Raw genomic sequence first — 57,671 nt, 5'->3', positions numbered from 1 at the left:
TGGCGATGTCGCCGAGGCGGAATGTACGGTGATTCACCGAAATCAGCATGTCCTCGAGCGCGTGCACGTCCTTGAACGCACCGCTCGTGCGCACGAATACGCGATCGTCGGACGTAGTGAACGTGCCGACCGGCGCCACGGCGTTCTGCGCATCGATCGCGTGAGCGAGCTCCGCGGGCGTGATCGCGAGCTTCGTCAACTGCGGGTTCGAGATTTCGATGAAGATGTGCTGGCCGGGGTCGCCGAAGTAATCGACCTTCGCGACGCCGGGCACGCGCAGGAGCACCGTGCGCAACTGGTCCGCATAGTCGTGCAGCTGCGCGGCCGAGAAGCCGTCGCCTTCCAGCGCATAGATGTTCGTATAGACGTCGCCGAACTCGTCGTTGAAGAACGGGCCGACGATGCCTTGCGGCAGCGTTGCCCGGATGTCGCCGACCTTCTTGCGCACCTGATACCAGGTTTCGGGCACGTCCTTGACGGGGGCCGAGTCCTTCATCGCAAAGAAGATCATCGACTCGCCGGGGCGCGAATAGCTCTTGATGTTGTCGACGTAGGGCGCGGCCTGAAGCTGGCGCGCGATGCGATCCGTGACCTGCTCCTGCACTTCGCGTGCGCTCGCGCCGGGCCAATACGTTTGAATGACCATCGTCCGGAACGTGAACGGCGGATCTTCGGATTGCGAAAGATGGGTGTAGCCGATGACGCCGAACAGCGTCATCAGACCGATCAGGTAAACGACGAGCTGCTGATGACGCAGCGCCCATTCGGACAGGTTGAAGCCGCCTTTGCCTTTGCTTTCAGCGTGCGGAGCGGCGGCGGGCGTCGTGTCGCCCGCCTTTTCGTGATCGACGATGCTCATGATGCGAAGTCCTCGGGGTGCAACGGGGCGACGACTTGCACATGCTCGCCGGCGCTCACGGTATGGACGCCCTGCACGACGACGCGTTCGCCGTCATGCAGGCCTGCGGCGACTTCAACTGTCCGCTCGCCGTAGTTGGTGACGGTGACGGGACGCAGCACGAGCTTGTCGGTGCCCGCTTGAACGACCCAGACGGCGGGCTTGTCGCCATCGTGAAAGAGCGCCGTGGCCGGCAGCGCGAACGCGGAACCGCCGTTGTTCGCGTGGGCGATATCGAACTGCACCTGAGCCGTCATGCCGAGCCGTATCTCGGGCGTCGACGCAATGAGCGTCAGCTTGACGCGCCAGGTGCGGCTTTGCTGATCGGCGCTCGGCGCGACCTCGCGCACGCGTGCTTCGAATGTCTTGCCGGGCATAGCCGACAGCGTGACCTTCGCAGGCTGGCCGACGTTGAGCGAATTCAATGCGCTCTCGGCGGCGTCGCAGGCGATATCGACATCGCCGCTCCAATCGAGGTGATAGACGGCCTGCCCTTGCTCGACGTTCTGGCCCGTGTCGGCGTCCTCGGACTTGATCACGCCGTCGTGGTCCGCGACCAACGTGGTATAGCGCAGGTGGTCTTCGGCCAGCGCCATCTGAGCCAACGCCGAATTGTGCTGCGCGAGCGCCGTTGCATACGCGTTCTGCGTTTGCTCCAGCTGCGCCGGGGCGATCAGGTTGGCCTGCGCCTGCGCTTGATCCCGTGCGAGCTGCTGCTTCTGATAGGCGAGCTGGTGGGCTGCCGCATCGAGCTGCGCGCGTGCGTTCGCTGCGTTGTTGCGCAGGTCGGTGGGGTCGAGCAGTGCGAGCACTTGCCCGGCTTTCACCGTATCGCCCAGGTGTACGCGGCGCGCGGCGATTTTGCCGCCGACGCGAAACGAAAGCGTCGTCGCGTAGCGCGCGTCGACCTGGGCCGGCAACGACGTGGCGTCCGGCGTACCGTCGGCATGCACGGCGAGCGCGACGACGGGCTTCACCTCGGGGGCGGCAGGTTCGCGCGTATGACAAGCCGCGAGCAGGACCGCGCCGCACACGGCGACACAAAGGCCCGCCTGACGGGGCAACGCAGCGGAAGACGGGCGCGAGGACGATCGCGTTTCAAGACCTGGGAGTTTCACGATGTTTCCAGAGCAAGGGGGTTACCAAGAGGAAAGGGGATCGATCATTCGTCAGGGTTTATACCGACAAGCATCGATCGATGGTGACATTAAAGTCGAAGCTGATAGAATTGTCAATTATGAATTTCTGGTCCAAAACGATGAGCGATAAAAAAGAGACTGGCGCGCCGGTGGACGGCGGGCACCCGGGTTCGCAATGGCCCGGCCAACGGGCAATGGAAGTCGGCGATGCTCGTGCGGGTGACGGTGCGGGCCCCGGGGAGGGCGACCGGCGCGAACCGCGCGGTGCGCGGCGCAAGCGCGAGACGCGTGCGCGCCTACTCGAGGCGGCGCTCGCGTTGGTGGCGACGAAAGGTTTCGAGTACGTGACCATCAACGAGATCACGGAATCGGCGGATGTGGGCTTCGGCTCGTTCTACAACCACTTCGAATCGAAGGATGCGCTTCATGCGGCGCTCGTCGATTGCGTGATCGAGGAGTTCGGCGAACGGCTCGATGCACTTGTGAGCGGTCTATCCGATCCGGCGGAAGTGATCGCCGTGTGCGTGCGACACACGTTGCTGCGCGCGCGGCGTGAACCGGTTTGGGGCCGTTTCCTGATTCGCGAGGGATTTTCGGATCGCGCGCTGCACCTCGGTATGCATCGGCGGCTGAGGCGCGATAGCGAGATGGGTATCGCAGCCGGGCGCTTCGCCGCGCCCGACCCTTTCATGAGCCATGTGTCGGTGACCGGCATCGTTCTCGCGGCGATTGCCGCGGAACTCGATGTCGTCGCTCCGGGCCGAGCGCCGACCGAACCGGATCAGGGCCGGGACGTCGTGCAAGCGCACCTTGCGGAGCGCGCCGCCGTGGCCGTATTGCAGATGCTGGGTTTGAGTCGTGCCGAGGCCGAGCATGTCGCACAGCGACCGTTGCCGGTCGCGCCGCGTTGACGGCGAGCGGAGACCCCGGCGCACAGTCGCTCCGCAAATGGCGTCTCGATCGCACTTATTGACAAAAGTATCAGAGATGAGTTTAATGTCACCAACAGGCCGAGCAGTGAATCGGACCAGCAACCATAGAGACGATAGGAGCTGAGCGTGGAGACAAGTGCGCATGTTGGCGTTCCCGGATTGACGACTGCACAACCGTCGCGTCATCCCGATCCGACGACCAAGGCGTCGGCGTTGTCGTACTTGATCTTTGATCGTCCGGACCTCGGGCAGGCCGAGCGGTTTCTGAACGACTTCGGACTGCGTACGGTCTTTCGAAACGAAGCGCTGGTGCTGTTGCGCGGCACCGGCCCCGCGCCGTTCTGTTATGTCGTTCGCCACGCGCCGAAGGCACGGTTCGCCGGCTTCGGGTTGCAGGTCGATCGGCAGTCGGACCTGCATGCGCTGGCCGAGATTCCCGGCGCCACGGGGGTGGAATGGTCGGACTGGCCGGGCGGCGGCTATCGCGTCACGTTGACCGACCCGTCGGGCTTTCGCGTCGATGCGGTCTGGGGCCTTCGCGAGGTCGAGCCGCTGCCCCGTCGAAACGCGCTTCAATTCAATTCCGCGGACGCGCCAGTACGAATCAACGACACGCAGCGCCCGCCGGCGTACGCGCCCGAAGTCATCAAGCTCGGGCATGTCGTGCTCGAGTTGGCGGACTTCCAGGAAACGTGCGCGTGGTACACGCAGCACTTCGGTTTTATCCCGAGCGACGTGCAGACACTCCCGGACGGCTCGCCTGCCGTCGCATTCATGCGTCTGGATCTGGGCGAGCGGCCTGCCGACCATCACACGCTCGCGTTGGCGCAAGGCTTCATTCCGAAGTACAGCCATAGCGCGTTTGAGTTGATCGATGCGGACGCGGTCGGCATGGGGCAACGCGTGCTGCGCGAAAAAGGCTGGACGCACGCTTGGGGTATCGGACGTCATATTCTGGGCAGCCAGATATTCGACTACTGGCAAGACCCGTGGGGCGACAAGCACGAACACTACTGCGACGGCGACCTCTTCACGTCGGACGCACCGACCGGCCAGCATGCGGTCAGCCGTGAAGCGATGGCCCAGTGGGGGCCGGCGATGCCACGCAGTTTCACCAAGCCCAAGCTGTCGCCGTCGAGCGTGGCCGCCCTCATTCGCAACCTCCGACGCAGTCCCGATCTGACGCTGAGCAAACTGCGCGCGCTCGCCAAGATCTTCGCCTGACACCTCCGCATCTCCGCACCATAGAGGCTCGAAACCATGTCACTGCATGTTTTGCATTATCGGCACGAAGGCCACGCTCGTTGGGGCGTGGTACGAAACGGCGCCATCACGCCCATTCCCGGCGAATTCGCGACGACGGCGCAATTTATCGCCGCGAATCCGATTGAGCGCCTGCCCGAACTCGACGGTCCGACGATTCCCGAGTCGGCCGTCCAATGGCTGTCGCCGGTCACGGCGAATCAGCAGTTCATCTGCCAGGGTGCGAATTATCGCCAGCATATGATCGAATCCGGCATGGACCCGGATGTCAAGAAGTTCAACATGATCTTCACGAAGGCCGCGAGCTGCATCGTCGCGGCCGACTCGAAACTGGTGAAGCCACGCGAGGTACGGTTTCTCGACTATGAGCTCGAGCTCGGCCTTGTCCTCAAACGCGACATTACCTCCCGCGAAGCGATTACCGACGAGAACCTGCACGATTTCATTGCCGGCGCCGTGATCGTCAACGACTACTCCGCGCGCGACATCCAGATTCCGCAGATGCAGTTCTACAAGGGCAAGAGCTATCGTACGTTCGGCCCTGTCGGCCCGTACCTTTGCCTGCTCGACAAGCACGACATGCCGAAGCTGAAGAGCCTCGTGCTGACGCTGACCGTCAACGGAACCGTTCGACAGAACGATTCCACTGCGGGTCTCGTCTACGGCCCGGCCGAGACGTTGACCGAGTTGTCCGGCGTTCAAGACCTGCATGTCGGTGACCTGCTCGCAACGGGCACGCCCTCCGGTTGCGCGCTGATCATTCCGTCGCCGGAGAAACAACGCGCCGCGGCACAGCTGCCCGAAGCGGAGAAATGGCGTCTTTTCCTCGCGTTGCAAGCGGAGCGGCCGCAGTACCTTCAGGATGGCGATGTGGTCGAAGCTCGTATCGTCAGCCACGATGGCTCGATCGATCTTGGCACCCAGCGCAACGTCGTCGTCGCAGAGGCCGTATGAAAGGCGTGGCAAACGAGCGGGATGTCCTCGCCATCGAATCGCAGGGGCAACCGGCGGATCTCCCGTCGAGCACCTACGACATGATCTGCCGGGGCGCCGCCATCGATCCGTCGGCACCCGCGCTGTCGTTCTTCGCCACCGCGGACGGCTACGCGAACCCGGAGCGCTGGACTTACAGCGAACTGGTGCGCGACATCACGCGCACGGCAAACATGTTGTCGCGACTGGGCGTGCAGCGCGACACGGTCGTCGCCTATGTATTGCCGAATCTGCCCGAAACGCACTTTGTGATCTGGGGCGCCGAGGCCGTCGGCATTGTCTGCGCGATCAATCCGCTGCTCGAAAGCGACGCGATAGGCGAGTTGCTCAGTGCGTCGGGCGCCAGTGTGATCGTCACGTTGGCGCCGTATCCCGGCACGGACCTGTGGCCGAAAGTCCAGGCGGTCCTGCATAAGGTCGCGTCGCTCCAGCACGTCGTGCTGGTCAACCTTGCCGACCATGTGCCGGACGAACGGCGTTCTGCGGCCCGAACGCTTCAGCGCGACGAATGCTCGAGATTGCACGGCGAGGAAGGCGTGCGACGCGCGGTTCCTTCGCAGATCGCCGTCCACGATTTCGGCGAAGCAATCGCGCTGGAGTCGGGCATCGAGCTCTGCACGCCACACCGTATGAACGCGGACGACGTGTCGTCCTACTTCTGCACGGGCGGCACCACCGGCCTGCCTAAAATCGCGATGCGCCGGCATGGCAACGAGGTGGCCAATGCGTGGAGCGCCGCGCGGTTCCTCGGCGAAAGCGTTGGCCCGGGCAAGACGATGTTCTGCGGCTTGCCGCTTTTTCACGTCAATGCCGTGATGGTGACGGGGCTGCTGCCGTTTTCACGCGGTGCGCATGTCGTGTTGGGCACCCCGCAAGGTTATCGTGGGGAAGGCGTCGTCAAACGCTTCTGGGATATCGTCGCGCATTACCGGATCAACTTTTTCAGCGGTGTGCCGACCCTCTATGGCTCGCTGCTCGACGTGCCCGCTGACGGCCGGGACATCAGTTCGCTCGAATACGCGTTGTGCGGCGCTGCGCCGATGCCGGTGGAATTGTTGCGTGCGTTCCAGGCGCGAACCGGAATCAGGATTCTCGAGGGCTACGGTCTGACGGAAGGCACCTGTATCAGCAGCGTCAATCCGCCGCTCGGCGAACGGCGGGTCGGCTCGATCGGCGTTCGTCTCCCGGGCCAGGCCATGAAAGCCGTGATGGTCGATGAAACGGGCCGCTATGTGCGCGACTGTATTGCGGACGAGGTTGGCCAACTGGTGATCTCCGGTCCGAACGTGTTCGTCGGCTATATGCGGGCGGAGCAGAACAGCGGCATCTGGATCGATCTCGCCGATGGCGGCAGATGGCTGAATACAGGCGATCTGGGGCGCCGCGACGCAGACGGCTACTTCTGGCTCACCGGCCGCAAGAAGGAGCTGATCATTCGTGGCGGACACAACATCGATCCGGCAGCGATCGAAGAAGCGCTGCACCGACATCCCGCAGTGCAGATTGCCGCAGCAGTCGGGCGTCCCGACATCCACGCGGGCGAACTGCCGGTCGCCTATGTGCAGCTCAAGCCGGGCATAACGGCTAATGAAGCGCAAATGGCAGCGTTCCTGCGTGACGAGATCAGCGAACGGGCTGCGTTCCCCAAAGGCATACGGATCGTCGAGACGATGCCGTTGACGGGCGTCGGCAAGATCTTCAAGCCCGCGCTGAAGCGGATCGAAACCGTCGACGCGCTGCGGTCCGCGCTCGTGGAAGCGGGCGTCGACGGCGCAACCGTCAGCGTCTCGGAAGACGCGTTGCGTGGGATTTCAGTTCATGTCGAACTGCCCGATGCAGCACTCGAATCATCGGCGACTTCCGTGCTTGGGCGCTTTCCGTTCGCGTTCTCGATCGCTGTCGCGGCGAGTTCCACGACCAGCGTTGATGGCAATGCGGCGTCCGAGACGCACAGGGTCTCAACGTGACAGGGTTGCTTGCATTGACGCAGGCGCCCGGTCGCTCGCATGCGCGCTGATGCCACGGCTGAATTGCGAACGTCACCGGTAATCTGACGTTCGCAGTTCCTGGCGCCACACGGTGCGGAGTCGGTAAGCAAAGCAGTGACTCGGATAAACGATATCGATTTACTTAGTACCACTAGGCAAGAGGGAAGCGATTTTCAGGTTCGGTAGCAAAGATACGAGAACCGATCCAACGATTCGGCTCAATGGGCGGATCGTTAAAGCAGTGTGGACGATAGAAGCCATTTAGCCGATGAGGCAGGAGAAGACGCGTGAGGAACTACTGGAAAAATGTTCGGCCTGCCGTTGCGGCGGGTTGTATTTGTTCGGCTGCGCTGGCTGGAAGTGCGAATGCACAGTCGGCCGGAAGCTTGACCCTGTCGACCGGGTGGCTTCACGTAGCACCGCAGGGTAATGCCACGCCGCTCACCGTGGAGAGCGTGGGTGGTGTTGCCGTCAATCAGCAGTTGGCGGGCACGGGTGCACACGCGTCGTCCACGGATACGCTCGGCATCAACACCGAGTACTACGTGACCGACAACCTCGGCATCGCCACACTCATTGGCCTGCCACTCAAGGTTAATCTGCAGGGCAACGGCACGCTCGCGAAGTACGGCACCCTCGGCACGACGAGGCCGATGCCGCCCGCCATCGAGCTTCGATATCACCTGTTCGACGCTCAGTCGAAATTTCGTCCTTTCGTCGGATTGGGCGTGAACTACACGTGGTTCACCCAGGTTCGCGCAACCAACGCCCAGTTCATCACCGATAGCGTGGGTCCTGGCGGATCGGTACACGCGACCCTCAGTGCATCGTGGAACCCCGTGTTCGATGTCGGGGCCAATTATGCGCTTTCCAAACACTGGTCGGTCGGCGTGTCTGTCGGCTACATCCCGCTCAAGACGCACATGACGATATACGGACGGACCGCAACCGGGACGCAGATCGTTTCCAGATCGACGCTGCGGATCGAACCCATCAACGTCTTTCTGAACGTCGGCTATACGTTCTAACGCGGACGGCCAGCGTCCCTGACGTCATACCCGGCGGCGGATTGTGCAATGGCGCCCGGCTTTCCCGGGTCTTTGAACCACCCCGAGCCATGACCGTGCCCATCCGAGCGATTTGACCGCTCGGGGGAACCGGTCGGTAATACCCCGATGCTTGCATTTGCGCAGACTTTCCATTGGATCAAAAAGTGAAACGTCAGATCCTCAAGACCATTCTCTTCGCCATGCCCAAGGTCCTCGACCTGACGGCACGCCGCTTCCCTGCCTATCGCGATCGGCTCAAGGAGCGCGATCTCGTCGCGTGGATCGGGCTCATGGATCAAAGCATCGGTCGCGTCATCGAGTTCAAGAACGGCCGCGTCCGGTCGTGTGCAGGCAGGCATCCTCAGCCCGACGTGCGCATGTTGTTCAAGGACGTGCCCACCGCGCTGAAATTTCTCTCCGCCAGTCCCGACTACCTGGATATCATCCATGCGGCGAAAAACTTCAAGGTGGTTACCGAAGGCGACGATGCGTTGCTGGTGTGGTTCATGCAGACGCTGAGCATGATGCAAACCATCGGCCTGCCGATGGGTACGCCCATGCACGACGGCACGCAGCGCTACACGACTTGCACCAATGGCGGCCCGTTATTCGTGTACGTGAAAAATGCACGCATCATTCGCGTGACGCCCGTCGATCTCGACGACAAGGATGCCGCGAGCTGGGAGATCGAAGCGCGCGGACGCCGTTTCAGCCCGCCACGGCGCGGCCTCGTCGCGCCGCACGCATTGTCGATCAAGTCGCTCGTCTATTCGGAAAAGCGCATCCTCCACCCGATGAAGCGGGTCGATTTCGACCCGGACGGCGAGCGCAATCCGCAAAACCGCGGCAAGTCCGGCTATGTGCCGATCAGCTGGGACGACGCGTTGGATATCGTCGCGAAAGAGATCAATCGGCAAAGGCGTGTTCACGGTCCGGGCTCCATCACGTTTCCGATGTCGTCGCACCATCAGTGGGGCAATATCGGCTACTACCTCAGCGCGTTGACGCGTTTTGCCAACCTGATCGGCTTCACACGGGTGGCCGCCAATCCGGACAGCTGGGAAGGGTGGTACTGGGGTGCCATGCATCACTTCGGCAACTCGATGCGCGTCGGTGTGCCGTCCGGCTATGGCGGAATCGAGGATTGCCTGAACGAAGCCGACATGATCGTCTTCTGGTCCAGCGACCCGGAAAGCACGAATGGCGCATACGCCGGATTCGAAGGGACGCCGCGGCGTCTTTGGGCAAAGGAACTCGGAATCGAGTTCGTCCATATCGATCCGCACTGCAATCCGACCGCCCAGTTGCTCGGTGGGCGATGGATTCCGGTCCGACCGCAAACGGACGCGGCCCTCGCCACTGCCATCATGTATGTATGGCTGATGGAGGACCTGTACGACAAGGATTACGTCGCTAATCGCACGACCGGATTCGACGAATGGGCGGCCTATCTGACGGGCGAGACGGATGGCGTGCCCAAAACGCCCGAATGGCAGGAACTGGAAACCGGCGTGCCCGCCAAGGATGTCCGGGCGCTCGCGCGGCGGTGGGGGAACCGGAAGGTGTATCTCGCCGTCGGCATGACGGGCGCGGGATTCGGCGGAGCCGGACGCGGTGCGACCGGGGCCCAATGGGCGCGCTGCATGATCATGATGATGGCGATGCAGGGCTGGGGCAAACCGGGCGTCAATTTCGGCTGCCTCGAAATCGGCGCGCCGCACGATCTGAATTTCTACTTTCCGGGCTACGCGGACGGCGGGATGTCGGGCGACCTCACGTGGACCGCGAACGCCGTGAACAACTATCAACGCATGCCGCACATCCTGACGATGAATCCCGTCAAGCAGATGGTCCCGCGGCAGCAGTTGCCCGATGCCATCATCAACGGCCACGCGACAGGCTACCTGTGGGACGGCATGTCCCAGGAAGCGCAGTTCGCGCCGTTCAGTTACCCGATGCCCGGTTACTCGCCGATCCGCATGATCTATCGCTATGGCGGCTCCGCGTTCAGCACCGTCACGAAATCGGGGCGCTGGGCCGATGCTTACCGTCACCCGAGCATCGAGTTCGTGGTCAATCAGTCGATCTGGATGGAAGGCGAGGCGACGTTCGCCGATATCATTCTGCCGGCATGCACGTCGCTCGAGCGGTGGGACATCGGCGAATGGTCGAATTCGGGCGGCTACGCGCATCACGGCTTCAACACGGTCAATCACCGCGTGATCACGCTGCAGCATAAGTGCATCGAGCCGTTGGGCGAGTCCCGCTCCGACTATGACATCTTCACCGCGATTCTGACGCGCCTGGGACTCGGCAGCGTGTTCACCGAGGGCTGCGGGGAACTGGACTGGGTCAAGCGGGTGTTCGACTCGTCGGATTTGCCGGATCACATTTCGTGGCGTGAATTCTGCCGTAAAGGTTACTTCGTCGTGCCAACCGAAAAACCGGAATTGCGACATCCGGTGGATATGCGCTGGTTCGCGGAAGGCCGGCGCAAGGATCTGCAGGAACCGCATCCGATGCCGTCGCAATACGCGGAAAAATTCGGCATGGGCCTGCAGACGCCCAGCGGCAAGCTCGAGTTCGTCCCCGAGCTGCTGAAGCGGCACACGGCGGACAACCCGGAGCGACCGGCGGTGAACCGATACATCCCGTCCTGGGAGGGCTTGCGCTCTCCACTGGCACAGCAGTATCCGCTGCAACTGATCGCCACGCATAGCCGCTACAGTTTTCACACCCATTGCGACGGCAAGAACTCGTCGGTCAACAGCATTGAAGACCATCGTGCGTTGATCGGCGGACATCGCTTCTGGCTGCTGAGGCTCGGTCCCGTCGACGCGGCGGCCCGTGGCATTGCCCATCGCGATCTCGTCAAGGTGTACAACGACCGCGGTGCGGTTATCTGTGCGGCCGATGTATCGCCGCTGGTCACTGCCGGGGTAGTCAAGTCTTACGAGGCGAGCGCTGAATTCGAGTTGATCGAAATAGACGGCGAGCGCGTCGAAATCGGCGGTTGCATGAACCTGCTGACCCCGGATCGACCCCAGACCGCGGGGACCAGCAGCATGAGTCCGAATTCATGTCTGGTGCAGGTGGAAAAGTGGAAAAGCGCGGACGCGTTCCTGATCCGTCGCGCAGCGTGAGGAGCACACGATGAGCAAATGGAATCTGGTTATCAAGGTCGGGCAATGCGAGAACTGCCAGAACTGCGTCATAGCGGCGCGCGATGAGCATGTCGGCAATGACTTTCCCGGGTACGCCGCGCCGGCCGCGGCCAGCGCCGCAAGCCCCGTGCGCATCCTGCGCCGCGTGCAGGGCGCGTCCCACATGGTCGAAACGACGTACTTGCCGGTGATGTGCAATCACTGCGACGACGCGCCCTGCATGCGCGTCGGCGGCGACGCGATCCGCAAGCGATCCGACGGCATCGCCATCATCAATCCGGACAAGGCGCGAGGGCGCAAGGACATCGTCAAGTCCTGCCCGTACAACGCGATCGTCTGGAACGAGGAACTGCAACTGCCGCAGACCTGGATTTTCGACGCGCATCTGCTCGATCAAGGCTGGTCATACCCGCGTTGTCAGCAGTCGTGCCCGACCGGGGTGTTCGAAGCGGTCAAGCTCGATGACGCATCGATGGCCGAGAAGGCTCGGCGCGAGGGCCTCAGGGTGCTGCAGCCCGACTTCGGGACGAAGCCGCGTGTGTGGTACAGCGGCCTCGAGCGATGGGACACCTGCTTCATCGGAGGAAGCGTGAGCGCGCAGATTGGCGAGGTGGTCGAATGCATCTCGGGTGCGGAAGCGACCCTGTACAGCGGCGATCGCATCGTGGCCGAAACCGTGTCGGACGGCTTCGGCGATTTCCGGTTCGGCGGTTTGGCGAAGGACAGCGGCGTGTACACAGTCGAAATCCGTCACGCAGTCGGGGACGCGTCGCGCCAGTGCGAACTCGGCGAAAGCGCGTACCTGGGCGAACTCCGCCTTGCTCCGTCTTCACGACATATCGCGAATGACGGACTTCATGACGCTGCGTTATCCGAGAGCCGCGGTTCCGTCACATCGTGACGGAACCCTCTCGCCGCAATGCATGCGCCCGTTCGCGGGCTAGCTGCGAACGCGCGCCTTCTGCGGATCGTAAAAGACAGGTGCAGTGACCCGCGCGTCGATGCGTTTCTGCTGGCCGTCAAGCTTGCCGACGTGCAGCACGCAGCCTGGCTGCGCGTGGTGCACGTCGATTCGCGCAAGTGCGATGTTCGTGCCGAGGATCGGCGAGCGCATGCCGCTCGTGACGACACCAACCTGCGCCCGCCCGTCGTGCACGCAATCGCCGTGATGTGCCGGTTCGTTGCCGGCCAGTTCGAGCCCGACGAGCCGGCGATGCGGATGCGCGCTACGGCGCAGCAGCGCGTCCCGCCCGACGAAGTCATCGGTCTTCTTGTCGAGCGGAACGCTGAATCCGATGCCGGCCTCGAACGGATCGGTTTCGTCGGTGAATTCGTATCCGGCGAACACGAGCCCGGCTTCGATCCGCAACAGGTCGAGCGCGTCGAGTCCGAGCGGCGCGAGCCCGTGCGGTTGACCGGCTGCCCAGATCGCGTCCCATACGGGCTGCGCATCGCGCGGATGACACCAGATCTCGTAGCCGAGCTCGCCGGTGTAGCCGGTCCGGCTGACGATGACGGGGCAGCCGTCGTCCCCGCCGAGGCGGCCGATCAGGAAGCGGAACCAGCCGAGGCTGTCGAGCGACGGTTGCGTCGCGGGCGTGCGGATCAGCGCGCTCAGGATCTCGCGGCTGCGCGGTCCTTGCACCGCGACATTGTGGATCTGGTCGGACGACGACTTGATCCATGCCTTCATGCCGAGCCGGTTCGCCTGCTCCCGCAGCCAGATACCCGCGAAATCGTCGCCGCAGATCCAGCGGAACGTGTCGGGGCCGAGCCGCATCAGCGTGCCGTCGTCGAGCATGCCGCCGTGCGGATGGCACATCGCCGAGTAGACGACCTGGCCGACGGCGAGCCTGCGCACGTCGCGCGTCAGGCAGTATTGCAGCAGGGCCTCGGCGTCGGGACCGACGACATCGAACTTGCGCAACGCGGACAGATCGATGATCGCCGCGCGCTCGCGGCAGCCGTAGTATTCGTCGATCGCGCCGTAGCCGTCGAACCGCGCGGGCAGGTGCCAGCCGCGGTAGTCGACGAAGTGTCGCGTGAGCGCCGACGTGCGCGCGTGGAAGCCCGATTGGCGCGTCAGCACGGGCAGCGCGTCGGGTGTGGATCTGAGAGCGGTGGACATGGTGAAGCGCGCTTCGCTTGAGTAGGTTCGGATCCGGATGTCGGTCGGTTGCCACGCGTTGGCGGAATCGATGTCGTCGGGGCACGACGTGCTGACGCACAGCAGCGGCTTCAACGCGCGCATCAGCACGTAGTCGCCCGGGCGCGACCACGGTTCGTCGATCGTCATCTGCCCGTGCGCGTCGATCGCGGTGTTGAAGAAGAAGTTGATCGCCGGCCAGCCGGGGCGCGCGGCGACGCCGTAATCGGCGAGCGCCGCGCTGATGTTGTCGCTGCAGTTCGGATGGCCCGGGTAGCCCTGCGTTTCGTAATAGCGTGCCGTGCACGCGAGCGCGAACGTGTCGTGCCGGCCGACGGTGTCGTGCACGACTTCCAGCATCGGCTGCATGAGCTGGTCGAAGAATCGCGAATACAGACCGGGCAGCGGATACGCATGGCCGTTCAGCGTGCGCGTGACGGTCGGATCGAGGCCGACTTCCTGATGGCGGCCGAGCGCGTCGAGATCGAATGCGACGAAATCGGAGCATTGCCTGCCGTCGATGTCGACGATCTGGATGTACTCGCCGGCCGCCACCGTGTAGGCGACGGCAGTGCCCGGGCGGATCACGAAATCGGCGAGCGGATCGGCGAGCGGCACGCTCGTCTCCGTGGCAGCGGACTTTTGCGCGCGGACGACGGACAGGTGCAGTTCCGTCGCCGGCCGGCCGGCGCGGTCCACGGGCACGGGGTCGCCGGGCGCCGCGACGATCGCGACGAGCGGCGCCGTCGCGACGAACGTGCGCGTGCAGCCGGCGTGGGTGTCGCCGGACCAGAGGATCGCTCCCGCCGGCAACGGCGCGCCCGTCAGCCCGTGTCGTTCGAACAGGGTCGCGATATCCCGTGGTGCGGCGCAACCGCCGTTCAGGCATTCGGCGATGAACCGCGCGCCGTCGTCGGGCGTCAGGTCGAGCGCGGCCAGCGCACTGCCGCCGTCATGCACGCGCAATGCGAGCAGTTCGGCCCGTTGCCGCCCTTCGACATCGATTACCTGCAGCGTGTCGCCGGCATCGAGCATGACGGCGGCGAGCCCCGCACCGGCGACGCGATGGCGTTCGCGGCCCGCCGCATGGGCGGACAACGCGGGTTCGTGCGGCCGCGACGCGGACGGCGGACGAATAAGCATGGACGTTCCTTGCATGGAGGGACGGGCGCGGCGCGCGATGCGCGCGGCCGCGAATGGCACGGCTCATGTCGCGGCACCCGGCGCACGGCCGGATGCCGCGACGCGGCGCGACGGTCAGCCTGTGCGCACGCGCGGTTCGGGCGCACGCTCGCCGAGGTACGCGTCCATCGAATCGTCGAGCGCGTCGAGCCACGGCGTGTGATGCGGCGGCGACTGGGTGCCGGTCATCAGCGAGCGATAGGACTTGTCGCGATAGCCCATGATGTTCTCGTGCTTGTCGTGCTTCCACGCGAGGAACGTACGATTGACGCCGGCGATGTCGAAGCTCGGATAGTCGGTCGCGTCGATCAGGTCCTGGATATAGCTGCCCTGGTACTCGAACATCTGCTGGTTGGTGACCAGCGCTTCCTCGCGCGCGCGCCACGCGAGACTGTCGGCGTGCATCGCGTCGAAACCGGGCAGCGCGATGCGGCCGAGGATCACGTCGCGTGCGTACCAGGCTTGCGCGTCGAACATGTTGAACGAGTACCAGAGGTCCTGCATGCCGAGATAGATCAGTTTCGGATTGCGTTCCCAGAAGATGCCCTTGTACAGGTCGAGCGGCCAGAGCCGGTTGTTCGTCTTCAGCCGCAGGCTGTCGGGCAGGAACGGGAAATGGTGCTGGTATCCGGTGCAGAGGATGATCGCGTCGATCTTCTTGCTGCTGCCGTCGGCGAAAAACGCGACGTTGCCGCGCACGCGCTCGAGCAACGGTCTTTCCTCCCAGTTCGCCGGCCAGTGATAACCCATCGGCGCGGTGCGATAGCAGCTCGTGATGCTGCGCGCGCCGTACTTGTAGCATTGCGAGCCGATGTCCTCGGCGGAATAGCTGCTGCCGACGAGCAGGATGTCCTTGTCCTTGAATTCGAGCGCATCGCGAAAGTCGTGCGCGTGCAGGATGCGCCCGCCGAAACTGTCGAAGCCGGGAAAGCTCGGCAGGTTCGGCGTCGAGAAATGGCCGCATGCGTTCACGACGTAGTCGAAGTCTTCCGCATACACGACGTCGTTGTCGAGATCGTGCACGGTCACCGTGAAGCGGCCGCTGGCGTCGTCGAACGCGATCTGGCGCACGACGGTGCCGAACCGGATGTACGGACGCACGCCGGCCTTCTCGACGCGTCCCTTGATGTAGTCCCACAGCACTTCGCGCGGCGGATAGGACGCGATCGGCTTGCCGAAGTGTTCCTCGAACGTGTAGTCGGCGAACTCGAGGCATTCCTTCGGGCCGTTCGACCATAGATAGCGGTACATGCTGCCGTGGACCGGCTCGCCGAATTCGTCGGTGCCGGTGCGCCACGTATAGTTCCACATGCCGCCCCAGTCGCGCTGCTTTTCGAAGCAGACGAGTTGCGGGATGTCCGCGCCCTTCGCCTGGGCCGACTGGAAGGCGCGAAGCTGGGCCATGCCCGACGGGCCCGCACCGATGATTGCAACACGTTGTGTCATCGCGTTCTACCTCGTTGGAAGTGATTAGCCATGCGAGCGCGCACGTCGGTCACGTCGTGCGTTGCCGCCGCGCCGCGAGCGCGGTGTTCTTCATCAGGAAGGCGATCGTCATCGGCCCGACGCCGCCCGGCACCGGCGTCAATGCACCGGCGACGCGCGACACGCTGTCGTGGTCCACATCGCCGACGAGCCGCGTCGCGCCGCCGGATTCGATCCGGTTGATGCCGACGTCCACGACGACCGCGCCCGGCTTGATCCAGCCCGCATCGACGAGCCCCGGCTTGCCGGCCGCCGCGACGACGATGTCCGCCTGGCGGCACAGTTGCGCGGCATTCGCGCTGCGCGAGTGGACGGTTGTCACCGAGCAGTCGCACTGGAGCAGCAGCGCCGCCATCGGCTTGCCGACGATGTTCGAGCGCCCGACGACGACCGCATGCTTGCCGCGCAGATCGCCGACGATCTCCCGCAGCAGATGCAGGCAGCCCGACGGCGTGCACGGCACGAGCACGTCCTGGCCGAGCGCAAGGCCGCCGACGTTCTCGCGATGGAAACCGTCGACGTCCTTGCGCGGATCGATCGCGTCGATCACGGCCGCGGCGTCGAGCTGCGCGGGCAGCGGCATCTGCACGAGAATCCCGTGTACGTCGGGGTCGGCGTTCAGTTCGGCGACGAGCGCGAGCAAGGTGGGCGCCGCGGTGTCGGCGGGCAGTCGATGCTCGATCGAACGGATGCCGACCTGCTGCGCGCGCAGGATCTTGTTGCGCACATAGATGTGGCTCGCCGGATCGTCGCCGACGAGCACGACCGCGAGGCCGGGCATCACGCCTTCCGCGCGCAGCCGCGCGACGTCCTGCCTGACGGATGCCAGCAGCGCGTCGGCGATCGCGTTGCCGTCGATGCGAGTCGCGCCGCTCATTTGAAGATCACCGTGCGGCTCTGGTTCAGGAACACGCGGTGCTCGGTGTGGTACTTGACCGCGCGCGACAGCGCGACTGTCTCGGTGTCACGTCCGATCGACACGAGATCGTCCGGTTGCAGCACGTGGTCGACGCGCTGCACCTCCTGCTCGATGATCGGCCCTTCGTCGAGGTCGGACGTCACGTAGTGGGCGGTCGCGCCGATCAGCTTCACGCCGCGCTCGAATGCCTGGTGGTACGGCTTCGCGCCCTTGAACCCCGGCAGGAACGAGTGGTGGATATTGATCGCGCGGCCGGAGAGCCGCTCGCACAGGTCGTTCGACAGGATCTGCATGTAGCGGGCCAGCACGACGAGCTCGGTGCCGGTTTCGTCGACGATGCGCATCAGCTCGGCCTCCTGCCGCGCCTTGGTGTCCGGCGTGATCGGCAGGTAGATGAAGCGGATGCCCTCGCGCTCGGCCATCGGCCGCAGGTCGAGATGGTTCGACACGACCGCGGTGATCTGCATGCGCAGCTCGCCCTTGCGGAAGCGGTACAGCAGGTCGGACAGGCAGTGGTCGAACTTGCTGACCATCAGCAGGACCTTCATCGGATCGCCGGCGCTTTTCAGTTGCCACTGCATCGAGAAGTCGCGCGCGACGCTGCCGAAATCGCGCTGCAGCTGCTCGACGTCGCCGCTCGCACCGCTGTTGAAGCGGAACACGGCACGCATGAAGAAGGTGCCGCTGACCTCGTCGTCGTACTGCGCCAGTTCGCTGATGTAGCAGTTCGACGCGGCGAGATGGGCGGTGACGGCAGCGACGATGCCGGACGTGGCCGGGCAGCTGATCGTCAGGATGTAGTTCGGATTCACGTCGTGTGTCCTCGAAACGGATCGGATTGCGGGGATGGCCGGCCGCCGCCGGTGGCGTGCGGTCATGCAAGGCCACGCGCGGTCGTCGCGGCGTCAGCCGACGGCGGTGCGCTTGGTCTTCTCGGGATCGTCGAACGGCAGCAGCGCGGCGCTCGCGCGCGTGTCGATGCTGCCCTTCACGACGAGCGGCGCGCCCGCGTGGGCATGCTCGACGTCCAGGCGGGCGATCGCGAGCGAGCGCCCGGTCAGCCGCGACACCATCGCGCACGTGATCACGCCGACCCGTTTGCCGTCGCGCCATAGCGTGTCGCCAGCCTGTGCGGCCTTCGTGGCCTCGAGCTCGACGCCGAAGATCCGGAAGCGCTCCTTGCCGGCCAGCCGGGCATGCTCGGCAGCGCCGCAGAATTCGGTCTTGCCGGGCGATACCGTGAAATCGAGGCCGAGTTCCCACAGCGTGTCGCCGGCGCGTTCGTCGGCAAACGGGTACATCTCGGAGTTGTCGTACGGATAGAACAGCAGCGCGCTCTCGACGCGCAGCCAGTCGAGCGCGGTGAACGCGCAGGGGACGATGCCCATCGCCCGGCCTTTCTCGACGATCGTGTCCCAGATCAGCGGCGCGTCGGCGGCCTTGCAGAAGATCTCGTAGCCGCGCTCGCCGGTGTAGCCGGTGCGCGAGATCATCACCGGCCGGTCGAACAGGCGCGTCTGAACGTGGTGGAAGTAGCGCAGGTTGCGGATGTCCGGCACGTATTCGGCGAGGAAGTCGACCGCGACGGGCCCTTGCAGCGACAGGTCGTGCAGGTCGTCGTCGAACAGCACGGCCACCTGCCGGCCGTACGCGGAGCGCACGAGGCGCTCGTACCCCGCGCCCGCGCCGTGCACGACCATGAACGCGTTGGGGCCCGTCCGGTACACGATGCAGTCGTCGATGAACTTGCCGCGCTCGTCGAGCATCGTCGCGTACACCGACTTGCCGGGATACAGCTTGCCGATGTCGCGCGTCGTCGCCCAGTTCAGCAGGCTTTCGGCGTGCGGGCCGACGTAGTGCACCTTCTTCAGCCCCGATACGTCCATCAGGCCGGCGCGGGTGCGAATGGCCTCGTGGTGGTCGGCGAGATCGGTCGAATAGGTCCATGCGGTGCCCATGCCGTTCCAGTCCTCGAGATTCGAGCCGAGTGCGCGATGCCGGTCCGCCAGGGCGGAGATGCGCCAAGAGTTCGCCATCTTGAATGCTCCATACGAAAGTGAAGGTCGATCACGAAAAAACGCCGGGTCACGCGTCGCCGTCGAACCGGCTGAGCCACTCGACGAGCGTGTGCCGGTAGCGGGACATGCCCTTGTATTCGGCGATCGGCTCGGGCAGGTCGCGCAGCACGCGGTGCAGCCGGCGCGCCCAGACCGGATTGCCGACGAGGTCGGCCATGCTGCACAGGTAGGTGCGGATGCCGAACATCAGCGCGTTGCTGCGCGGCAGCCTCGCCATCAATTGCAGCTCGACGCGCAGATGCACGGCCTCGCCGACGTTGTCGGGCGTCACGCGGCCGCGGTCCGCGCCCCACAGGTGATAGGTTTCGGGCGACGTGTCGAGGCGCGGATGGATGGTCAGCGTCCAGTTCAGCCGGCGCACGGGCTGCCCGACCTGCACGGCGAGCAGGTATTTCAGCGCGCGGTCGAATACGCCCGCCTGGTGCGCGAGCGGCACCGGCGCATGCCATTGCCTGAAGCTCATCCCGGCATCGAACGCGAGCGACCAGTCGGCCGGGCCGGTGACGACGCCGGCATCCATGTACAGGTCGCCGTCGCGCTGGTCGAGCAGCGCGATGTCGCCTTGCGTCTGCCGCATGATGTATTCGAGCGGGCCATACGGCAGCGTGCGCGCGTCGCCGAACACGAAGCTCTGTTCGAGGTCGAGCGCGCGGTTTTGCCAGCGCCAGCGAGCGTCGTCGCGCTCGAGCGCGAACCACTCCGGATAGTCGTGCGCCAGATGCGTCATGACCATCTCCAGCGTGTCCCACGACGCGGTCTCCATGTGCGGCATCACGATCGCACGGCGCGGCTCGGCGTCGAGCACGCGCGCGCGTTCGGCGATCTCGGAGCGGTAGTGCTCGTCGATGTCGAAGCAGTGCGCGTAGACCGAGCCGGGATCGCGCGGCGTCGCGGGCTCGATGTTGACCGAATACATGTACCGGTCCTCGGGGAACGGAAACGGAAAGCGTGCGATCGCCGCCGGGCTGTTGCGGAACGAGAAGTCGTCGCGATACGTCTGCGCGGGCTTGATGAATACGCTCATGACACAGGTCTCACAGGTCGAGGGTCAATGCGCCGCCGCACGCGCGCGACACGCAGGGCATCAGATGGGTCGCGCGCGCGGCGGCGTCCAGGTATGCGTCGCGATGCTCGACCGCGCCGTCGAGATAGCGCGTCGCGCACTGGCCGCATGCGCCGCCGCGGCACAGATTCGGCACGTCGATGCCGGCCGATTCGAGCGCCTCCAGCAGGCTCTGGTCGGCACCGACCGCGATGCGTCGGCCGCTGCGCCGCAGGTCGGCGGTGAACGGCTGGCCCGGCAGCGGCGCCACGAAGGCTTCCCAGTGCACGCGGCCGGCAGGCCAGCCGAGCGCGGCGGCTGCGTCGCGCACCGCGCGCAGCAGGCGTTCGGGGCCGCACACATAGACGTGCGTGCCCAGCGGCTGCCTGTCGAGCATCGCGATCGCGTCGAAGCGGGCCTGCACGCCGTCGTAGCCGTGAAAGCGCGCGCCGAGCCGCGCTTCGAGTGCCGCGCGATAGGCATCCGTCTGGCCCGTGCGGTACGCATAGTGCAACTCGTGGCTCGCGTGCCGGCGTTCCAGCTCCGCGAGATGCGCGATGAACGGCGTGATGCCGATGCCGCCTGCGACGAGCACGTGATGGCGCGCGGTGGCGTTCAATGCGAACAGGTTCGCCGGGGCCGTGATGCGCAAGCGGGCGCCCGGGGCCAGACGGTCGTGCACGAACACGGAGCCGCCGCGTGACGACGCCTGCCGCCGGACAGCGATCCGATAGACGTTGCGTTCGGCCGGATCGCCGGCCAGCGAGTACGCGTTGCGATAGGTGCGGCCGCCATCGTTCAGCACGACCTGCACGTGGCTGCCGGACGAGAAGGCCGGCAGCGCGCCGTCGACCGCCGTCAGCGCCAGTTCGCGCACGACGGGCGTGAGCATGCGGGCCTCGGCCACGCGAACGTCGAGCAGGCTCATGGTGCGTCTCCCGCGTAGGGCCGGTCGGCATCCGCGCAGACGCCGAGATAGGCGCCGAGCCGCGCGGAGAAATGCTGGCGCACACTCAGGCGGACATCGCATGACGGGCAGGTGACCTCGTCGTATGCATCGGGCCCGTCGTGCGCATGCGAGGTCCCGCAATGCACGCAGTACACGGTGCGCCGCATGCCGGACACGGTCGCGACCACCTCGTCCGGCAGCATGCCGGCCGCCTGCGCGACGCGCCGGATGTGCCAGACGAACGCCTCGTCGCCACACACATAAAGACGGACGCCGACGACGCTTTCATTCAGCCTGCGGCGCACGTCGTCCTCGAGCGCGTCGAGCGATGCGTGAAACACGGTCGGCAGGCCGGTTGCCCGCAGATGGCCGAGCGTGACGAGCAGCGCGGCGCCCGGCAGCCCGGCGAGGGCGTCGACGAGCGCACGCACCGCGTCGAGCGCGTTGCCTTGCGCGACCACGAGATGCGAGCGGGCGGCGAAGCAGGGCTGCAACGGCGCGTATTGCGGCAAACTCGGCGGCAAGCTCGGCGGCACGAACGGCGTGTGCGCCGGTTGCGCTTCGTGCGTTCGGCTGCCGGTTGCGAACGGTTCAATTGAGTGCATCGTTCGACTCCCAAAATGGGGCGTTTGCATCACGAATGGGCGTACGCTCGGCGACCGTCGCTGCGTCACGTTGCGTTCCTGTTGTTCAACATAGTTTCTTGCCAGTAATTGCCGTTCAATCCTGAAGAGGAGGTATGCCCTAAGAGGTAGCGCGCAGGAAAGCGCCGAGAGGCATGGAACTTGCGTCGTATTTCGATCCTGGTTTGTCCTGCCGAATGATCGTGACTCCCGACGACAGCCTGACCGACAGCTGCATGCCGCCCTTGGGCGGCGCGTCGTTGCCGACGCGCTTTCGCGATGCGCTGCTCGCGTTGCTGGCCGGATGCGCCAACGGTGCGCCGCGGCACGCGGCGTTTCATGCGTTCTATACGGGCCTCGCGCGCGAACTGCCGGATGCACGGGTCGTGCTCGCGCTCGATGGCGGTGCGGGCTACGAATCCACGCCGGACACGCTGGTGCGATGCACGCAGGGGCATCGCTGCAAGCTTCGGCACGCGGCAAGCGGCGGTGCGTGCGAACTGTGTCCCGACTGCGTGGGGACCGGCCACGGGCGCGCGGTACTGGCGATCGGCGACGCGGTGCTGGTGCTGGACATCGCACTGCCGGCCGAGCCGGCGCTGCTGGCGGATCTCGACGTCATCGCGGGCACGGTCCGGGCGGCGCTGGCGCGTCGGGAGCCTGCCGATGCGCACGATGCGCACGGGCGCGACGCCGCGAACCAGGCGGAGGCGTTGACACGCGAGTTGCACGACTCGGTCGCGCAGCAGCTGGGCTTCATGTCGTTCCTGGTTGCTCGCCTGCAGCAGCAGGACCCGACCGGCGATCCGCTGCTGGCCGAACTGCGCACGATGACGACGCGCCTGCAGCGCGAGGTGCGCGAGCTCATCACCAGCGCGCGGCTCACGCTCGACGGGCGCTCGCTGCAGCAGGCGCTGGCCGATTCGGTCGCGGAGTTCTCGCGCCGGTGCGATGTCGTGTTCGAGCTCGACAATCGCGTGCCGCACCTGCGGATCGATCCGCGCATCGCGCTGCATATCCTGCAGATCGTGCGCGAGGCGCTGTCGAACGTCGTGCGTCATGCGCAGGCGGGGCATGCGTGGATCGCGCTGCGGACCGACGGCGAAGGTTTGCAGGTCTTCGTCGTCGACGACGGCATCGGGCTCGGCGACGGCGCGGCCGACGTGAATCACCATGGCCTCGACATCCTGCGCGAACGCGCGGCGGCGATCGGCGGGCGCATCGCGATCGAGCGCGGCGCGTTCGGCGGGACGCGCGTGGCGTTGTTCGTGCCGGACGGCGCGATATTCGGAGAAACGATCTGATGGAACCGACCACGCTGCTGTTGATCGACGACCACCCGCTGTTTCGCCGCGGCGTGGCCGAATTTTTCAGTGCGACCGGGGAATTTCGCGTGGTCGGCGAATCGTCGAATGGCGCACAGGGGATTGCGCTCGTGGGCATGCTGCGGCCGGAGCTGGTGCTGATCGACCTGCACATGCCGGGGCTCGGCGGGCTCCAGGTGCTCGACGGCCTCAGGCGCAAGGAGGCCGATTGCGTGAAGGTGCTGCTGACGGCGTCGATGGATCGCGAGGAGTTGCGCGCGGCGGTGCGGCTCGGCGCCGACGGCTACGTGCTGAAGGATTCGGAGCCGCAGGCGCTGCTCGCCTACGTGCGCAGTTGCATGCGGGGGCTGGTGGTGCTCGACGACGCGCTCGCCGACGAAGACGGCGTCGCCGTCGCGCATGCCGACGCACGGCCGGCCGACCTGACTGCGCGCGAAACGCAGACGCTGACGCTCATCGCCGACGGCATGAGCAACAAGCAGATCGCGCGCGTGCTCGGCATCAGCGAGGGCACGGTGAAGGTCTACGTGAAGAACCTGCTGCGCAAACTGGACGCGCGAACGCGGCTCGAGCTGGCGGCATCGGTGCACCGGCGCGCGATCGGCGCGTCGAACCGGGAACGGGCGGCGTGATGACGGACGACACGCTCGCGACGCACCCATTGGGCAGCGCGTTCGACGCGGACGATTGCCCGCTCGCGCTGCTGAAGCTCGACGGCGCGGGACGGATCGCCGCCTTCAACGTCGCGTGGGCCGACGCGATGGAACGGCCCGCGGCCGGCCGGTGCTTCATCGACTACGTGCATCCGGAAGACCAGGGCATCTGGATCGGCATGCAGCAGCGTGCGTTGGCGATCTCGCGCGGCGGAGTCCGCGAGCGCCTGCGCTGCGTGCGTCCGGACGGCGAACTGCGCTGGTTCGAGGTGTCGTTGAAAAGGAATGCCGACGGATCATCCGTTGCGCTGTCCGACGTGACGCTCGACCGGCGGCGCGAGACGGCGACGCAGGCTCACCTGAGAAGCGTCGAAGGGCTGCTCGACAGCATTCCGGGCCTCATCTACCGTGGCCGCAACAACCGGCTGTGGACGATGGAGTACGTGAGTGCCGGATGCGAGCGATTGACCGGCTATCCGCGGCAGTGGTTTCTCGACGGGCACGCGCATGCGTTCGGGCAACTCATCGTGCCCGACGATACCGATTACGTGTGGATGGGCGTTCAGCAGGCGTTGGCGGTGCGCGGCGTATTCGATCTGCGGTATCGGATCCGATGCGCCGACGCACGGATCAAGCCGGTGTGGGAAACCGGCGTCGGGATCTACTCGACAAGCGGCGAGGTGCTGGGTGTCGAGGGCGCGATCTTCGAAGTGCGGCCCGGCGATCGACCTGGCGTCTGAGTCGGCCGCGCGTTCGCGCGGCGGGCGGCGGGCAGCGGGCGGCGTCGCGCGCGCAACGCATGAGCGCAAATACGACGCCCGGCTGCGAACCGGGCGTCGTTTCAAGTCGCGTGCGACCGCGATCGCGCTTACGGGGCGATCCAGTGCGTCGCGATGACGACGACCACGCCGAGCAGCAGCGTCAGGTACGGCAGGTATCCGGCCTTGCGCGGCTGTTCGCCGCCGGACAGCGTCATGTCCTCCAGCATCTGATCAGGGAAGCGGCCCTTGTCGGTCACGTAGTGCCGCCAGACGAACACCGGCACGATCAGCGCGGCGAACACGAGGCCCGAGACCAGCGTGCCCTTGCCCCAGACGTCGGCGCCGAAGCCCATCAGCGCGAGGTTGACGAACGACAGCATCGTGCCGAGCGCGAGCAGCCAGCGCGGCGCGCGGAACGGGCGGGTCCAGTTCGCCCGGTCGAGGCGGTGGATCCAGGCCGCGTTCAGGTTGAGGAAGTTGAAGATGATGTATCCGACGTTCGACATCGCGAGCACGACGGTGTAGTCGGACATCAGCAGCAGGAACAGGTTGAAGCCGAGATCGGTCCACATCGCGCGGGTCGGCGCGCCGTTCCCGTTCACGTGCGACAGGTATTTCGGCAACCAGCCGTCGACCGATGCCTGGTACAGCGTGCGCGACGATCCCGCCATCGACGTCATGATCGCGAGCACCAGCGCGAACACCAGCATCGGTTTCAGGATGTACTCGCCCCAGCTGCCGACGTGGACGATCTGCGTCATCGCTTCGGCGACACCCATGCCGCTGAAGATGCCCGGCGACAGCACGCCGTCGTACACCGCGGCCTGCGTGACGTTGCCGGCCGCATCCTTCACTTCGGGCGTGACGAGCTGGCCGAGGCCCAGCGCGCCCTGGAACGCGAGCGGGACCATCGTGAAGAACACGAGGCACAGCAGGCCGGAATAGACGATGGCCTTGACCGTGTCTCGGCGCGGATCGCGAAACTCGCGCGTGTAGCACACGGCCGTCTCGAAGCCGTAGGTCGACCAGGCGGCGATGAACAGGCCGCCCGCCATCAGCTGCAGGCCCGCGAGATTCCACGTGCCGTCGATCACGCGGCCGGCTGCATCCTTCGCGAGCGGGTAGAGCGGCAGCAAGTGCGACCTGGGCAGGTCGCCGCTCAGAAGCGGATATACGCCGACGAGCAGCAACGGCAGCAGCGCGGCGATCGCGAGAATCATCTGGAGCTTCGCGGCCTGCAGGATCCCGCGATGCTGGACCGCGAAGGTGGTGAGCAGGATGGTCGCGCCGATCACGAAGGTTGCGTTGATACGCAGCGACAGGCCGCTCGCGAGCCAGCCGAGATCGAGCAGCGTGATCTGCCACGTGTTGATCGCGGCCGTGGCCGGGAACAGCATGTTCAGCACGTAGCCCGCGCCCATGCCCGAGCCGATCGCAAGCACCGGCGACCACGCGAACCAGTTGCACCACACGGACAGCGGGGCGAGCAGCTTGCTGTAACGCACCCACGCGATCGCGCCATAGACCGATGCACCGCCCGACTTGTGCGGAAAGAGTCCTGCAATCTCCGCGTAAGAAAACGCCTGGATGAAACCGAACAGGATCGAGATCATCCATACGATCCACGATGGCTTGCCGACGGTGGCCGCGATGGAGCCGATCGAGAACAGCACGAGCGCGGGCACGCCGCTCGCGACCCAGAAGGCGCCGGTCCAGCTGATCTTGCGCTGAAGTCCGGCCGTATCGGCATGCGCGGCGGGGAAATCCGCCTGTGCGCTGTCAGGGAGGGAACTCATCGGGATCTCCATCAAGTCGGGTTGAGTACGAGCGATCAACGATCGTCGGCCAATAACGCGCCAGCAACTGTCATGAAGAGGTACTCCTTCGGAGAGAGCGTCGGCAGCGCGCGGCGATGAAGGCGAGATGTCAGCGGGTGGTGTGACGCGTGCGCGGACCTTGCGCATGGGCAGGCGAAGCGGCGCGCGCTTCGTTTGGTGGACGAAGGAAATGGATCGAGGGGCGTGACGGGGGATGCATGGTCGCGTAGCGACCTGGGCACAACGCGCGCACCGTGCGCGACGGAACGCTACCGTGGGTTCGATGCTGGCGGCGTGACGGGCACCGTGTCGAAGTTTGCGACGGAAGGTTGGTGTAATCGTGTCATGGCACTCGGCTTCGCGTGCCCGCACGAGCGCGGGTTCGGCATGCGAAACGTTCGTCGCCTACGCGCGATCACATGTTCGGGTAATTCGGCCCGCCGCCGCCTTCCGGCGTGACCCACACGATGTTCTGCGTCGGGTCCTTGATGTCGCAGGTCTTGCAGTGCACGCAGTTCTGCGCGTTGATCTGCAAGCGATCTTCGTTGCTGTCGTTCTTGATGAACTCGTAGACGCCGGCCGGACAGAAGCGCGCCTCCGGGCCCGCGTAGGTGCGCAGGTTCACGTTCACCGGCACGCTCGCATCCTTGAGCGTCAGGTGCGCCGGCTGGTGCTCCTCGTGGTTCGTGTTCGAGATGAACACCGACGACAGCCGGTCGAACGTCAGCTTGCCGTCCGGCTTCGGATACTCGATCGGCGTGCATTGCGACGCGGGCTTCAGCATCTCGTGATCCGCGTGCTTGTGGTGCAGCGTCCACGGCACGTTGCCGCCCATCACCTTCTGCTCGAGCCCCACCATCAGCGTGCCGAGGTACAGCCCCTTGGCCATCCACTGCTTGAAGTTGCGTGCGCGGTACAGCTCCGTGTACAGCCACGAATGCTTGAAGGCATCCGGGTACGCGTTCAATTCGTCCGACTGACGGCCGGCCTGCACCGCGTCGAATGCGGCGTCGGCGGCCAGCATGCCGGTCTTGATCGCCGCGTGGCTGCCCTTGATCCGCGACGCGTTCAAAAAGCCTGCGTCGTCGCCGATCAGCGCGCCGCCCGGGAACACCGTCTTCGGCAGCGACAGCAGGCCGCCGGCCGTGATCGCGCGCGCGCCGTACGACACGCGCTTGCCGCCTTCCAGGAACGCGCGGATCGACGGATGCGTCTTGTAGCGCTGGAATTCCTCGAACGGCGACAGGTACGGGTTCGTGTAGCCCAGTCCCACGACGAAGCCGACCACGACCTGGTTGTTGTCCATGTGATACAGGAACGAGCCGCCGTAGGTGTCCGACTTCAGCGGCCAGCCGGCCGTGTGGATCACGAGGCCCGGCTTGTGCTTCGCGGGATCGATTTCCCACAGTTCCTTGATGCCGATCCCGTACGCTTGCGGATCGGCGTTCGCGTCGAGCTTGAACTTCGAGATCAGTTGGCGGCCGAGGTGGCCGCGGCAGCCTTCGGCGAACAGCGTGTACTTCGCGTGCAGCTCCATGCCGAGCTGGAAGTTCTCGGTCGGCTCGCCGTCCTTGCCCACGCCCATGTTGCCGGTGGCGACGCCTTTGACCGAGCCGTCGTCGTTGTAGAGAATCTCCGCGGCCGGGAAGCCGGGAAATATCTCGACGCCGAGCGCTTCGGCCTGCTGGCCGAGCCAGCGCGTGACGTTGCCCAGCGAGATCACGTAGTTGCCGTGATTCTGGAAGTTGGCCGGCAGTGCCCAGTTGGGCGTCGTGATCGCGCTCTTCTCGGACAGGAACAGGAAGCGGTCTTCCGTCACCTCGACGTTCAAAGGCGCGCCTTGTTCCTTCCAGTCAGGGAACAGCTCGGTGATCGCGCGCGGGTCCATCACCGCGCCCGACAGGATGTGCGCGCCGATCTCGGAACCCTTCTCGAGCACGCACACGCCGATCTCGGTGCCTTTCTCGGCGGCCAGCTGCTTGAGCCGGATCGCCGCCGACAGCCCGGCGGGGCCGCCGCCGACGATCACGACGTCGTATTCCATCGATTCGCGCGGGCCGTGGCTTTCAATCAGCGAGATGTGGGACATGAGCGAGTACCAGGAGTAGACGAGGGATTAGTGTCGACACACAAGCCGTTATCGAACGGCCGGCGCGATCGCGATCGAGATCAGCCTGGATTCGGGGCCGGTGGACTTCAGCTCGAGTTCCTCGCCTCGGCCATCGAGCCACATGCCATGCATGGGCAGCAGCGCCTGCGTGCTTAGCAGCGCGCTGCCGATGCGCCACTGACCCGCCGCGCAGATCAGCAGATGCGTCGACGCCGGCGTGACGCGGCACGAATGCGTCGCCACGACGACGGTCGCGCGGCACGCGGCGCGGCGCGTCATCACGTTCAGCACGTGCGTCGGCCGCGCGATGCCGCTCGTCCATATCTGCAGCTCGCCGGGGAACTGCGCGGGCTCGGTCGGGCGCGCGATCAGGTGTCCGTCCTGCGCATGCAGTTCGACGCTCGTGTCGTCGACCGGCACGAGCTGGCGATCGATTCCAGGAAACCGCGAGAAGCGGGCCGGCCCGTCGAGCGTCGCGAGACTGATCCGCCAGTCGATCTCGCCGTCGGCGCCGGTGCGGCTCGCGATCGTCCGCGTGACGCCGCTGCCGTTCGCCCACGATTCGGGCGCGATCCTGTTGCAGTCGATGAACTGCACGGACGGATAGCGCGACGCCGGTCGGCCGCCCGCTGCGCGCTCGACGGCGGCCGGCGTTCCGACCGCGCCGTCTGCGAATTGCAGCGCTGTCATGCGCGACCTCCTGCACCGACGTGACGCTCGAGCGCGGCCATCACGTCGAACAGGTCGCCGACGAAGCCGACGTCCGCGAGCGAAAAGATCGGCGCGTCCGGGTCCTTGTTGACGGCGACGATGAGCTTTGAATCCTTCATCCCCGCGAGGTGCTGCACCGCGCCGGAAATCCCGAACGCGAGATAGACGTCGGGCGCAACGGTCTTGCCGGTCTGCCCGACCTGGATCGCGTTCGGCGCGTAGCCCGCGTCGACGGCCGCGCGCGATGCGCCGAGCGCAGCGCCGAGCCGTGCCGCGAGCGCGCCGAGCCGTGCCATGTTCTCGCCCGATGCGAGACCGCGCCCGCCCGACACGACGATCGGCGCATTCGCGAGATCGATGCCGCTCGACTGCGCGCCGTGCCGTTCCAGCAGCGTCGTCGCGGCGAACGCGGGTGGCGCGGCAAGCGGCACGATCGCGGCCGGTGCCGTGCGGACGCCGGCCGGCGCGAACGACGACGCGCGCACCGTCACGAAGGTCGTGTCGCGCGCGCTGGTCACCGTCGCGACGACGCTCCCCGCATACAGCCCGCGCACGAAGCTGCCGTCGTCGGCGATGCCGGTCACGTCGGCGACGAACGCCGCATCGGCAAGCGCGGCGGCGCGCGGCAGTGCATTGCGGCCGAGCGTGCGATGCGCGGCCGCGATCAGCGCGTAGCGCGGCGCGAGTGCGGCGAGCTGCGCGGCGAGATCTTCGGGCGTGATCGCGGCCGCTGCGTGTTGCGCGTCCGGGCGGATGACCGCGTCCACGCCGTCGATCAGCGCCGCCTCGGACGCCGCCGCGGGATCGAGCGCCAGCACGTCGACCGGCTGTCGGCGCGCGCACGCGGCGCTGACCACGCGACGCACCGCATCGGCGAGCGTGCCGTCGGCGGTCGCTTCTGCGACAACGAGCGTTCTCATGCGGAAACTCCTGGGTGGGCAAATACGTTCTGTGCGGCGAGCGCCGCGACGAGCGCGTCGATGTCGGCGACGCGCTCGCCGGCGCGGCGCACCGCCGGTTCGGCGAGCCGCACCACGCGCGACGCCGGCGCCAGGTCGACCCCGAAGCGGCCGGCCTCGACGACCGCGATGGGCTTCTGTTTCGCCTTCACGATATTCGGCAGCGTCACGCGTCGCGGCTCGGCGAGGCGCAGGTCGGCGCTGACGACGGCGCGCCCGTCGAGCCGCCACGTCGCGGTGCCGCTGTCGTCGCCGCAGGTCACGCGCCAGCCGTTGCCGTCGGGCACGAGCGCCATCGCATCGAGCCCCTGCGGCCAGCCGAGCAGGCCGGCCAGCATCGGCGCGACGCCGCCGGTGTCGTCGTCGATCGCCTGCTTGCCGCACAGCACGAGGTCGTACGGCGACGTGCCGAGATACGCGTGCAGCAGGCGCGCGACGCCGAGCGAGTCGAGCGACGCGGTCGCGTCGCCGGTGTCGGCGGTGTCGATCAGGATCGCGTCGTCCGCCCCCATCGCGAGGCCGGTGCGCAGCACGTCCTGGCAGACCGGCAGGCCGCAGGTGAGCACGCTCACCTGCACGGCGTGGCCGGTTTCGCGCAGGCGCAGCGCCATTTCGAGCGCGCATTCGTCGAACGGGTTGATGGACATCTTGAGGCCGGCCGTGTCGATCGCGCCGGCCGAGCCGACGCGCACGCGCACGTTCGGGTCGACGACGCGCTTCACGGGCACCAGGATCTTGATGGGCATGGCAATGTCTCGTCGAAGCGATGGGGATCAGGACACGGCGCCGTGGCCGTACTTGCCGGTGAGCAGCGCACCGGTCGCGAAGCGTTCGAGCGCATAGGGCGCGAGCGACACGTCGGTCGGCAGGCCGAGTGCATGCTGCGCGAGCAGCTTGCCGATGCCGGGCGACAGCTTGAACCCGTGGCCGGAGAAGCCGAAGCCGACGACGAGTCCGTCGATGCCGGGGACGCCGCCGAGCACCGGGTTCCAGTCGGGGGTGACGTCGTAGACGCCCGTCCACGACGACGCGAGCCCGGCCGTCTCGTACGCCGGAAAACGTTCGGCGACCTGCGCGCCGACTTCGGCGACATAGTCGAGCGAGATGTCGCCCTGTTCGGTTTCCGGTGCGTTCAGCGTCTCGCCGACGATGCCCTCCGACACGAGCATCTGGCTGCCGCCGTAGCTGCGGTAATACAGCATGCCGGGCGAGCCGAGATCCTTGAACGCCGGCATCTGAAACGAATATTTCGCGTCGCATTCGAGCGCGAGCACGGTGTGCCGTTCGGGCTTGACGGGCAACGGCACGCCGATCCAGCCCGCGAGTTCCGGCGTCCAGATGTTCTGCGTGCTGATCAGCGTGCCGCACGTGAAGCGGCCGGCGCTCGTGTCGACGCCGGCGATGCGGTGGCCGTCCCGCACGACGCCCGTGACGGTCGTGCCTTCGAGGATCTTCACGCCGCGGCGGCGTGCCGATTTCGCGAAGCCCGTCGCGACGAGGTACGCGTCGGCGAAGCCGGCTTCCGGCTCGAAGCCGATCAGCGCGGCATCGTCGAACTGCGCGATCGGCAGGCGCGCGCGCGCCTCGTTGCGGTCGAGCAGCCGGACCTCGATGTCCATCGCGCGCTGCGCGTCGAGCGACGCGCGCAGCGGCTCCAGCTTGTCGCCGTCCGGCGCGCAGATCATGTAGCCGCATTTGACGAGGCCGCACGATGCTTCGTCGTCGCCGACGTATTCGGCGAAATTGTTGAACGCCCACCACGACGCGCGCGCCAGTTCGACGTTCTGACGCACCGAATAGTGCGTGCGCAGCAGACCGGACGATTGCGACGTGGTGCCGGCGCCGATCATGCCGCGCTCGAGCACGAGCACGTTGCCGGCGCCGAGCGCGGCAAGGTGATGCGCGACCGACGTGCCGATCACGCCGGCGCCGATCACGATGAAGTCGTAGTGGCTCATGGATTCCCTCTGGGTAGGCGGTGAGCCGATTCTAGAAAGCCGCGGTGCCGCCGAATTTTGTATTAGGCAAACTTATGACGCGCACCCTTGAATGCTCATTCAGCATGCGAGCCGTGCGATCCGGCGCACCATTCGTCCCGTGTTGCCGGATCAGCCACATCCGCCCGGGCGACCTTGGAGAAGCAATGAGACGCACCCCACCGCCAATCGATCTGCGCGCGCTGCAGGCGTTCGTCGCCGTGTGCGAATCCGGCTCGATGACTGCCGCCGCGAAGCGCATCGGCGTGAGCCAGAGCGCGATCAGCCAGTCGATCGCGACGCTCGAGCGCGAGCACGGCACCGCGCTGTTCGATCGCGATAGCCGCCCGCCGCGGCCGAATCCGGCCGGGCGCGCGTTGCTCGAACTCGCCGGCCCGCTGCTCGAGCATGCGCAGATGGTCAGCACGCGCGTCGGCGACGCGTCCGATGCCGGCCGCATGCCGGTGCGGCTGGGCTGCGTCGATTCGTTCGCGGCGACGGTCGGGCCGGAGCTGATCCGCGCGGTGTCGGGCGCGTCGCGGCAGATTTCGATGTGGTCCGGCCTCACGCCGGGACTCTCCAGACAAATGCACGACCGGGAACTGGATGTCGCGGTGTGTACGCAGACGGCGCTCACGGATGCACGCATCGTCGAGGTGCCGCTGTTTTCGGAGGCGTTCGTTGCCGTCGTCGCGCGCAGCCATCTGGCGGGGCGGCCGACGCTCGACTGGCGCGCGCTTGCCGGCGAGCTGCCGCTGATCCGCTACACGGCGCGCTCGGTGATCGGTCAGCAGGTGGAGCGCTTCGCGCGTCACCTCGGCATCGATAGTCCGAGACGCTTCGAGTTCGATGCGACGGACCCGCTGCTGAGTCTCGTGACCGCGCGCGTCGGCTTTGCGATCTCGACGCCGCTGTGTCTGTGGCAGGCGCGCCATTACCTCGGCGAGATCGCCGTGATCCCGCTGCCGTCCGGGCGGCTCGGGCGGCGGGATTTCTTTCTGTTGCACCGGCAGGGAGAGTGGGAGGACTTCGTCGGCGAGATCGTCGCGCTGACGCGAACCGTGGTGGAGCGCTCGATCCGGCCCGCGCTCGCGCGCAGCCTGCCGCAACTGCCCGACGACGCATTGCTTTGATTCATATGGAGCCCTGAGTGAGCGACCTCTATACGCTGCAACGCGGCGACGCGCCGCTGATGATATCGATTCCGCACCTCGGCACGGAGATTCCCGAGCCGCTGCGCGACGCGTACACCGACGACGCGCTGACGCTCGCCGATACCGACTGGCATCTCGATCGCCTTTACGCGTTCGCGTCGGAACTCGGCGCAACCGTGCTCGGCGCGCGCGTGTCGCGCTACGTGATCGACCTCAATCGTCCGCCGAACGACGAGAGCTTGTATCCGGGGCAGACGACGACCGGCCTGTGCCCGGGCGAAACGTTTCGTGGCGATCCGCTGTACCGGGCGGGGCGCGCGCCCGACGCACAGGAGAAGGCGCGTCGTGTGGCCGCGTACTGGCAGCCGTATCACGCGACGCTCGAAGCCGAGCTGGCGCGCCTGCGCGTGCGTCACGGGCATGTGCTGCTATGGGACGCGCATTCGATCGCGAGCGTGCTGCCGCGGCTGTTCGACGGCAAGCTGCCCGACCTGAACATCGGCACCCAGGACGGCCGCACCGCTGCGCCGGCCGTGCAGGCCGCGGTGGTGCGTGCGGCCGCCGCGAGCCCGTTCACGTCGGTTGCCAACGGCCGCTTCAAGGGAGGCTACATCACCCGCCGGTTCGGCGACCCGGCGCGCGGCGTGCATGCGGTCCAGCTCGAGATGTGCCAGTCGACGTACATGAGCGAGGCCGAGCCGTTCGACTACGATGCCGCGCGCGCAGCCGCCGTGCAGCCGACGCTGCGCCGGATGATCGACGGCGCGCTGGATGCGCTCGCGTCGCTGCCCGCAGCAGCATAAGCATTACTGATACATCTTCGTAACCGCGGTTCCCGTTTCAGTGCGACGCTGCACCGCATTCGGCACGGAACCGCACCTTCGACAGGCAGGCACCGACGCATGACACAGCTGATAGACCGGCCCGATTCCGCCAAGAGTGTTTATCCACGGGAATCTTTGATTCCTGCGGATAAACGTGGCACGGAGTTTGCATTATCTGTCGCGACGCTGCGCTCATTCTTCGGCGGTCTGTCCGTAGACGAAGATCGACAGGAACTGGATCGGCGTCTTGATCAGGCGTTCGGGGCCGTGCGGGATATCGGCGCGGAACGTCAGCGTGTCGCCCGGATGCAGCACGTAGGTTTGCTGTCCGTGCCGGTACTCGATCACGCCCTTGAGCATGTGGATGAACTCGGTGCCGGGATGTTCGAACACGGGAAAGCGCTCGGCTTCGTCGTCCATCGTGATCAGGAACGGTTCGAAGAGTTTGCGCGGCCCCTGGTCGTAGGCGAGCAGATGGTAGGTGTGACCGCTCTTCGTGCCCTTACGGACGACCTCCATGCCGGCGCCTTTCTTCACGAGCTGGGCGCCGCCTTGCGGGACGTCGAAGTTGCGGAACAGCGTCGAGATGGATACGCCGAGCGCCTGCGCGATCCGGTGGAGCACGTCGAGACCGGTTGACGTCTGCGCGTTCTCGATCTTCGAGAGCATGCCGCGGCTGATGCCGGCCTGTTGCGCGACCTGCGCGATGGTCAGGCCGTGGTGCTGGCGCAGCTCGCGGATCGTCGCGCCGAGGTAGCGTTCGAGCGGTGTCTTGCTGTCGTCTGCGGGGTGCATCGTCGACCTCGTAAAAGGGCAAGGGTAGCAGATTGCAGTACGCACGCCGGCATGGCGGGATACGCCGGTGCGCGGGCAACGAGTTTCATGGCAGGAATTATTGTTGCACGTCAATAAATTCTGCCACGTCTTGCGGACATGGTCGCAGCTCACCCGAGCGGTGCGTGCCGATGAATCGCAGCCGGGTCCCTCGCGCGTCGAGCGGATTTCTCAAACCAGCAAACGATGCAGTTGCAAGGAGTGACGATGAACCTGAACGATGCGAGCAAGTTGCCAGTCAACGCGCTCGGAAGCGTGCCGCGCTTCGCGTCCGCGGCGGAGGCGCAGGCGTATCTCACGCAGCAGGGCGTGAAGTACGTGCTCGCGCAATTCGTCGATATCCACGGTGTGGCGAAGGCGAAGTCGGTGCCGGTCGCCCACCTGGAGAGCGTGTTGACGGCGGGCGCGGGCTTTGCCGGCTTTGCGATCTGGGGTGTCGGCATCGAGCCGAACGGGCCCGACTACATGGCGGTCGGCGAACTCGCGACGTTGACGCCGGTGCCGTGGCAACCCGGGCTCGCGCGGATCGTCTGCGACGGCCACGTGGGCGGCGCGCCGTGGGCCTTCGATTCGCGCGTGACGCTGAAGAAGCAGGTCGCGCGCATGACGGAGCGCGGCTGGACGCTGTTTACCGGCCTCGAGCCCGAGTTCTCGCTGCTCAAGCGGTCGGCGTCCGGCACGCTCGAGCCGTGCGATCCGAGCGACACGCTCGCGAAGCCGTGCTACGACTACAAGGGCCTGTCGCGCACGCGCGTGTTCCTGGAAAAGCTCACCGAATCGCTGCGCGCGGTCGGCATCGACGTCTACCAGATCGATCACGAGGACGCGAACGGGCAGTTCGAGATCAACTACACGTACACCGATTGCCTGACGTCGTGCGATCACTACGTGTTCTTCAAGATGGCCGCGTCGGAGATCGCGAACGAACTCGGGATGATCTGCTCGTTCATGCCGAAGCCGTTCGCGAACCGCCCGGGCAACGGCATGCACATGCACATGTCGATCGGCGACGGCAAGCGCAACCTGTTCGCCGACGACGCCGATGCGCTCGGCATGGGCCTGTCGGCGCTCGGCTACCGCTTCACGGCCGGCCTGCTCGCGCATGCGCCCGCGCTGGCCGCGCTCTGCAATCCGACCATCAATTCGTACAAGCGCCTCGTCGTCGGCCGTTCGCTGACCGGCGCGACCTGGGCGCCCGCGTACATCAGCTACGGCGACAACAACCGCTCGACGATGGTGCGGATGCCGGGCGGCCGGATCGAGCTGCGCCTGCCCGACGGCGCCTGCAACCCGTACCTCGCGACCGCGGCCGTCATCGCGGCGGGCCTCGACGGCATCGACCGCGAACTGTCGCCCGGCGCGCCGGCCAACGAGAACCTCTACGAGTGGCCGGCGCAGAAGCTGCGCGAGCACGGCATCGGCGTGCTGCCGCAGAACCTCGGCGATGCGCTCGACGCGCTCGAGGCCGACCGCGTGATCTGCGACGCGCTCGGGCCGGTTGCCGGCGAGTTCCTCAAGCTGAAGCGGATGGAATGGCTCGAATACATGCGGCACGTATCGGATTGGGAAGTCAGGCAGTACCTCGAATTCTTCTAAGGAGAACGCAACATGTGCGGAATCGTAGGTTTGCTGGTGAAGACGCCGGCATTGCGAGAGCGGCTCGGCGAGCTGATGGTGCCGATGCTGATCGGCATGACGGAGCGCGGGCCGGATTCGGCCGGGCTCGCGGTGTTCGGCAAGTCGGTCGATGCAAGCCAGCGCAAGCTGAGCCTGTATTCCGGCTTCACCGATGAAGGCGAGCACTTCGCGTGGGACGCGCTGGCCGACCGGCTCAACGCGTCGATGGACGTGACGGCGCGCATCGACGCGAAGCGCAATCATGCGGTGCTGACCGTGCAGAGCCAGGCCGAGACGGTCAGGCGCTGGCTGCACGAACACTATCCGCGGATCTATGTGCTGTCGGCGGGGCGCTCGATCGACCTGTACAAGGACATCGGCGCGCCGGCCGAAGTGGCCGATCGCTATGCGTTCTCGGGCCTGCAGGGCTCGCATCTCGTCGGCCATACGCGGATGGCGACCGAATCGGCGGTCACGCCCGACCGCGCGCACCCGTTCACGGCCGGCGAGGATTTCTGCCTCGTCCACAACGGTTCGTTGTCGAATCCGTACGGCGTGCGCCGCAAGCTGGAACCGAAGGGCATCCACTTCGACACGGACAACGACACCGAGGCCGCGTGCCGCTTCCTCGAATGGCGCCTGCGCGAAGGCGACGCGCTGCCGGACGCGCTGCAGAAGGGCTTCGAGGAGCTCGACGGCTTCTACACGTTCCTGATGGGCACGCCGACCGAGCTGGCGCTGATCCGCGACCCGTTCGCATGCAAGCCGGCCGTCGTCGCGGAGAACGACGACTACGTCGCGATCGCGTCCGAGTTCCGTTCGCTCGCGCATCTGCCCGACATCAAGCATGCAAAGGTATTCGAACCCGCACCCGAGGAGATGTACGTATGGAACGCGTGACTTTCGACCTTGAGCGCACGACCGTCAGGGACGTCAACCAGTACCTGCACGGCAGCGCCGACACGCTCGACGGCCGGCAGATCGTCGTCACGTCGCCGAACGGCGCGCACAACATCGCGGTCGGCGTCGATGCCGCCGTGACGGTCACGATCGCTGGCCACGCCGGCTACTACGCCGGCGGCATGAACCAGCACGCGACGATCGTCATCGAGGGCAGCGCCGGAACCGGCGTCGCGGAAAACATGATGAGCGGCAAGGTGCACGTGAAGGGCTTCGCGTCGAACGGCGCGGGCGCGTCCGCGCACGGCGGGCTGCTCGTGATCGACGGTGATGCGGGGCTGCGTTGCGGGATTTCGCTGAAGGGCGGCGACATCGTGGTCGGCGGCTCGGTCGGCAGTTTTTCCGCGTTCATGGCCCAGGCCGGCCGCATGGTGATCTGCGGCGACGCGGGCGATGCGCTCGGCGATTCGCTGTATGAGGCGGTGCTCTACGTGAAGGGCGACGTGAAGTCGCTCGGCGCGGATGCGCGGTTCGAGCCGATGACGGCCGCCGACGTGAGCGCCGTCGCGGCGCTGCTCGACGCGGCCGGGCTGGATCACGATCCGCACGCGTTCAAGCGCATCGCGTCGGCCCGCACGCTCTATCACTGGAACGCCGACGCGAACCAGGAATACTGAATCCACGCTCGATCGAGAACACGCCATGGAAAAGACCATTCACTTCGCCCGCTTGCAGCACGAAGAGTCGCACGGCTACGACCGCAAGACGATCGACTATATCCACACGGCCGCGCAGCGCGGCCTTTACGAAATCCGTGGCCTCGGCGCGAAGCGCCAGGTGCCGCACTTCGACGACCTGCTGTTCCTCGGCGCGTCGCTGTCGCGCTATCCGCTCGAGGGCTATCGCGAGAAATGCACGACGCAGACCGTGCTCGGCGCGCGCTTCGCGAAGAAGCCCGTCGTGCTCGACATTCCGATCACCGTGGCCGGGATGAGCTTCGGCGCGCTGTCCGCGAACGTCAAGGAAGCGCTCGGCCGCGCCGCGACGGCGGCCGGCACGTCGACGACGACGGGCGACGGCGGGATGACGCAGGAGGAACGCCAGTCGTCGAAGACGCTCGTCTACCAGTGCCTGCCGTCGCGTTACGGCTTCAATCCCGACGACGTGCGCCGTGCCGACGCGATCGAAATCGTGATCGGGCAGGGCGCGAAGCCGGGCGGCGGCGGCATGCTGCTCGGGCAGAAGGTCAACCCGCGCGTGGCTGCGATGCGCACGCTGCCGGCGGGCGTCGACCAGCGCTCGGCGAGCCGCCATCCCGACTGGACGGGCCCGGACGATCTCGCGATCAAGATCCAGGAGCTGCGTGAGATCACCGACTGGCAAATCCCGATCTACGTGAAGGTGGGCGCGACACGCACGTTCAACGACGTGAAGCTCGCGGTGCATGCGGGCGCGGATGTCGTCGTGGTCGACGGGATGCAGGGCGGCACCGCCGCGACCCAGACCTGCTTCATCGAGAACGTCGGCATCCCGACGCTTGCCGCGGTTCGCCAGGCCGTCGACGCGCTCGAGGATCTGAACGTGAAGGGCACGGTGCAGTTGATCGTGTCCGGCGGGATCCGCACCGGCGCCGACGTCGCGAAGGCGCTCGCGCTCGGCGCCGACGCCGTCGCGATCGGGCAGGGCGTGCTGATGGCGCTCGGGTGCAACAGCGACCGGTATTTCCAGGACGGCATGCTGCACTCGGCCGAAGCGGATTACGCGGCATTGAACACGTCGCCCGGCTTCTGCCACCACTGCCACACCGGCAAGTGCCCGGTTGGCGTGACGACGCAGGACGCGGTGCTCGAACGACGGCTCGAGCCGGAGGAAGGCGCGCGCCGCGTGCGGAACTACCTGAAGACGCTGAACATGGAACTCGCGACGATCGCACGCGCATGCGGCAAGCAGAACGTGCATCACCTCGAGCCGGAGGACCTCGTGGCGCTGACCGTGGAGGCCGCCGCGATGGCGCGGGTGCCGCTCGCGGGCACGTCCTGGATTCCGGGCCATTGATCGGGATGCGTGTTTTTTCCTGAGTTTCCTGGTTTTCCTGATAACCGCAGTGGAGTTCGCGATCCTTTGCGATGAAGAGGGCAGTCCGACGTGTTCGGCGTGCCCGATGCAGTTTCCGTGTCTTTCCGATCAAGTTCATTTATTGTGGAGTGCGATATGAATAGCTCAACGCAACGGATATCGAAGCCGGCCCAGGATGCGGGCCTGCGGCACGGAAGCCTCGGATTTTCCGAGGTGATCGGGCAGTCGGTGGCGAACCTGTCGCCGACCTTCACGCCGTCGATCAACGTCGTCGCCATTGCGGCGCTGGCCGGCACCGGCACCTGGCTCATTTATGGCCTGTCGACGCTCGGGCTGTTGCTGGTGAGCCTCAACATCATCGTGCTGGCGAGCCGGGTCGCGACCGCGGGCTCGTTCTTCATTTTCATCGCGCGCGCGCTGGGGCCCATGGCGGGCGGTATTGCCGGCTGGGGCCTGATCGCCGCGTATACGGGCACCGCGATGGGCGTCGGCGCCGCGGGCGTCGTGTTCGTGCAGAATGCGTGCGCGGCCTGGGGCTTCAAGGTGCCGAGCCTGGCCGTCTATGTCGTGCTGGTGGCGCTCGCCTGGTTCCTCGCCGCCCGTGACATCAAGCTGTCGTCACGCCTTTCGCTGTATATCGAGGCGGCGTCGGTCGTCATCGTCATGGGTGTGCTGCTCTACGTTTTCTGGCTGCATCCGGACCACATCGTCGATCATGCGCAGCTCACGCTGCAGGGCACGAGTTCGAAGGGGCTGGCCGAGGCGATGGTGCTCGGGATCTTCTCGTTCGTCGGTTATGAAAGTGCCGCGTCGCTCGGCAAGGAATCCCGGGATCCGTTGCGCGTGATCCCGCGCGCGGTGATTCTGAGCCTCGTGCTCTCCGGTCTTTTCTTCATGTTCGTCGCTTACGCGATGGTCGTGGCGTACAACGGCGACGTGAGCAAGCTCGGCAGCGACTCGGCGGTATTGATGACGTTGCTGACGAACGTCGGCGCGTCGCCGCTGGGGCCGGTCTTCTACCTGATCGCGTCGTTCAGTGCGTTTGCCTGCGTGCTCGCCTCGCTGAACTCGGCAAGCCGCCTGCTGTTCTCGATGGGCCGCTATCAGTTCGTGCATCGTTCGATGGGGATGGTTCATCGCACGCATCAGACGCCGCACTACGCGGTCGCGTTCTCGGCCGTCGTCACGTTGGGCGTGTGTCTCGCGATGCTGGGCGCCGGCCCGCTCAACACGTTCGGCTATACCAGCACCTTCGCGACGTTCGGTTTCCTGGTCGCCTACTTCCTGATCTCGATCTCGGCGCCGATCTACCTGAAGAAGCAGGGTGAGCTCAAGCCGATCAACGTCGTCTGGGGCGTGCTCGGCGCGATCGCGATGATTGGCGCGTTCATCGGCAGCGTATACCCGGTGCCCGACTACCCGTACAATGTGCTGCCGTATCTGTTCGTGGCCTACATGCTGGTCGGGATCATCTGGTTGATGATGCTGAAAAAGCGTTCGCCGCAGGTGCTCGACAGAATCGAGCACGACCTCGAAACAAGCGAATCGGAAATCTTCGGCAAGAAGTGACAGCGGGTGACTTCTCAATGAGTTCTGACCTCGACAGGACGGCCGTCGCTCGCCAGGCACGTGCGCCCGACGCAGCGGACGGCCGGGCGACCGCTTGGCCTCATCGCCCGGACACCGTATTCGAACTGACGGTGGAGCCGGCGCGAGGCGAATGCGCGGCGCTCGACCTCGGCTGTGTGTCGGCACCGGCTCGCGCGAGGGGAGCGGGCCGGACGAACGAAGATTACGTGGCCGTCATGGCAGGGAACCTCTCCGAGCGCGTGGCGCGCGGCATCGTGGTGGCCCTGGCCGACGGGATGAGCGGCGGCAAAGGCGGACGGGTCGCGGCGGAGCTTTCGGTACGCACGTTCATCGACGCTTACTACGGGATAACGGACACGCTGCAGCCCGAGGTGGCGGCCGCCCGTGCGTTGGAATCGATCCATGGCTGGCTTCATCAGATCGGCCGCTCCGATCCGGGCTTGAGCAAGATGGCGGCGTCGTTCGCCGCGCTGATCGTGCGACGCGCGAATGCGTGGCTGGTGGCCGCGGGGGACGTCCGCCTGTACCTGCTGCGTGACGGGCAGTTGACGCAGGTCGGTAGCGACGACCTCGTGCCGGTCGCCTTCGGCTCATACGTCGCACACGCGATCGGCCTGCAGCAAGCCCTCGTCACGCGCGTCGAAACGTTCGAGCTTCGCGAGAAGGACCGTCTGCTGTTGTGTTCGGATGGTCTCTATCGCCGCATTCCGATGCGCGAAATGCAGGCCGTTCTGTTGCAGGCGAACGGTTCGCTGGCGGCGGCGCAGAAGCTCGTCGCGCTCGCCGATGCGCGCCATGCGTCGGACGACGCGACTGCTGCCGTCATCGACGTGGACACCTTGCCCACTGTCGATCTGGGTTACCTCGAACGCGTGATCGGCGCGTTGCCCATTCCCGCGGTGCCGCAGGCAGGCGACGTGATCGACGGCTACCGGCTCACGTACGTGCTGAGCGACGGCTTTCACTCGCGCATCTTTGCCGGCCACGATCTTGCCGATCCGGCGACGCCGCTCGCGCTGAAGTTTCCGAGGCCGCGTGTCGACCAGGACGAGAACGTGCGCCAGTCGATCGTGCGCGAGCGCTGGCTGGCCGGAAAGATCGACGAAGCGGGCGTGCTTGCGCCGATGCCGATCGACCCCGAGCGCCAGACCCGGCTGTATGTGGTGATGCCGCTCGGCGACGGCGTCACGCTGGAAAAAATGCTGACGTCACCGCGGCCGCTCGCGCTCGCGCAATCGCTCGAGATTGCGCGGCGGCTCGGGCACTCGATCCATGCGTTGAACCGTCGCGATATCTATCATCGGGACATCAAGCCCGAGAACGTGCTGGTCATGCGCGACAACAGCACGCGACTGCTCGATCTCGGTTTTGCCTATATGCCCGGCATCGGTGTACCGGTTCCGGACGATTCGCCCGGCACGCCTTCCTATATGGCACCGGAACTGATGCGCGGCGCGCAGGGCGATGCCCGCTCCGAAGTTTTCGCGTACGGTGTGACGCTCTATCGCCTGTTCAGCGGCGGAAAGTTTCCGTACGGATTCAATGGGCGAGTGCCGGTCTATCAGCATCGGCCCGACGCACCGGTGTGGCTGGATCTGGTGCTGGAGAAAGCGCTGCAGCCCGATCCGGCGCGCCGTTATCAGGACGTGCTCGAAGTCTGCTCCGATCTCGACCGCTTCGCCGCGGACTCGGCAGCCGCGCAACCGCGGCGGCCCGCGCCTTTGCTCGAACGCGAGCCCGTGCTGTTCTGGCAAATGGTGGCGGCATTGCTGTTCGGCGTGTTGTTCGCGGTGCTGTTGAGAAAGTGGTGAGGGATTCTATTTGGTGTGCGCGCGGGCGCGTGCAATCGAGTTTGAGGGCCGGATCGCAAGCCCTTGTCGACATTGGCTCACATCACCAGCATGAGCCAAACTTAAACGAAATGTGACCCCTTCCGCCGGCAAAATTCCGCACAATGGCGAAAGCGGCGTTGTGCCGCGATTCGACGCCGGCGCGCGGCGCGTCGCGGCTTCTCGCGGCTCGTCCGAACCGCCGCCGCCCGGAACCGCCTTCCACCACCGAGACCCGTACCGACGCCCCGCCCGACCGCCATGGACCATCCCAAACGCATCCTGATCGTCGAAGACGACGCCGACATCGCCGACGTGCTGAGCCTGCACCTGCGCGACGAGCGCTACGAGGTCGTGCACAGCGCGGACGGCGCGGAAGGCCTGCGCCTGCTCGAACAGGGCAACTGGGACGCGCTGATCCTCGACCTGATGCTGCCGGGCGTCGACGGCCTGGAGATCTGCCGCCGTGCCCGCGCGATGGCGCGCTACACGCCGATCATCATCACGAGCGCGCGCTCGAGCGAAGTCCACCGGATCCTCGGCCTCGAACTGGGCGCCGACGACTACCTCGCCAAACCGTTCTCGGTCCTCGAACTCGTCGCGCGTGTCAAGGCGCTGCTGCGCCGCGTCGACGCACTGGCGCGCGATTCGCGGATCGACGCAGGCACGCTCGACATCGGCGGGCTGTCGATCGACCCGATCGCGCGGGAAGCGACCGTCGACGGCACGCGCATCGACCTCACGCCGCGCGAGTTCGACCTGCTGTATTTCTTCGCGCGGCATCCCGGCAAGGTGTTCTCGCGGATGGATCTCCTCAATGCCGTGTGGGGCTATCAGCACGAAGGCTACGAACATACGGTCAACACGCACATCAACCGGCTGCGCGCGAAGATCGAGGCCGATCCGGCCGAACCCGTGCGCATCCTGACGGTGTGGGGGCGCGGCTACAAGCTCGCCGCGCCGGACCAGCGGGACGCATGATGAAACTCACGCTCACCCAGCGGCTGTCGCTCGTGTTCTCGGTGCTGCTGCTCGCCTGCTCGGGCGCATCGGCGTGGCTGCAGATCCGCGCGAACGACATGCGCGAGAAGGAAGTCGTGCAGGCCCTGTCGCGCGATCTCGCCGCGCACATCGCGAACAGCACGCCGCTGATGGACGCGAACGGGTTGCGCCCCGATGCCGTGCGCACGCTGTTCGGCCAGTTGATGGGCGTGAACCCGAGCGTCGAGGTGTACCTGCTCGACAACGCGGGGCGCATCGAGGGCGACGACGCGCCGCCGGGCCACGTGAAGCGCGCGCGCGTCGATCTCGCGCCGGTGCAGCGTTTCATCGCGGGCGATCCGCTGCCGATCCTCGGCGACGATCCGCGCAGCCCGGACGCGCGCAAGGTGTTCAGCGCCGCGCCATTGCAGCGCGCGGGGCAGCCGCCGTCCGGCTATATCTACGTGGTGCTGCTCGGCGAGGCGCACGACCGGCTGGCCGCGCGCGTCGACGCGGGCAGCGTGCTGCGCACGACGCTGTGGTCGATGGCGGTCGTCGCGCTGCTGGGCCTGATCGCGGGCCTGATCGCGTTCAGCTTCATCACGCGTCCGCTGCGCCGGCTGACCGATGCGATGCGCGGTTTCGACGCGAACGGCGCGCCGGACACGCAGCCGCCGGTGCCGCGCTCGCCGCCGGGGGGGCGCGGCGACGACATCGCGGTGCTCGAATCGGCGTTCGCGCAGATGGCCGACCGGATCGGCGACCAGTGGCGCGCGCTGACGCGCCAGGACCAGCAGCGGCGCGAACTGATCGCCAATATCTCGCACGACCTGCGCACGCCGCTCACGTCGCTGCACGGCTATCTGGAGACGCTGTCGCTGAAGGCGGAGACGCTGGCCGAGCCGGAGCGCCGCCGCTATCTGTCGATCGCGCTCGCGCAGAGCGCGAAGGTGGGCCGGCTCGCGCAGGCGCTGTTCGAACTCGCGCGGCTCGAATCGGGCGGCGTGCAGGCGGAGTGCGAGCCGTTCTCGCTCGTCGATCTGGTGCAGGACGTGTTCCAGAAGTTCGAGCTGGCCGCGCAGGCGCGCGGCGTCGCGCTGCATGCGCGCATTCCGCCGCGCGTGCCGCCGGTATGGGCCGATCTCGGGATGATCGAGCGCGTGCTGACCAACCTGCTCGACAACGCGTTGCGCCACACGCCGCAGCACGGCGAAGTCGAAGTCGCGCTGGCGCCGCAGGACGATCGCGTGGTGGTGACGGTGTCGGATACCGGAGAAGGGATTCCGCTCGCGCGGCGCGAAGGGTTGTTCCAGCGGCCGCAGCGGCCGATCAGCGGCGGCGCGGCGACGAGCGGCGGGCTCGGGCTGCTGATTGTGCACCGGATGCTGGTGCTCAACGGCAGCGGCATCCGGCTCGTCGATCGCGCCGGGCGTGGTGCGGTGTTCGAGTTCGCGCTGGCGGTCGCGTACCCGGCGGCGGGCGATGCGCGTTGAAACCGCCGGCGGCGCACACGCGCACGCTCACCCGCCGCGCTTGCGCCGCACTTCGCTCGGCGTGGTGCCGGTCCAGCGCTTGAACGCGTGCCGGAACCCGACCGCATCGCTGAAGCCGAGCGTCAGCGCGATGTCCTCGGTACTGAGCGGGGTGGTCGTCAGATAGTCGATCGCGAGCGCCTTGCGCACGCTCGTCAGCAGCTCGCTGTACGACGTGCCTTCGGCGTCGAGCTTGCGGCGCAGCGTGCGCGACGTCATGCACAGGGTGTCGGCGATCGCGTCGATGTCCGGGAACTGCCCCGGCGTGCGCGTGAGTTCCTGATACACGCGCCGCGTGACGCCGGCCTGGCTGCGCAACTCGTCGAGCAGGCGCGCGCAGTGCGACGACACCTGCGCGACGGTGATCGGGTTCGCGAGCTGCGGCGCACGCGTGCGCCACGCGGCCGGGTAGCTGAGCACGTGGTGCGGCTGGTCGTAGGCGATCGGGCATTCGAGCGCATCGGCGAGCTGCGCCGCGTGCGCCGGCCGCGGCTGCGCGAACTGCGCGCGCGCCGGCACGCACCACGCGCCCATCACGTCCTTGATGACCGTCACGTGCAGCGCGAACTGCATGTCGATCAGGAAGCGGTAGAGCGGCAGGTGCGGCTCGGGCAGCGCGGCTTCGTGCAGATCCGGGAACAGCCACGACACGGTGTCGCCCTGTTCGACCCAGCGGATTGCCAGCATCCCGTTCGCGAGCTGATGATATTTGACGGCGGAGTCGAACGCGTGCGCGAGCGATTCCGAGCACAGCATCGCGTAGCCGTACATCCCGTAGCTCGACGCATGCACGCGGCGGCCGACGCGCACGCCGAGGTCGGAACCGTCGTAACGCTCGATCGCGTTGCGCGCGGCGGTCAGAAACTGCAGCGACGACGTGAGCGTGAACGGGTCGGCGATGGCAGCCGGCGACAGGCCGGTGCCGTCCAGCACGGCGCTCGGGTCGAGGCCGAGTTCCTGGGTGACGCCGACCAGCACGGCCAGCTTGGCCGGCGAAAAGCGTTTTTCGTGCGACGCGCGGGCGGGCGGGGCGGCCGGGGCGGGCGGCCGTGCACCGGCGCCGGCGGCCGTCGGGTTCAGGGGCGTACTGCGCGGCATGGCGGGTTCTGCGTCCGATTCGATATCGTTTACGGCTCGCAATTCTGCTCGGGAACGGTCCCATCCGCCACAGGGTTCACCCTGATACGCGGGCCGGCGCCACCCTCCGCCGGCCAGCCCGCGCGCGGGATCAACCTGGCTGGAACACACCGGCCTGCCACGCGAACGGCTTCGCGAGCCGGTTCCACGTGTTGATCTGCGCGACGATCAGCGTGAGCGTCGCGAGCGCGTCGCGATCGAAATGCTCGCCCATCGCGTCGACGAGCGCGTCGTCGATCGCGTTCTCGCTGATCAGCGTCAGCGCGTCGGCCCAGCGCAGCGCGGCCTGCTCCTTCGGGCTGTACAGGTGCCGCGCCTCCTGCCACACGGGCAACAGGTTGTAGCGCAGCGGATCCTCGCCGGCATGGACGCCTTCCTTGATGTGACGATCGACACAGTACGCGCAGCCGTTCAGCTGCGACACGCGTACACGAACCAGCTCGACGAGCCGGAAGTCGTGGCCGGTGTGGTTCGCGTATTCCTCGACGTTGAGCACGACGTCCAGCAGTCGCGCGGGGAGTTGTCCAAACGAGATGCGTTCTGGCATGGGGAATGACCTTTTGGTGCGTGGATGGTCCCGGCTTCCTCCGCAGCGGCGCATTGCCGCGATGAGAAGAAATTATGCAGGGATCCTGATTGTCGGGCGGTTCGATCGACCGGCGAAATGCGGCAGCGGTGCCGGCGACGACACGAGCGAGATGCCGAAGCGATCCGTTTTGCGGACGCGACGTGCCGGCTTCATGGGCCGGACGGGGTGCGGGGGCACGACACGGTTGCGTGGTTGCGACCGGAACGCGAAGCGATCCTATCAGGCCGGAACGGCGCCAGGAACGGCCCGATTCCGTATGTTGCTCATGCTGCGCGGCGGATAGTCGAAGCTGCCGCACACTGCCGCACCGGCGGTGTTTCGCGTGGTTGCCTATACAGGTCGCGTCGCCCGCGTGTCCGTTTCGATCATCTTTTCGGCCGCCGGGATCATTTTCAAAGCCGCTCCGGCGCGCGATAGTCGTCAGTCAGGCGACGGCCTGCGCCGATCCGGCGCGCGGGCCGCCGTGCGAACGGCGCGCGTGGCGCCGTCCCCCGAGGAGCAGGACATGACGAAGAGACACTGGATCGGGTCGTATGGCTCGATCCCCGCCGAGATCGATGCCGATCGCTATCCTTCCGTAACCGCGCTGCTGGACGACGCGATGCACCGCTTCGCCGAGCGGCCCGCGTTCCATGCGTACGGCCGCACGCTCACGTATGCCGACGTCGACCGCCTGTCGACCGCGTTCGCCGCGTATCTGCAGCAGGTGGTCGGCGTACGCAAGGGCGATCGCGTGGCCGTGATGCTGCCCAACGTGCTGGCGTTCCCGGTCGTGTTCGTCGCGGTGGCGCGGATCGGCGCGATCCAGGTCAACGTGAACCCGCACTACACGGCGCACGAACTCGAACACCAGTTGAACGACGCCGGCGTCGAAGTGGCGGTGGTGTGCGGCGGGTCGATGGGCACGTTCGCCGACGTGGTCGGCAAGACGCGCGTGCGGACGGTGCTCAGCGTGGGCCGCGGCGATCTCGGCGTCGTCGATGCGCCGGCCGGTGCGTGCGACGCGCTGCCGCCCGGATCGATCCCGCTCGGCGACGCACTCGCCGCGGGCGAATCGCTTCGGTGCGAACCCGTCGCGCTCGGCGGCGCCGATCTGTTGCTGCTGCAGTACACGGGCGGCACGACCGGGCTGTCGAAGGGCGCCGCGCTGTCGCACCGCAACCTCGTCGCGAACATCCAGCAGTTCGCGGCGATCGCGCAGGCGGCACGGCAGCCGGGCGAGGAAGTCGTGGTCACCGCGATCCCGCTGTATCACATCTTCGCGCTGACGGTGAACTTCCTGTCCTACTTCGCGATCGGCGCGGACAACTGGCTCGTCGCGAACCCGCGCGACATGGACGGCTTCATCGACGTGCTGAAGGCCGCGCGGCCGACGGTGTTCGTCGGCGTCAACACGCTGTATGCGGGGCTGGCCGGCCATCCGCGGCTGAAGGAAGTCGACTGGTCGCGGCTGAAGCTGTCGGCCGGCGGCGGCGCGGCGGTGATCGACGTGGTCTCCGCGCGCTGGAAGGCGGTGACGGGCAACTTCATCCGCGAAGGGTACGGGCTGTCCGAAACGTCGCCGGTGGTCACGTTCAATCCGCAGTCGATCGACACCTTCACGGGCACGACGGGCCTGCCGCTGCCGTCGACCGACGTGAAGCTGCTCGACGACCAGGATCGCGAGGTGCCGATCGGCGAAGCGGGCGAGATCTGCGTGCAGGGGCCGCAGGTGATGGGCGGGTACTGGCAGCAGCCGGAAGCGAATGCGCTCGCGTTCACCGCCGACGGCTATTTCCGCACCGGCGACATCGGCGTGTTCGACGCGGCCGGCTTTCTGAAGATCGTCGATCGCAAGAAGGACATGATCATCGTGTCCGGCTTCAACGTGTATCCGAACGAAGTGGAAGCCGTCGTCACCGCGCTGCCGGGCGTTGCCGAATGCGCATGCATCGGCGTGCCGGACGAGCGCACCGGCGAGGCCGTCAAGCTGTACGTGGTGCGCGCGCCGGACGCGGCGCTGACCGAAGCGGGAGTCGTCGCGCATTGCCGCGCGAGTCTGGCCGCCTACAAGGTGCCGAAGATCGTTCGGATGGTCGAGCGGCTGCCGAAGTCGACGGTCGGCAAGATCCTGCGCCGGGAACTGAGCCGCGCGGACTGATGGCACCGAAGCACCGCGCGGCCCGCGCCGCGCGGACCGGTGCGGTGCAGGTCACCAAGGCCCCCAAAGCCCCCAAAGCCCCCAAAGCCCCCAAAGCCCCGAAGACCTCGAAACCCCCGCATGGGCCGCTCAAGTACAATGCGAGCGGTTCGATCGACGGGGACGCGATGACCGGTTCAGATTCACCTTCCGCCCGGCCCGGGCGTGCGCTGCCGTCGCCGAGCGCGACGGTGCCGATCTCGCTCGTCAACGGTTTTCTCGCGAGCGCGGGTGCGCAGCGCGACGTGGTGGAGCGCTACCTGCGCGGCGCCGGCATTCCGCTCGAGCTGCTCGGCGAGCCGCATGCGCGCGTGACGGAAGAGCAGTTCTCGACGCTGTACCGAACGCTCGCGATCGATCTCGACGACGAGATGCCCGGCATCTTCTCGCGCCCGCTACGCGGCGGCACGCTGAAGTACCTGTGCCTGAGCCTGCTCGACGCGCGCAACCTCGAAACGGCGCTGCATCGTTTCGGCCAGTTCTTCCATATCCTGCTCGACGACTTCTTCGTCGAATCGAAGCGCGACGGCCTCGTCGCGCAGGTGCTGCTGCGGCCGAATCCGGCGATGGGCCCGATCGGCGCGCTCGGCCAGGAACTGATGCTCAAGCTCGTGCACGGTGTGTGCTCGTGGCTGATCGGGCAGAAGATCCCGTTGCTGCAGATCGAGTTCGCGTGTCCGCGGCCGCGCCATGCGGTCGAGCACCTGTATTTCTTCACCGGCTCCGTGCGGTTCGATTGCGAGCGCACGCTGATGCGCTTCAGCGCGGATTATCTCGATGCGCCGATCCGGCAGAGCAAGCGCAACCTGCGCAAGTTCCTCGCGCGCGCGCCGGGCGACTGGATCTTCGAATCGTTCAGCGAACAGCTCGTGTGCCATCGCGTGCGGCAATACCTGTCGGCGGCGCTGCCCGACCTGCCGGTGATCGACCAGGCGGCCGAGCATCTGCATTGTTCGGTGCGCACGCTGAGCCGCCATCTGGCCGCCGAAGGCACGACGTTCCAGGCGTTGAAGGACGAATTGCGGCGCGACATCGCGATCCAGCGGCTCACCGACACGCTCGATACGATCGCGGCGATCGGCGCCGATATCGGCTTCGACGATCCGAGCGCGTTTCATCGCGCGTTTCGTCACTGGACGGGCAGTACGCCGGGGACTTACCGGCGGCGCGCGTAGCGCGGACGTTCGAGCCGCGTTTGCTCCCACAAACGGCTCCCTTTGCGGGATCCCATGGACGGCATCCCTTCGTCGAAGCCGCCGAGCGTTTCGACGGCGGTTCGCACCGATCGCCGGATCAATTCAGCAGACACCATATCGCGAGGAACGGCGCATCGCCGGAGCGCATCGCGTGCAGGCCGCCCGGGGCGTTATGGATGCCGCTGCCGATTCCCGGATCGAACCACGCGCCGTCTTTCTGCCGGAATTCGCCGGCGGTCAGCAGCACATACGCTTCTTCCGGCGGATGGCCATGGTCCGGATACCGCACGTGAGGCATCAGCAGCGAATAGCCGAGCTGGACGTCGTCGCGGCTTTCCGCGCCGCCCGGCCCGCAGATCATCCCGTTCACGTGCCCGTCGATGTAGTTGGGGCTGCCGTCCCGTCCGGACGTGCGCCGCGACCATCCAGTCGTCGGCTCGAGCGACTTGATCATCCGTGCAAGCTCGGCGCACTGCGAGTCGATGCGCGCGACCGATGCAAGCGCGGCGTCGAGCCATTCGCACGCGGGGTATCGCGTCGAGAGGCGCGTGCCGTTGTCCGACACGGTTTGCAGCCGCGCGAATACCCGCGGCGCGAACGCGCGCGCGGATTCGGGCAGCCGTTCCGACCGGAACAGGCCGCCGGCGACCCGGATGAAATCCTCGATGTTCTTTGGACGTGCGCTCATCTTTGTCGGTGCTCCTGCGGTGATGATCTGACGACACGAAAGTCTACGCATTAAAGTACGGCACTGCGCAGCGAAATCGGCGGCCGGTATCGCGACCGGCCGCCGGATGCGTGCCGCGGATCCGTTGCGGCCGCGGCATGCTGCGCTATCGATGTGATGAGTCGCTCAAAAGCGGTGCTTTCCGCGGCGATTTACAGCCAGTCGGTTTCGAAGCCGCAGTCGGTCAGCGACACGCAGCCGTGCTCGGTCAGTACCACCTGCTGTTCGAGCTTGACGCCCTGGCTGCCGCCTTCCGCGCCGATATAGCTTTCGACGCAGACGGTCATGCCGGCTTCGAACCGGCCGTCGTAACCCGAACTCTCCCAATCCACCTGGTGCGCGATCGCCGGATATTCGTCGACCATCCCGATGCCGTGTGCAAGGCAGCAGTAGCGGTTCTTGACGAATTGCTCGGGGATCTTCCACGCCTTTTCGGAGAACTCACGGAACGTCATGCCCGGCCGCAGCAGATCCATGTTGAAGTGGACCTGTTCGTACGCGTACGCGTACAGCCTGCGCTGCTCGTCCGACGGGCGACCGTCGCCGACGAGCCACGTGCGGGAGATGTCCGAGCAGTAACCGTGCGGCCCGACCATGTCGGTATCGAAGGCCAGCAGGTCGCCCGCCTGCAGCACGCGCGACGAGCACTCGTGCATCCACGGGTTGGTCCGGTCGCCGGAGGCGAGCAGACGCGTCTCGATCCATTCGCCGCCATGGCGTATGTTCTCGTAATGCAGGTTCGCCCAGATGTCGTTCTCGGTCAGGCCCGGGCGCAGCGCGCGGCGCATCCGCTCGATGCCTTTCTCGGCGGTGCGCAGCGATTCGCCGATCAGAACGAGTTCACCGGATGACTTGATGAGCCGGGCGGTTTCCATCAGTGCCTGGCCGTCGGTCAGCGTGAGGCCGTGCTTCTCGAGATAGGCGGTGCCGAACGGGTCGAGGCGATCGACGGCCAGGTAGCGCTCGCCCGGTGCATGCTTGCGGAACACGTCGACGATCTCGGCGCCCCACGTTTCGGCGCGCCGCTCCGTATCGGGGCCGGCGTTGAAGTAGGTCCAGCTGAGCGCGCCGCGCAGTTCCACATCGAGATCGAGGCCGTCCCACACGTGCTCGCTGCTGTGGAACTCCCACGCGACGATGCGGCCGCTGGCGAACACCATCACGTAGCGCGCGGGATTGCGTCCGGCCCACACCTGCATGTTCGACGTATCGGTCGCATAGCGGATATTGACCGGGTCGTAGAGCAGGATTGCCGGAATCTTGTGCGCGAGCAGCTGCGCCTGAACCCGGGCCAATCGATACGCGCGTACCTCGCGCAACACGGCTTCCTTGTCGTTCACGTCGATGGCACTGCGCGCATCGAGGCGCTGATCGCCCGCCATGCTGTGTCTCCTGAATATGTTCTGATGGTCCGTTTGCAGGGAAATGCGGAGTCGGCGCGCGAGCAGTGATACGGGCTGCTACGAAATGGCCGCGGAGCACGCCGCGCGCTGTTGCCGACGGATGACTACAGTTCCAGCACGAGATCCGACGTCGGGCGGCTGCAGCACAGCAGCCGGAAACCCTTCTGGACTTCCCGCTCGCGAATCCCGCCGTTGTGCTGCATGTCGACCGTGCCTTCGAGCACCTTGGTCTTGCAGGTGCCGCAGATGCCCTGGCTGCACGACGACGGAATCGCGACGCCGGCCTTTCGCGCGGCGGACAACACGGTGTCGGTCGCGTTCATCGTGAACGTTTTCGACGAGCGCGACAGCTTGACCGTGAAAGTTTCCGACGCTGCTTCGGCAGCGGGGGCCGCCGGTTCCTGCGCGACACCGGCGCTGATGTCGAAGCTCTCCTGGTGATAGCGCGCCGGGTCGTGTCCGCCGGTGCGCAGCACGTCCCGCACGGCGTTCATGTAGCCGGCCGGGCCGCAGGTGAACGCTTCGCGCTCCGCGTAGTCGGGCACCTGTTCGGACAGCAATTGCAGGCTGAGCCGCCCGATCGGTCCACGCCAATGCGCTTCATCGCCGGCCCCTTCGCAGACGAAGAACGTGCGAAGCCGCGGCGACAGCGCTTCGAGCCGCTGCAACTCATTGCGGAACACGATGTCGGCGGGCGTTCTCGCGCTGTGCACGAACACGATGTCCAGGTCGAGCCCGAGATCGATGCTCGCGCGCGTCATCGACATCAGCGGCGTCACGCCCGAGCCGGCGGACAGGTACAGCAGTTTGGCCGCGGGCGCCGCCGTTGGCGTGAAGCTGCCCGACGGGCCGTACGCCAGCAGCTGGCTGCCCGGCTTCATGTTGTCGTGCAGCCAGTTCGACATGACGCCGCCCGGCACCCGCTTGACCGTGATCGACAGCAGATAGGGCCGCGTCGGCGGCGACGAGATCGTGTAGCAGCGCTCGACCGACTGGCCGTGGACATTCGCCGATACCGTCATGAACTGGCCTGGTTCGAAGCGCACCGGCGAGCCGTTGCCCACGCGGAACTCGAAGCTCTTGACGTCGTGGGTTTCGTCGACCACGCGGCAACAGGTCAGTACTTGCTGCTCGCCGCTCGCCCAGGTTCTTCCGGTGTTGTCCCACGTGCCGGGATCGGACAAACGGTCGTGTGCTTCGTGGGCGGGATCGAACATGGTGTTGAGGGAGTTCATGGCATCGCTTCCTTGGGGGGCGTCGCACGCGCGCGTGCACGCTGTTATTCGCGAAAGCCGGGCTCCGACGGCAGGGCGGCAGTGCGCGTCGTTTCGTGTCTCGCTCCATGCTCGGGTTGCTTTCGCTGTGCGCCGAGTATTGGCGTGCACTAAAACAGCGTCAATGCGCTTTATTTTCCGCGCGCCATTACATCAGGTTATGCGTCGCGCGCGGCCCGCGCGGGCACTGCCTCGGCGGGAACGGGCCGGATATCGAGGCGGTGGATTGCATACGAAATGGAGCGGCGCGACGCGTTGCGGCGCCGGTTCGTGAACCTGGAGCTCGCGCCGGGCGCGTTGATCGACGAAGCCGCACTGGCCGACGAGTTCGGCATGTCGCGCCCGCCGATGGCCGTTTCGATGAACCTCGGCGATCCGATGCTGACACGGGACAAGCGATAGCGACGGGGTTGGCTAGGGCATGGTAGTCGCGAATGGGCTGGTGGGCCGGCGCGGTCGTTTATGTGGGTAGCTGACGGCGCTTGATACGCGGCCGCATTCACGTGCGCCGCCGGCGGGCGTGAGGCGCTGCGTCCTTCGTGTACGTTCGGTATTTCCTCAGACGTTTGCGGCGGCGCGCGAGGCAGCTAGCGCTGCTGCTGTCGCGCGCGGCTGCCAGTCGTGTGGCCACATTCCCCGATCGGCCGGGGCGCAAGCCTGCATGCGTATTGCCCGCAGACTCTCGACCTGCGGCCGCCGACGATTTCAACTGCGATCCGCTGCCGGATTTCCATCCCGTCGGCTTCACGGTGTGCTCAGCTTTCCCATAACCGGCTTCCTTTGCTGCTTCCCATAACCGGCTCCCTATCTCCGATCTCCGCCGACCGCCACCGCCCGGCACCGAGCGGCACCGAGCGGCACCGAGCGCGCACGACCCGCCGCTTCGACCCCGCCGCTTCGAACCCGCCGCCGATCACCCCCGCATACCGCTCGCGCACGCCGTTTTCCACGAAACTGCCCTCGGGCAAACCCGCATCCGGCCGACCTTTGCCGCCGCCACCCGCGTATCGCGTGGCCGGTTTTGTCACCATGTGGGCCGGATATGCCAATGGAAAACGGCCGTCACGGCATTACGATGGGCCTCGACGTCGCCTGGAGCTGGCCGGTTTTGCCGTAGCGGGCTCAGTGGCGCACCCCATTCACTGCCTGATTGGAACATCGACCATGAGCTATAACGCCCCCGTCAAGGACATGCTGTTCGTGCTGAAGGAACTCGCGGGCATCGACACCGTTGCGCAGCTGCCGGGCTTCGAGGAAGCCGGCTACGACACGGCGCAGGCCGTGCTCGACGAGTCCGCGAAATTCTGCGGCGAGGTGCTCGCGCCGCTGAACGTCGAAGGCGACCGCAATCCGAGCAGCTGGAAGGACGGCGTCGTGACGGCCACGCCCGGCTTCGGCGCCGCGTTCCGCCAGTTCGTCGAAGGCGGCTGGCAGGGCCTGCAGCATCCGGCCGAATACGACGGCCAGGGCCTGCCGAAGCTGATCGCGACACCGTGCATCGAGATGCTGAACGCATCGAACCTGTCGTTCGCGCTGTGTCCGCTGCTCACCGACGGTGCGATCGAGGCGCTGCTGACGGCCGGCACCGACGAACAGAAGCAGCGTTACGTGCCGAAGCTGATCTCCGGCGAATGGACGGGCACGATGAACCTGACCGAGCCGCAGGCAGGCTCCGACCTCGCGCTGGTGCGCTCGCGCGCGGAGCCGCAGGGCGACGGCACGTACAAGGTGTTCGGCACCAAGATCTTCATCACGTGGGGCGAGCACGACATGGCGGACAACATCGTCCACCTGGTGCTGGCACGCACGCCGAGTGCGCCGGAAGGCGTGAAAGGCATTTCGCTGTTCATCGTGCCGAAGTTCCTGGTCAACGAAGACGGCTCGCTCGGCGCGCGCAACGACGTGCACTGCGTGTCGATCGAGCACAAGCTCGGGATCAAGGCGAGCCCGACGGCGGTGCTGCAATACGGCGACCACGGCGGCGCGATCGGCTACCTGGTCGGCGAAGAGAATCGCGGCCTCGAATACATGTTCATCATGATGAACGCGGCGCGCTTCGGCGTCGGGATGCAGGGTATCGGCGTGGCCGACCGTGCGTACCAGAAGGCGGCCGAATTCGCGAAGGAACGCGTGCAGAGCCGCCCGGTCGACGGGTCCGCCAAGCAGTCGGTGACGATCATCCATCACCCGGACGTGCGCCGGATGCTCGGCACGATGCGCGCACTGACCGAAGGCGCGCGCGCGCTCGCCTATGTGGCCGCCGCGCACAGCGACATTGCCCACCGCCATTCGGACGAGGCGACGCGCGTCCGTCATCAGGCAATCTACGAATATCTGGTGCCGGTCGTGAAGGGCTGGAGCACCGAGATGGTGAACGACGTGGCGAGCCTGGGCGTGCAGGTGCACGGCGGGATGGGCTTCATCGAGGAAACCGGCGCGGCGCAGTACTACCGCGATGCGCGGATCCTTGCGATCTACGAAGGCACGACCGCGATCCAGGCGAACGACCTCGTCGGCCGCAAGACGCTGCGCGACGGCGGTGCGGTCGCCAAGGCGCTGATCGCCGAAATCGGCGAGACTGTCGCGGCGCTCGGCAAGCTCGACGGCGCTGCGGCCGCGTCGATGAAGGCTCAGCTCGAGAAGGGCGCGCGCTCGCTGTCGTCGGTGGTGGATTACGTGCTGGCGAACGCGAAGCAGGACCCGAACGCGGTGTTCGCGGGCAGCGTGCCGTACCTGAAGCTCGCGGGCGTCGTGCTGTGCGGCTGGCAGATGGCGCGCGCGCTGCTGGCGGCGCACGCGAACCGCGCGAGCGACACGGCGTTCTTCGATGCGAAGATCGCGATCGCGCAATGCTATGCGGAACATGTGCTCGTGCAGGCAGTCGGCCTCGAAGCGTCGATCGTCGGCGCGAAGGGCAACGAGAGCGTGCTCGCGTTGACGGAAGACCAGTTCTGACCGTAACGGTCGGGGCGCAGGAGGAGACAGGATTTTGACCACACAGGACTTGCTCGCGCAGTACGGCCCGCGCGAATCGATGGAATACGACGTCGTGATCGTCGGCGGCGGCCCCGCCGGGCTGTCGGCGGCGATCCGGCTCAAGCAGCTGGCCGCCGAGAAAGGCACCGAGATCGGCGTGTGCGTGCTCGAGAAGGGTTCCGAGATCGGCGCGCACATCCTGTCGGGCGCGGTGATGGACCCGCGCGCGATCACCGAGCTGTTCCCCGACTGGAAGGAACGGGGCGCACCTTTGAACGTCGAGGTGACCGAAGACCGTTTCCTGTTCCTGTCCGAGAGCAGCGCGGTCACGACGCCCAACTGGGCGCTGCCGGCCAATTTCCAGAACCACGGCAACTACGTGATCTCGCTGGGCAACGTCACGCGCTGGCTCGGCCAGCAGGCCGAGGCGCTCGGTGTGGAAATCTTCCCGGGCTTCCCGGCCGCGGAGATTCTGTACAACGACGACGGCTCGGTCAAAGGCGTCGCCACCGGCAACATGGGCGTCGGCAAGGACGGCGAGCCGACCGAGAACTTCCAGCTCGGCATGGAGTTGCACGCGAAGTACACGCTGTTCGCCGAAGGCTGCCGCGGCCATCTCGGCCGCCAGCTGATCTCGAAGTTCAAGCTCGACGCGAACGCCGATCCGCAAGCGTACGGGATCGGCATCAAG

Annotated in this window: 47 protein-coding genes (1 of these 47 running past the window's edge); 25 read left to right on the top strand and 22 right to left on the bottom strand. The window is 66.4% G+C overall.

Features of this window, described 5'->3' with window-relative positions:
- Both O1Q03_RS02805 and O1Q03_RS02800 read right to left on the bottom strand, forming a co-directional pair.
- Nucleotides 1–859 carry the beginning of an efflux RND transporter permease subunit gene (locus tag O1Q03_RS02805; protein WP_269501588.1) on the bottom strand. 2,315 nt of this gene lie to the left of the window's left edge, so 859 of the gene's 3,174 nt are visible here — the first part of the coding sequence; the start codon lies at nt 857–859; its stop codon lies off the left edge, out of view.
- Nucleotides 856–2,016 (bottom strand): efflux RND transporter periplasmic adaptor subunit, encoded by a 1,161-nt coding sequence (locus tag O1Q03_RS02800; protein WP_442865731.1) that lies wholly within the window; start codon nt 2,014–2,016, stop codon nt 856–858. The genes O1Q03_RS02805 and O1Q03_RS02800 overlap by 4 nt, the downstream gene beginning before the upstream one ends.
- A 215-nt stretch (nt 2,017–2,231) precedes the next feature.
- Here O1Q03_RS02800 and O1Q03_RS02795 point away from each other — a divergent pair, with 215 nt between their 5' ends.
- The 7 genes from O1Q03_RS02795 to O1Q03_RS02765 all read left to right on the top strand — a co-directional run bounded on the left by O1Q03_RS02795 (nt 2,232) and on the right by O1Q03_RS02765 (nt 12,327).
- Nucleotides 2,232–2,948: a TetR/AcrR family transcriptional regulator gene (locus tag O1Q03_RS02795; protein WP_269501729.1), complete on the top strand. Its 717-nt coding sequence runs from the start codon at nt 2,232–2,234 to the stop codon at nt 2,946–2,948.
- Nucleotides 2,949–3,095: 147 nt separating this feature from the next.
- Entirely contained in the window at nt 3,096–4,193 is a 1,098-nt protein-coding gene (locus tag O1Q03_RS02790) for a VOC family protein (protein WP_269501587.1), read from the top strand.
- Between the two features lie 36 nt (nt 4,194–4,229).
- Nucleotides 4,230–5,186 carry a fumarylacetoacetate hydrolase family protein gene (locus O1Q03_RS02785; protein WP_269501586.1) on the top strand — a complete coding sequence of 319 codons (957 nt, stop codon included), beginning with the start codon at nt 4,230–4,232 and terminating at the stop codon, nt 5,184–5,186.
- Nucleotides 5,183–7,192: an acyl-CoA synthetase gene (locus O1Q03_RS02780; protein WP_269501585.1), complete on the top strand. Its 2,010-nt coding sequence runs from the start codon at nt 5,183–5,185 to the stop codon at nt 7,190–7,192. The genes O1Q03_RS02785 and O1Q03_RS02780 overlap by 4 nt, the downstream gene beginning before the upstream one ends.
- Nucleotides 7,193–7,500: 308 nt before the next feature.
- On the top strand, nt 7,501–8,241 hold the full coding sequence (locus O1Q03_RS02775; RefSeq protein WP_269501584.1) for an OmpW/AlkL family protein: 741 nt from the start codon (nt 7,501–7,503) through the stop codon (nt 8,239–8,241).
- Nucleotides 8,242–8,426: 185 nt separating this feature from the next.
- Nucleotides 8,427–11,405, top strand: coding sequence for a molybdopterin-dependent oxidoreductase (locus tag O1Q03_RS02770; protein ID WP_269501583.1), 2,979 nt, complete (start codon nt 8,427–8,429; stop codon nt 11,403–11,405).
- A 10-nt stretch (nt 11,406–11,415) separates the two neighbouring features.
- On the top strand, nt 11,416–12,327 hold the full coding sequence (locus O1Q03_RS02765; RefSeq protein ID WP_269501581.1) for a 4Fe-4S dicluster domain-containing protein: 912 nt from the start codon (nt 11,416–11,418) through the stop codon (nt 12,325–12,327).
- A gap of 39 nt (nt 12,328–12,366) precedes the next feature.
- Here the strand turns inward: O1Q03_RS02765 and O1Q03_RS02760 are convergent, their stop codons facing one another.
- The 8 genes from O1Q03_RS02760 to O1Q03_RS02725 all read right to left on the bottom strand — a co-directional run bounded on the left by O1Q03_RS02760 (nt 12,367) and on the right by O1Q03_RS02725 (nt 21,832).
- The gene (locus O1Q03_RS02760) at nt 12,367–14,715 is read right to left on the bottom strand and encodes a DUF1989 domain-containing protein (RefSeq protein ID WP_269501579.1); all 2,349 of its coding nucleotides are present in this window, start codon (nt 14,713–14,715) and stop codon (nt 12,367–12,369) included.
- Nucleotides 14,716–14,829: 114 nt separating this feature from the next.
- Nucleotides 14,830–16,200 (bottom strand): NAD(P)-binding domain-containing protein, encoded by a 1,371-nt coding sequence (locus tag O1Q03_RS02755; RefSeq protein ID WP_269501578.1) that lies wholly within the window; start codon nt 16,198–16,200, stop codon nt 14,830–14,832.
- Between the two features lie 49 nt (nt 16,201–16,249).
- Entirely contained in the window at nt 16,250–17,116 is an 867-nt protein-coding gene (locus O1Q03_RS02750) for a bifunctional 5,10-methylenetetrahydrofolate dehydrogenase/5,10-methenyltetrahydrofolate cyclohydrolase (protein ID WP_269501577.1), read from the bottom strand.
- Nucleotides 17,113–17,970 carry a formyltetrahydrofolate deformylase gene (gene purU, locus O1Q03_RS02745; RefSeq protein ID WP_269501576.1) on the bottom strand — a complete coding sequence of 286 codons (858 nt, stop codon included), beginning with the start codon at nt 17,968–17,970 and terminating at the stop codon, nt 17,113–17,115. The genes O1Q03_RS02750 and purU overlap by 4 nt, the downstream gene beginning before the upstream one ends.
- 93 nt (nt 17,971–18,063) lie before the next feature.
- A complete protein-coding gene (locus tag O1Q03_RS02740; protein ID WP_269501575.1) occupies nt 18,064–19,194 on the bottom strand; it encodes an aminomethyltransferase family protein in 1,131 nt (376 codons plus the stop codon).
- Nucleotides 19,195–19,243: 49 nt separating this feature from the next.
- Nucleotides 19,244–20,260 (bottom strand): heme-dependent oxidative N-demethylase family protein, encoded by a 1,017-nt coding sequence (locus O1Q03_RS02735; RefSeq protein ID WP_269501574.1) that lies wholly within the window; start codon nt 20,258–20,260, stop codon nt 19,244–19,246.
- 10 nt (nt 20,261–20,270) lie between these two features.
- On the bottom strand, nt 20,271–21,206 hold the full coding sequence (locus tag O1Q03_RS02730; RefSeq protein WP_269501573.1) for a PDR/VanB family oxidoreductase: 936 nt from the start codon (nt 21,204–21,206) through the stop codon (nt 20,271–20,273).
- Nucleotides 21,203–21,832: a dimethylamine monooxygenase subunit DmmA family protein gene (locus O1Q03_RS02725; protein WP_269501572.1), complete on the bottom strand. Its 630-nt coding sequence runs from the start codon at nt 21,830–21,832 to the stop codon at nt 21,203–21,205. Before O1Q03_RS02725 ends, O1Q03_RS02730 begins: the two co-directional genes overlap by 4 nt.
- Before the next feature lie 221 nt (nt 21,833–22,053).
- On the opposite strand from O1Q03_RS02725, the gene O1Q03_RS02720 reads away from it, so the two are divergent.
- The 3 genes from O1Q03_RS02720 to O1Q03_RS02710 are packed head-to-tail and all read left to right on the top strand — an operon-like array spanning nt 22,054 to nt 24,568.
- Nucleotides 22,054–23,154: a sensor histidine kinase gene (locus O1Q03_RS02720; protein ID WP_269501571.1), complete on the top strand. Its 1,101-nt coding sequence runs from the start codon at nt 22,054–22,056 to the stop codon at nt 23,152–23,154.
- Complete coding sequence (locus O1Q03_RS02715) at nt 23,154–23,807, top strand: response regulator (RefSeq protein ID WP_269501570.1); 654 nt, start codon at nt 23,154–23,156, stop codon at nt 23,805–23,807. The genes O1Q03_RS02720 and O1Q03_RS02715 overlap by 1 nt, the downstream gene beginning before the upstream one ends.
- Nucleotides 23,807–24,568: a PAS domain-containing protein gene (locus tag O1Q03_RS02710; RefSeq protein WP_269501728.1), complete on the top strand. Its 762-nt coding sequence runs from the start codon at nt 23,807–23,809 to the stop codon at nt 24,566–24,568. The genes O1Q03_RS02715 and O1Q03_RS02710 overlap by 1 nt, the downstream gene beginning before the upstream one ends.
- 128 nt (nt 24,569–24,696) lie before the next feature.
- On the opposite strand, the gene O1Q03_RS02705 is transcribed toward O1Q03_RS02710, so the two are convergent.
- The 6 genes from O1Q03_RS02705 to O1Q03_RS02680 form a co-directional block, all read right to left on the bottom strand.
- Nucleotides 24,697–26,385: an APC family permease gene (locus tag O1Q03_RS02705; protein ID WP_269501568.1), complete on the bottom strand. Its 1,689-nt coding sequence runs from the start codon at nt 26,383–26,385 to the stop codon at nt 24,697–24,699.
- Between the two features lie 436 nt (nt 26,386–26,821).
- Nucleotides 26,822–28,495 carry an electron transfer flavoprotein-ubiquinone oxidoreductase gene (locus O1Q03_RS02700; protein ID WP_269501566.1) on the bottom strand — a complete coding sequence of 558 codons (1,674 nt, stop codon included), beginning with the start codon at nt 28,493–28,495 and terminating at the stop codon, nt 26,822–26,824.
- Between the two features lie 48 nt (nt 28,496–28,543).
- Nucleotides 28,544–29,206, bottom strand: a complete 663-nt coding sequence (locus tag O1Q03_RS02695; protein WP_269501564.1) for a HutD/Ves family protein — start codon at nt 29,204–29,206, stop codon at nt 28,544–28,546.
- Nucleotides 29,203–30,147, bottom strand: coding sequence for an electron transfer flavoprotein subunit alpha/FixB family protein (locus tag O1Q03_RS02690; RefSeq protein WP_269501562.1), 945 nt, complete (start codon nt 30,145–30,147; stop codon nt 29,203–29,205). The genes O1Q03_RS02695 and O1Q03_RS02690 overlap by 4 nt, the downstream gene beginning before the upstream one ends.
- Nucleotides 30,144–30,932, bottom strand: coding sequence for an electron transfer flavoprotein subunit beta/FixA family protein (locus O1Q03_RS02685; RefSeq protein ID WP_269501561.1), 789 nt, complete (start codon nt 30,930–30,932; stop codon nt 30,144–30,146). Before O1Q03_RS02685 ends, O1Q03_RS02690 begins: the two co-directional genes overlap by 4 nt.
- Before the next feature lie 27 nt (nt 30,933–30,959).
- Nucleotides 30,960–32,144, bottom strand: coding sequence for an NAD(P)/FAD-dependent oxidoreductase (locus O1Q03_RS02680; protein WP_269501560.1), 1,185 nt, complete (start codon nt 32,142–32,144; stop codon nt 30,960–30,962).
- A 185-nt stretch (nt 32,145–32,329) separates the two neighbouring features.
- On the opposite strand from O1Q03_RS02680, the gene O1Q03_RS02675 reads away from it, so the two are divergent.
- A complete protein-coding gene (locus O1Q03_RS02675) occupies nt 32,330–33,295 on the top strand; it encodes a LysR family transcriptional regulator (protein ID WP_269501559.1) in 966 nt (321 codons plus the stop codon).
- 17 nt (nt 33,296–33,312) lie between these two features.
- On the top strand, nt 33,313–34,119 hold the full coding sequence (hutG, locus tag O1Q03_RS02670; RefSeq protein ID WP_269501558.1) for an N-formylglutamate deformylase: 807 nt from the start codon (nt 33,313–33,315) through the stop codon (nt 34,117–34,119).
- A 213-nt stretch (nt 34,120–34,332) separates the two neighbouring features.
- Here hutG and O1Q03_RS02665 read toward each other — a convergent pair whose 3' ends face one another.
- Nucleotides 34,333–34,935, bottom strand: coding sequence for a helix-turn-helix domain-containing protein (locus O1Q03_RS02665; RefSeq protein ID WP_121862785.1), 603 nt, complete (start codon nt 34,933–34,935; stop codon nt 34,333–34,335).
- Nucleotides 34,936–35,181: 246 nt separating this feature from the next.
- Here O1Q03_RS02665 and glnT point away from each other — a divergent pair, with 246 nt between their 5' ends.
- The 8 genes from glnT (at nt 35,182) to O1Q03_RS02625 (ending at nt 45,460) form a co-directional block, all read left to right on the top strand.
- Nucleotides 35,182–36,570: a type III glutamate--ammonia ligase gene (gene glnT / locus O1Q03_RS02660; RefSeq protein ID WP_269501556.1), complete on the top strand. Its 1,389-nt coding sequence runs from the start codon at nt 35,182–35,184 to the stop codon at nt 36,568–36,570.
- Nucleotides 36,571–36,582: 12 nt separating this feature from the next.
- Nucleotides 36,583–37,491, top strand: a complete 909-nt coding sequence (locus O1Q03_RS02655) for a class II glutamine amidotransferase (protein ID WP_269501555.1) — start codon at nt 36,583–36,585, stop codon at nt 37,489–37,491.
- The gene (locus tag O1Q03_RS02650; protein WP_269501553.1) at nt 37,479–38,168 is read left to right on the top strand and encodes a protein glxC; all 690 of its coding nucleotides are present in this window, start codon (nt 37,479–37,481) and stop codon (nt 38,166–38,168) included. Before O1Q03_RS02655 ends, O1Q03_RS02650 begins: the two co-directional genes overlap by 13 nt.
- 25 nt (nt 38,169–38,193) lie before the next feature.
- Nucleotides 38,194–39,546 (top strand): FMN-binding glutamate synthase family protein, encoded by a 1,353-nt coding sequence (locus tag O1Q03_RS02645; RefSeq protein ID WP_269501551.1) that lies wholly within the window; start codon nt 38,194–38,196, stop codon nt 39,544–39,546.
- A 156-nt stretch (nt 39,547–39,702) separates the two neighbouring features.
- The gene (locus tag O1Q03_RS02640; protein WP_269501549.1) at nt 39,703–41,136 is read left to right on the top strand and encodes an APC family permease; all 1,434 of its coding nucleotides are present in this window, start codon (nt 39,703–39,705) and stop codon (nt 41,134–41,136) included.
- A 17-nt stretch (nt 41,137–41,153) separates the two neighbouring features.
- The gene (locus O1Q03_RS02635; protein WP_269501547.1) at nt 41,154–42,968 is read left to right on the top strand and encodes a bifunctional protein-serine/threonine kinase/phosphatase; all 1,815 of its coding nucleotides are present in this window, start codon (nt 41,154–41,156) and stop codon (nt 42,966–42,968) included.
- Nucleotides 42,969–43,247: 279 nt separating this feature from the next.
- Nucleotides 43,248–43,967 carry a response regulator transcription factor gene (locus O1Q03_RS02630; RefSeq protein WP_269501546.1) on the top strand — a complete coding sequence of 240 codons (720 nt, stop codon included), beginning with the start codon at nt 43,248–43,250 and terminating at the stop codon, nt 43,965–43,967.
- Entirely contained in the window at nt 43,967–45,460 is a 1,494-nt protein-coding gene (locus O1Q03_RS02625) for a sensor histidine kinase (protein ID WP_269501727.1), read from the top strand. Before O1Q03_RS02630 ends, O1Q03_RS02625 begins: the two co-directional genes overlap by 1 nt.
- A gap of 27 nt (nt 45,461–45,487) precedes the next feature.
- Here the strand turns inward: O1Q03_RS02625 and O1Q03_RS02620 are convergent, their stop codons facing one another.
- Both O1Q03_RS02620 and O1Q03_RS02615 read right to left on the bottom strand, forming a co-directional pair.
- Nucleotides 45,488–46,597 (bottom strand): AraC family transcriptional regulator, encoded by a 1,110-nt coding sequence (locus tag O1Q03_RS02620; protein WP_269501545.1) that lies wholly within the window; start codon nt 46,595–46,597, stop codon nt 45,488–45,490.
- 130 nt (nt 46,598–46,727) lie between these two features.
- Nucleotides 46,728–47,183, bottom strand: a complete 456-nt coding sequence (locus O1Q03_RS02615) for a carboxymuconolactone decarboxylase family protein (protein WP_269501544.1) — start codon at nt 47,181–47,183, stop codon at nt 46,728–46,730.
- A gap of 547 nt (nt 47,184–47,730) precedes the next feature.
- On the opposite strand from O1Q03_RS02615, the gene O1Q03_RS02610 reads away from it, so the two are divergent.
- Together O1Q03_RS02610 and O1Q03_RS02605 are read left to right on the top strand one after the other, a co-directional pair.
- On the top strand, nt 47,731–49,365 hold the full coding sequence (locus tag O1Q03_RS02610) for an AMP-binding protein (protein ID WP_269501543.1): 1,635 nt from the start codon (nt 47,731–47,733) through the stop codon (nt 49,363–49,365).
- Nucleotides 49,365–50,579, top strand: coding sequence for an AraC family transcriptional regulator (locus O1Q03_RS02605; protein WP_442865729.1), 1,215 nt, complete (start codon nt 49,365–49,367; stop codon nt 50,577–50,579). The genes O1Q03_RS02610 and O1Q03_RS02605 overlap by 1 nt, the downstream gene beginning before the upstream one ends.
- A gap of 118 nt (nt 50,580–50,697) precedes the next feature.
- Here O1Q03_RS02605 and O1Q03_RS02600 read toward each other — a convergent pair whose 3' ends face one another.
- The 3 genes from O1Q03_RS02600 to O1Q03_RS02590 form a co-directional block, all read right to left on the bottom strand.
- Nucleotides 50,698–51,288 carry a dimethylsulfoniopropionate lyase gene (locus O1Q03_RS02600; protein WP_269501540.1) on the bottom strand — a complete coding sequence of 197 codons (591 nt, stop codon included), beginning with the start codon at nt 51,286–51,288 and terminating at the stop codon, nt 50,698–50,700.
- Between the two features lie 191 nt (nt 51,289–51,479).
- Complete coding sequence (locus O1Q03_RS02595; protein ID WP_269501539.1) at nt 51,480–52,709, bottom strand: M24 family metallopeptidase; 1,230 nt, start codon at nt 52,707–52,709, stop codon at nt 51,480–51,482.
- A 125-nt stretch (nt 52,710–52,834) separates the two neighbouring features.
- Nucleotides 52,835–53,965, bottom strand: a complete 1,131-nt coding sequence (locus O1Q03_RS02590) for a hybrid-cluster NAD(P)-dependent oxidoreductase (RefSeq protein ID WP_269501538.1) — start codon at nt 53,963–53,965, stop codon at nt 52,835–52,837.
- 276 nt (nt 53,966–54,241) lie between these two features.
- On the opposite strand from O1Q03_RS02590, the gene O1Q03_RS39940 reads away from it, so the two are divergent.
- The 3 genes from O1Q03_RS39940 to O1Q03_RS02575 form a co-directional block, all read left to right on the top strand.
- Nucleotides 54,242–54,406 carry a hypothetical protein gene (locus O1Q03_RS39940; protein WP_332112495.1) on the top strand — a complete coding sequence of 55 codons (165 nt, stop codon included), beginning with the start codon at nt 54,242–54,244 and terminating at the stop codon, nt 54,404–54,406.
- A 762-nt stretch (nt 54,407–55,168) separates the two neighbouring features.
- Complete coding sequence (locus tag O1Q03_RS02580) at nt 55,169–56,959, top strand: acyl-CoA dehydrogenase (RefSeq protein ID WP_269501537.1); 1,791 nt, start codon at nt 55,169–55,171, stop codon at nt 56,957–56,959.
- 79 nt (nt 56,960–57,038) lie between these two features.
- Nucleotides 57,039–57,671 (top strand): NAD(P)/FAD-dependent oxidoreductase (locus O1Q03_RS02575; protein WP_442865735.1); only part of this gene is annotated, 633 nt, incomplete at its 3' end.

This window comes from Burkholderia sp. IMCC1007 (assembly GCF_027257875.1).
GTDB lineage: Bacteria > Pseudomonadota > Gammaproteobacteria > Burkholderiales > Burkholderiaceae > Burkholderia.
This window is presented reverse-complemented; position numbering and strand designations above follow the sequence as displayed.

What these genes read in the sequence shown, in the direction of transcription:
- O1Q03_RS02795 (WP_269501729.1), top strand. Translation starts at nt 2,232, where the DNA reads ATGGAAGTCGGCGATGCTCGTGCGGGTGACGGTGCGGGCCCCGGGGAG.
- O1Q03_RS02785 (WP_269501586.1), top strand. Translation starts at nt 4,230, where the DNA reads ATGTCACTGCATGTTTTGCATTATCGGCACGAAGGCCACGCTCGTTGG.
- O1Q03_RS02780 (WP_269501585.1), top strand. Translation starts at nt 5,183, where the DNA reads ATGAAAGGCGTGGCAAACGAGCGGGATGTCCTCGCCATCGAATCGCAG.
- O1Q03_RS02765 (WP_269501581.1), top strand. Translation starts at nt 11,416, where the DNA reads ATGAGCAAATGGAATCTGGTTATCAAGGTCGGGCAATGCGAGAACTGC.
- O1Q03_RS02760 (WP_269501579.1), bottom strand. Translation starts at nt 14,715, where the DNA reads ATGCTTATTCGTCCGCCGTCCGCGTCGCGGCCGCACGAACCCGCGTTG.
- O1Q03_RS02755 (WP_269501578.1), bottom strand. Translation starts at nt 16,200, where the DNA reads ATGACACAACGTGTTGCAATCATCGGTGCGGGCCCGTCGGGCATGGCC.
- O1Q03_RS02750 (WP_269501577.1), bottom strand. Translation starts at nt 17,116, where the DNA reads ATGAGCGGCGCGACTCGCATCGACGGCAACGCGATCGCCGACGCGCTG.
- O1Q03_RS02740 (WP_269501575.1), bottom strand. Translation starts at nt 19,194, where the DNA reads ATGGCGAACTCTTGGCGCATCTCCGCCCTGGCGGACCGGCATCGCGCA.
- O1Q03_RS02735 (WP_269501574.1), bottom strand. Translation starts at nt 20,260, where the DNA reads ATGAGCGTATTCATCAAGCCCGCGCAGACGTATCGCGACGACTTCTCG.
- O1Q03_RS02730 (WP_269501573.1), bottom strand. Translation starts at nt 21,206, where the DNA reads ATGAGCCTGCTCGACGTTCGCGTGGCCGAGGCCCGCATGCTCACGCCC.
- O1Q03_RS02725 (WP_269501572.1), bottom strand. Translation starts at nt 21,832, where the DNA reads ATGCACTCAATTGAACCGTTCGCAACCGGCAGCCGAACGCACGAAGCG.
- O1Q03_RS02715 (WP_269501570.1), top strand. Translation starts at nt 23,154, where the DNA reads ATGGAACCGACCACGCTGCTGTTGATCGACGACCACCCGCTGTTTCGC.
- O1Q03_RS02710 (WP_269501728.1), top strand. Translation starts at nt 23,807, where the DNA reads ATGACGGACGACACGCTCGCGACGCACCCATTGGGCAGCGCGTTCGAC.
- O1Q03_RS02705 (WP_269501568.1), bottom strand. Translation starts at nt 26,385, where the DNA reads ATGAGTTCCCTCCCTGACAGCGCACAGGCGGATTTCCCCGCCGCGCAT.
- O1Q03_RS02700 (WP_269501566.1), bottom strand. Translation starts at nt 28,495, where the DNA reads ATGTCCCACATCTCGCTGATTGAAAGCCACGGCCCGCGCGAATCGATG.
- O1Q03_RS02695 (WP_269501564.1), bottom strand. Translation starts at nt 29,206, where the DNA reads ATGACAGCGCTGCAATTCGCAGACGGCGCGGTCGGAACGCCGGCCGCC.
- O1Q03_RS02690 (WP_269501562.1), bottom strand. Translation starts at nt 30,147, where the DNA reads ATGAGAACGCTCGTTGTCGCAGAAGCGACCGCCGACGGCACGCTCGCC.
- O1Q03_RS02685 (WP_269501561.1), bottom strand. Translation starts at nt 30,932, where the DNA reads ATGCCCATCAAGATCCTGGTGCCCGTGAAGCGCGTCGTCGACCCGAAC.
- O1Q03_RS02680 (WP_269501560.1), bottom strand. Translation starts at nt 32,144, where the DNA reads ATGAGCCACTACGACTTCATCGTGATCGGCGCCGGCGTGATCGGCACG.
- O1Q03_RS02675 (WP_269501559.1), top strand. Translation starts at nt 32,330, where the DNA reads ATGAGACGCACCCCACCGCCAATCGATCTGCGCGCGCTGCAGGCGTTC.
- O1Q03_RS02665 (WP_121862785.1), bottom strand. Translation starts at nt 34,935, where the DNA reads ATGCACCCCGCAGACGACAGCAAGACACCGCTCGAACGCTACCTCGGC.
- glnT (WP_269501556.1), top strand. Translation starts at nt 35,182, where the DNA reads ATGAACCTGAACGATGCGAGCAAGTTGCCAGTCAACGCGCTCGGAAGC.
- O1Q03_RS02655 (WP_269501555.1), top strand. Translation starts at nt 36,583, where the DNA reads ATGTGCGGAATCGTAGGTTTGCTGGTGAAGACGCCGGCATTGCGAGAG.
- O1Q03_RS02650 (WP_269501553.1), top strand. Translation starts at nt 37,479, where the DNA reads ATGGAACGCGTGACTTTCGACCTTGAGCGCACGACCGTCAGGGACGTC.
- O1Q03_RS02645 (WP_269501551.1), top strand. Translation starts at nt 38,194, where the DNA reads ATGGAAAAGACCATTCACTTCGCCCGCTTGCAGCACGAAGAGTCGCAC.
- O1Q03_RS02640 (WP_269501549.1), top strand. Translation starts at nt 39,703, where the DNA reads ATGAATAGCTCAACGCAACGGATATCGAAGCCGGCCCAGGATGCGGGC.
- O1Q03_RS02635 (WP_269501547.1), top strand. Translation starts at nt 41,154, where the DNA reads ATGAGTTCTGACCTCGACAGGACGGCCGTCGCTCGCCAGGCACGTGCG.
- O1Q03_RS02630 (WP_269501546.1), top strand. Translation starts at nt 43,248, where the DNA reads ATGGACCATCCCAAACGCATCCTGATCGTCGAAGACGACGCCGACATC.
- O1Q03_RS02625 (WP_269501727.1), top strand. Translation starts at nt 43,967, where the DNA reads ATGAAACTCACGCTCACCCAGCGGCTGTCGCTCGTGTTCTCGGTGCTG.
- O1Q03_RS02620 (WP_269501545.1), bottom strand. Translation starts at nt 46,597, where the DNA reads ATGCCGCGCAGTACGCCCCTGAACCCGACGGCCGCCGGCGCCGGTGCA.
- O1Q03_RS02615 (WP_269501544.1), bottom strand. Translation starts at nt 47,183, where the DNA reads ATGCCAGAACGCATCTCGTTTGGACAACTCCCCGCGCGACTGCTGGAC.
- O1Q03_RS02610 (WP_269501543.1), top strand. Translation starts at nt 47,731, where the DNA reads ATGACGAAGAGACACTGGATCGGGTCGTATGGCTCGATCCCCGCCGAG.
- O1Q03_RS02605 (WP_442865729.1), top strand. Translation starts at nt 49,365, where the DNA reads ATGGCACCGAAGCACCGCGCGGCCCGCGCCGCGCGGACCGGTGCGGTG.
- O1Q03_RS02600 (WP_269501540.1), bottom strand. Translation starts at nt 51,288, where the DNA reads ATGAGCGCACGTCCAAAGAACATCGAGGATTTCATCCGGGTCGCCGGC.
- O1Q03_RS02595 (WP_269501539.1), bottom strand. Translation starts at nt 52,709, where the DNA reads ATGGCGGGCGATCAGCGCCTCGATGCGCGCAGTGCCATCGACGTGAAC.
- O1Q03_RS02590 (WP_269501538.1), bottom strand. Translation starts at nt 53,965, where the DNA reads ATGAACTCCCTCAACACCATGTTCGATCCCGCCCACGAAGCACACGAC.
- O1Q03_RS39940 (WP_332112495.1), top strand. Translation starts at nt 54,242, where the DNA reads ATGGAGCGGCGCGACGCGTTGCGGCGCCGGTTCGTGAACCTGGAGCTC.
- O1Q03_RS02580 (WP_269501537.1), top strand. Translation starts at nt 55,169, where the DNA reads ATGAGCTATAACGCCCCCGTCAAGGACATGCTGTTCGTGCTGAAGGAA.